This window comes from Rhizobium zaerense (assembly GCF_051810725.1).
GTDB lineage: Bacteria > Pseudomonadota > Alphaproteobacteria > Rhizobiales > Rhizobiaceae > Rhizobium > Rhizobium leguminosarum_I.
The window spans coordinates 4,502,685-4,559,184 of sequence record NZ_CM132690.1 but is presented as its reverse complement, the minus strand read 5'-3'; the positions used below and the strand labels follow the sequence as shown (position 1 = coordinate 4,559,184).

Here is a 56,500-nt window from a genome sequence, read left to right as displayed (position 1 = left end):
TTCCGCATCTTCGATGCCGTCGACCTTTATGCCGAGCTGCAGGAGATGACGGATATGCGCCCCGTCGTCGTCAAGCCGGATATCTCGCTCGGCCAGCTTGTCACCGACCTCGACAAAGCCGAGACCGACGAGGACAAGAGCTGGGTCGCGGGTCAGGTGATCGTCCGCATGCGCGCAATGGCAAGCCGCATGGATGCCGAAACCCGGGAGAGCTTCGAGCGGCACACGGGCGAGACGCCGGAAATGGCCGTGCAGCGCCTTGCCACCCATTCCGGCACCGAGTTGCAGGATTGGCTGAAGTCTCATCCACGCGTGGTCGAACTTCTGGAGCGCCGCCCGGTGCGCAACGGCAGCGGCAATGATGGCGTGGTCATCTCCACCCATGAGGACGAGTTGCTGCGTATCGAGGAAATCTTCGGCAAGAACACCGCGCCGGAGGATTACATCACCGGTTTCGAGCGCTTCGTCCGGGAAAACATGAACCAGATTCCGGCTCTGATTGCCGTCACCCAGCGGCCGCGCGATCTGACTCGCAAGGAACTGTCGGAACTGGCAGGCCTGCTCGACGGGAAGAACTATTCCGAGGCAATGCTGCGCGCCGCCTACGGCAAGGCCCGCAATGCCGACATTGCCGCGCACATCATTGGCTTCGTCCGTCAGGCGGCACTCGGTGACCCGCTCATTCCGTACGCGACCCGCGTGGACAACGCGATCCTGAAAATCGAGGCATCACGCCCCTGGACTCAGAAGCAGAAAGAATGGCTACGCCGGATCGGCCGCGCGCTGAAGGACAAGCCGGTGGCTGATCCGACGTTACTCGACCAGGGTGTCTTTGCAGACAAGGGTGGCTTCAAGCGCATTTCGCAGGAATTCGATGGCGAGCTGGATGATGTCCTGCACGCCTTCAACGAAGCGATCTGGGCGCCGCCCGCCGCCTGAACCGCCGGTCTTGCATTGACCAAGAGCCACCGCTCGCTACAACCGCAATCACGATCCCTGATCCGATGAGAATCACGCCATGAATGCCAATGCTATCGTCCAGAAACTCTGGCGCCTCTGCACGGTCCTGCGCAAGGACGGCATCACCTATCAGCAATATGTCACCGAGCTGACCTATCTGCTGTTCCTGAAGATGATGGCCGAGCGCAACCGCGAGACGGGCAGTCTGCCGAAGACCATGCGCTGGGCGGATCTGGTCGCGGCCAATGGTCTTGCCAAGCTGGAGCATTACCGAAAAGTCCTGGTGACGCTCGGCGCCACCAGCACCCGGCTCGGCAAGGACGATACCCTTGTGCTACCGCCCACCGATAACGCGACGCCGGATGAGCGCAAGCGCTATGCCGACGCGCGCCCGCTGCCGGAGATGGTACAGGAGATCTTCGACAACGCTTCCACCTTTATCCGCGAGCCACAGAATCTCACGACGCTCGTCACCGCCATCGATGAGCTGGACTGGTTCTCCGAGGAGCGCGATCAGTTCGGCGATCTCTATGAAGGCCTGCTGCAGAAGAACGCGGAAGAGACCAAGCGCGGCGCCGGGCAGTATTTCACCCCGCGCGTGCTGATCGAGCTTCTGGTCCGCCTCATGCAGCCACAGCCCGGCGAGGTGATTCAGGATCCGGCATCCGGGACAGGAGGCTTTCTCATCGCTGCCGATCGCTACATGCGCGCGCGCACCGACAACTACTTTGATCTCGGCGAGAAGGAGCAGGAGTTTCAGAAGCGCCGTGCCTTCCACGGCATGGAAAACGTGCCGGGCACGCTGCGCCTGCTGCTGATGAACCTCTACTTGCACGACATCGACAGCGACCATGTCGATTTGGGCGATACCCTCTCCGACAAGGGCAAGGGGCTCGGCCGTGCTAATCTCATCCTCACCAATCCACCCTTCGGCCCGGCGGGCGGTGCGCCGACGCGCGATGACCTCTCCGTCACCGCAACCGTTTCCTCCTACCAGCTTCCCTTTGTCGAACACTGCATCCGCGCGCTTCAGCCCGGTGGCCGCGCGGCCATCGTTGTGCCGGACAACGTGCTGTTCGAAGACGGGCGCGGAAAGCAACTTCGCCAGATGATGATGGACTGGTGCGACCTGCACACGATCCTGCGCCTGCCGACCGGTATCTTCTATGCGCAGGGTGTGAAGACCAACGTGATCTTCCTGACGCGCGGCAAGACCGAGACCGGCAACACAAAGGCTGTCTGGATCTACGACCTGCGCGCCCAAATGCCGAAATTCGGCAAGACCACGCCGCTGACAGAGGTTCATTTTGAAGGTTTCGAACAGGCCTTCGGCAAGGACCCCTATGGCGCCGAGCGCGGAAAGGACGAAGGCGAGTCCGGCCGCTGGCGCGAATTCAGCCGCGACGACATTGCCAAGCGTGGCGACAATCTCGATATCGCTTGGCTGCGCGAGGCAGAGGAAGAGGCGGAGGAAGGCCTGACCGAACCCGATGACATCGCCGCCGCCATTCTCGGCCACCTGCAGGCTGCGACGCTGGAGATCGAGGCGTTGATGGCGGAGCTGGGCGACGACCTGCCGGAGGCGGCGGAATGAGCGAGCTACCGAGGGGGTGGGCTGAGGTCGAATTGCGTGACGTAGTTCTGCCTCTGGAGAACTGTGATCCAACTAAAGACGGCGAGCTTCGATTTCGTTACGTAGACATCGGCTCCATTAACAACAAGAGCTTCTCAATCGAAAACCCTAAGAGCCTGCTCGGTCGTGAGGCACCCTCTAGGGCGAGGCGGAGAATACGTCGCGGAGACGTGTTGTTCTCGACCGTCAGGACATATCTGAAAAATATCGCTCTAGTTCCCGAGGACCTGGATGGCGAAGTTACCTCGACCGGTATCGCGGTGCTGCGTCCATCGGATGCGGTTTTGTCAGGCTTTCTGTTCGCAATGGTCCGATCAGAAGGGTTTATTCGGCCGCTCAGTCTAAAGCAGGACGGCACCCTGTATCCGGCCATCACGGATAACGATCTTTTGAATCATCAGATCGCACTGCCACCGCAGGCCGAGCAAAAGCGCATCGTGGCAAAGCTGGATGCGCTGAACGCGAAATCCGCCCGGGCCTGCACCGAACTCGCCCGCATCGAAACCCTCGTCTCCCGCTACAAGCAGGCCGTGCTCAGCAAGGCGTTCAGCGGGGAGTTGGGTCGGAAGGAGTTGGGCGAACTCGTAGCCCGCATCAAAGCCGGAAAAAACTTGCGTTGCGAAGAAAGGCCGCCGCATCCGAACGAAAAAGGCGTCGTAAAGGTGAGCGCGGTAACATGGGGTGAATTCCGCGCGGATCAGTCCAAGACGCTTCCTCCAGACTTCGAACCCGACAAAGACACCCGCATCAAGTCGGGTGACTTTCTCTTCTCACGGGCTAACACGATCGAATTGGTCGGCGCTGTAGTGATCGTCGCCGACGCTCCAAACAACTTGTATCTAAGTGACAAGATTCTAAGGCTTGAGTTTAGTGAGCCAGTGGACGCTTGGCTGCTGTGGTATTTGCGATCGCCAATGGGCCGTGAAGCTCTGATGAATATCTCCTCCGGCAATCAGCTTTCCATGAGAAACATCGGACAGAAAAGTCTGCTTTCGCTCTCCATTCCCTACGCTCATGCGGAATTGCGAAACGAAATCGTCCGCCGCATCGAATCCGCCTTCGCCAAGGTCGACCGGCTGGCATCGGAAGCGAAGCGTGCGCTGGAACTGGTAGGCCGGCTGGACGAGGCAATCCTCGCCAAAGCCTTCCGCGGCGAACTCGTCCCCCAGAACGAAAACGACGAGCCCGCCAGTTCATTGCTGGGAAAAATCGAGCAAGCTCGAATTAGCCAGCCAACCAAAACCAAGAGGAACGCGCCGAAGAGGCAAGGAAAGGTCCCCGACATGGCACGCACGATCGTCGACACGCTTGTTCAAGCCAAGGACTGGCTCAGTGCCCAGGAGCTATTCGAGCGTTGTGGGGTACGGGACGGGTCTTCCACTGAAGATGTTGAAAAGCTCTACAGACAGTTGTTGGAGTTGGAGAGGCAAGAGAAAGTTGAAATCGAAGAAGTAGTAGACCCTTCGACCGGAGCCAAGCAGGGCGACAGGGTGAGGTTGCGAAAGTAGATCCCGATGAGGCTGGATAAATTTAGAATAGGGAGTGCCAAAAGCAGCCCGACGCACGCTTATAAAAACCTGAAGGACGTGTGCATCGACTTCGACGAAAAGCAGTGGGTCACGGTCGTTATTGGTTGGAACGGTACGGGCAAATCGAACGTCTTGGAGGCGCTTTCTATCATTTTCCGGGAACTCATCAGTCCTAAAAATCCGTCGCGGCCCCACATCGATTTTGCCTTTGAGCTCTCCTATGAGATCGGGAAGAGCCCTGACGCTCGCAAGATCTATCTCGAAAATGATCCAGACCGTCCGGAAGCTTTGAAAATAGAAGTGGAGCAACTGAGGGCTCCGTCCGCGACAAATGAAATCCTTAGCAGGCGACTCCTCCGCGTCTCGGAATTCTTGAAGGACGACGGGAATTTACCGCGTTTCGTCTTCAGCTACTATTCGGGTGAAAGCAGCCGACTGAAGAATGTCTATGCCCCATATTTGAGCAGATACGATAAGCAGCTTAGATCGGGGGAAGATCCCGGCCTTAAGCGGCTGTTTTTCGCGTTGCCCGAACACAGCCAATTCGTCCTGCTGGCTTTTCTCATAGTTGAAAGCCCGGTGGTCCGGAATTTCTTGGCAGAACAGCTCAATTTGGACCCCGAGACAGGGCTGGACTCCGTCCTGTTTGTCCTGCGCCAGCCACCCTGGAACTCGAAAGAGGGAGATAGCCGCTTCTGGAACGCGAAGGGCGTGGTGCAGGGTTTCCTTGATCGACTCATGAAGATCTCGCTGTGCCCGATCGATATCAAGCGCGCTGAAATCATCTCTCAGTGGGGCAATCGCAAGCAGTTGGAGTTCAAGTACCTTCTTATCAAGGACTTGGCTGCACTCCGAAAGTTGGTCGGAGAACAGGCCCCTGCTGAGTTCTTCCGCGATCTTGAGAGCACACATGTTTCTCAGCTTATCGATGAGATCCGAATAAATGTGCGGGTAAAGAAGAACGAGGCGCCCATCACGTTCGCTGAATTGAGCGAAGGCGAGCGCCAGCTTCTCACCGTTCTGGGACTTATGCGCTTCACCGCTGGTGAAGAGAGCCTTTTCCTGTTGGATGAGCCGGACACGCATTTGAATCCACGTTGGAGCGTCGATTATCTCCGATACATCGAAGATTTTATCTCTGAGACTGAAGTAAAGACTGAATCCTATAGCAGCCATGTGGTGCTGACGACCCACAACCCGATGGCGATCGCAGAACTGCAGCGCGAACAGGTCCAGATATTGGTCGTGCGGGAAAGCGAAAATCAGCGCCAGATCGATGCAGTCTTCCCGAAGGAGAGTCCGAAAGGGATGGGCTATGCATCGATCATAACGAGCGACATGTTCGGCATCGCATCAACATTGGATCGGGATACGCAGGAGCTGCTTGAGAGGCAACGTGAGCTCGGGAGCAAGGATAAGCTCTCCGAGGAAGAGCAGAAGGATCTTGCGGGAGTTAACAAAGATCTGGAGAGCCTCGGCTTTCGTTTCGATCATCCGGATGATGAGTACAAGCGATATCTAAAATTGAGGAGCGAATTTCTCCATGAGCGTTTCGAGGCACTTAAGACCGACGATATCTTGAAAGGGGTTACTCGTCTGAGCCGCGAGGAACGTGAGCAGATCGCGAAAAAGGTGGTTGCTGACGTCCTTAGTGAAACTGACGAAGGGGACGATTGATGCGGTGGATCGACCAGGAAAAGATAGAGCTTCCCGAGGGCTGGCTCGCAAAGGCCGCAGCCGCCAAGAAAAAGATGGAAGACGAAGACCTTAAACCGGATGATTTGTCAGATGTGTGGAGATGCTTGAAAGATCGCTTTGCTCTTCTCTCTGACAAACGGTGTTGGATCTGCGAAGCACCAGCAGTGCGATCTGACAATGCGATTGACCATTTCCGCCCGAAGAGCCGGGTAGCGGAAGCCACGAAAGACCCGTCGGGCTACAGATGGTTGGCGTTTGACTACCGAAATTTCAGGTATATTTGCACCTTCTGCAAGAGCAGACGTTGCGACGTGATTGGCGGCACAGCGGGCGGTAAAGCGGATCACTTTCCTTTAAGAGATGAAGCCGTACGCGCGTATGTCGAGACTGACGACCTCGATCATGAGGAACCTATGCTTCTGGACCCGTGCGACGAAGCGGATTGGAAGTTGCTCGGTTGCTCGGTGGAATCTGGACACCCCGTCGCCGCGACCGATGATGCTCATGATGTAGAACGGGTCAACATCTCAATCGATCTTTATCACCTGCATCAGGACGCGCTGAAGAAGTTGCGTCTTACCCAGATCCGGGATCTCGATCAGAAGATATCGGATGCCAAGGATCGGTACGATGAAATGGATGACACGCCGAAGCGAAAAAGAAGTTCAAAGTTGCCTTGATGGCTATTCAACGAGCCATCTCACCGGGGGCTGATTTCAGCGGAGAGATGTACAATCATGTGAAGAAGCGCCGGGATAACGACTATCCGTGGCTACAAAGCCTAGTGGGTTAGTAGATGCCAATTCCAGACTACCAGACCCTCATGCTCCCTGTATTGCGCTTGGCCGCTGTTCGTGAAACCCGCGTGGCCGACGTCGCGGAGCGGATCGCCGATGATCTGGGTCTGACGCCAGAGGAGCGGGATGAGCTCCTGCCAAGCGGTCGCCAGCGCCTCCTGCACAATCGCATCCACTGGGCGAAGTTCTACATGAGCAAGGCTGGCTTGATCGCATCCCCGGCTCGGGGGCGCTTTCTTGCAACAGACAAAGGCAAGGCGCTGCTGGCGACGGCGCCGGAACGCGTCGACGTGGCGCTCCTGATGCAGGAGCCGGAGTTCCGCGAGTTCTACAGGAACGAAGGTGGCGCCAATGAACAGAACGGCATCATCGCAAAACAGCTCGATACGACTTCTCCCCGGACAACACCTGAAGAGCAGATCGACGCAGCCAATGCGGCACTTCAAGTTGCGCTCCGCGACGAACTGCTTCAACGTATCCTCGCGAACAGCCCTGCCTTCTTCGAGCAACTGATCGTCGATCTCTTGGTCGCTATGGGCTACGGCGGCAGCCACAAGGAAGCCGCGGCCCAGCTCGGGCGCTCCGGCGACGGCGGTGTCGACGGCATCGTCAACGAGGATCGCCTCGGCCTCGACCGCATCTATGTCCAGGCCAAACGCTACGCGCCTGGCAACCCGGTCGGCCGACCGGACGTGAACGGTTTTGTGGGAAGTCTCGTCGGTCTCGGCGCTACCAAGGGCGTCTTCGTCACCACTTCCACTTTCAGCCAGCCGGCTCGCGACTACGTCAAGCATCTCGCGCAGCGGGTTATCCTCATCGATGGCCAGGAGCTGGCCGATCTGATGGCTGAGCACGGCGTGGGCGTCCGCAGCTATCGCACCGTCGAGTTCAAGCGGCTGGACGAAGACTTCTTCGGCGAGGAGTGAGGGACAAGCGATGGAGCGCGCGGAAATTATTTCCTCTCCTTCACCCTTTGAAAACTCGCTCTCGGTGATATTGCAGGAACTGCGAGTGCGGCCGCTCGTCAGCCCGTGACGGCACAAGCAGGCGTCGCTCGGATTGATGAGGCGCGTGATGGTATCGGGTACGCCGCCACCTGCGATTAGTAAGCTGTAGTCATCATCAACCGAGATCAGCCCGCGGTCGAACATCCAGTGCACGGTGCCGGAGAGCGCGAGCCCGTTGCGAACACTGTCCGGCCCGCCGTGCGCCACCGGACGAATATGAGCCCCGCGCGCTGCCTCGACCTGACGCAAATAGGTCCGCGGAAAACGATACCGCCGTTCCGGGAGATCATCGTAGGTCGGATCGACCTTGGTGGTGAGTATGGCCTTCGTGGACTTGCTCTCACTCTAAATCAGGCTGCCGGGACCCTGGTGCCAGGCGGCGGGCTGACTTGAAAAGGCCCGGATACTCCCGCCGTTTCAGCCCTTATTTTAGCGGAAAGCGTGCACGTATTAATTGTACTCGTTGCTTGCGTTCGCTGAAATAGAAATTTTTTAATTGATGTTGATTTGAAGTAATTTAAGACGTGGTAAAGTAATTACCAGTGTATAATTCACTTGTATACTTGGAAGTAAATTATTGCAAAACTTATGATTGCTTTCATATGGCCGATTGTTCTGAGATAATAGAGGGGTAAAGGCAGTTATGCTTTTACAGCCATCCCTCTTACATGGAGATAACCATGACCAAGACTACCAACGCATTCGCTCTCCCATCCGCCGCCCGCACGTTCTACGAAACCAACGCTGTCGCCGAGGACATCAAGAACCAGCTCGAAGAGACGGCCACGTTCCTCATCAGCGTTTCGCGCCGTTCGACCGAAGAGACCTTCAAGCTTGGCGAGCATCTTGAACGCGCAGCCGGGTTGCTCCCGGAAGGAACCTTGGAAAAGTGGGCAGTCGAGCGCTGCGGCTATACCGCGCGCCACGTCCGGACCCAGCGCGCAGTGTTTCGCAACCTGGCTCGTTACAAGGACATCCTGGTGGAACTGGCCGTCGGCCCGACGGTTCTTGGAAAGTTGACTGCTGCGGAGCCCGAGCAGATCGAGCAGGCTATTGGCTTCGCCGCCCAGAACGGCAAGCTCAGGGTGCAGGATGTTGCGGCGATTATGGCCGGCTCGAAAAACGAGACAGAGGCACGACCGCAGATCGAGCCGCACGATGTCGGCGGTCTTGACGGGCTCAAAGCGATCATCGCGATCAAGGTCCGGGATGGCATCAAATCGTTCGTCGGACACCTCGAGGAAATCCGCGCGCATGTCGGTGAGGCGTTGCCGAAAAAGAACATCGTCAAGAAGACTCTCGCCGAGAAGACATATCTGGCGGCACGCCTTGCCCACAAGGAACTCGAAAGTCTCGCGCAGTTCGTCAGGCCCTCTTCGATGGCGGCATACGTGATCTCGACCAGTCCCCTCCCAGGCAAGTCTTGCTGGGCCGCGGTCAGCGCACTCCTCTACAAGATGGGCAGCGAGGCGACATGGCCGGACAAGGGCGAGCTTCGGATCTGGTTGGAAACGGAAGTCGTACCGATCCTGGAATGGGCCACCTCCAAATCAGGCACCCCGGCTTGGCCTGGCGCTGACACCATCAAGGCGCCGAGCGCGAGTGTTCCAATCGAGGTTAGTGCGGACAAGCCAGTTCCTACGGATGTCAGCGGCAGCCCCGATCCGGTTGTCACGGGTATCCCCTCGGTAGAAGAAAGGATGGAGTCCATCGCTGCGGCCTTTGGAGCTACAACCACGATCGAGGCGCCTAAGTCCAAGCGCACGCTGGACGTTGAGGTTCCTTCCGTCGCCGAAGCACTGGCCCAGCCTGAAAAGCGCCTGACGCGTCCGGCGATCGTCGCCCGGACCAAGTCCGCGTCGGGCATCGCGACGAAAGCGGCAACGCCACCGAACGCCGCCGCGTGATGCGCTTGGTCCAAGACTGGATGGCCGGAATCCGGCCTTACGCCAAACTCGAAAGGGCCGCAAGTCGGCCCTTTTCTTTTTGCCTCCGGATGCCGGGCGGGACGCCGCTTCCCGGCAATGTCGATCGCCTCAGGCGTTCATCGGTCTGGGGCTTTGTGAGCCCGCCGTTAACCTTGTACCGGCTTTGTTCCGATTTTGCAGGTCCGGGTCCTTGAGCCCGGCTCGCGGTCCTGCCAGGGTAAGGCTGTTCGGAAGACCGGACACAAAACGGCCCAAGCCGATGCGCCAACATCGACCAGGGCCTGACCCTCAGCCTTCTGGAAAAGGAATCGGGCTATGACCACGCATACTCTCTCCGTCCCCAATGGGGAAGTTCTCCGTTCGACCGCCGCTGCGGCCTCCATCTTCTCCCACCGCTCGTTCGGCTTCGGTGCCCGCATCGGTATCGGCGAACCAGCAGCGCTGCGCCGGCATCCGCACATCGTTCGCTTCGCCGAAGTCGAGGCCGATCTCGATCTGCTGATTGACCGCGCCATCGCAGCGATTGCCGACGGCGAGCCGATCGACGACGAGATCCTCGGGCATTACGTTCACATCGCCTCGCTCGTCCGCGCCGTGTCGTTCCGCGAAGGCAAGCTGCTCGAGCAGGCTGTCGAGCGACTGGCTAAGGCCAATCCGAATGTGACGGTGCTGACCCAGTCGCTGAAGCTGCCGCTGGTCAAAGCGGCGCTCGAGGCCGTCGCTGGAAACGACTGGTCGAGCCTCGATGGTGTGAAGCTCGACTGCGAGGCACCGGCCAAGGGCAGCTATACGCCGGACCTGATCGTCGTGAACCGTTCCCGGCACACGGCCTACGTCCTCGACCTCAAGCGTTCGCTCGCCTCCTATGGCGACACGAGCCGCCTCGAAGAACTGAAGATGAAGATGATGGCATCGGCGATGGTGCTGCCGGACTGGCTCTACAAGAACCACAAGCGCATGATGGTCGACACGGTTGAGGTTGCCATCGTTGATGGCGCAAGCCGCCCGAGCGACCATGCCACCGGTATTTGGGCCTTGTCCGAGATCGACGATCTGCTGGAGATCGATGGTGTCGCCGCCTGCATGGCCGAACTGCGTTTCCGCTTCGGCTGCCGCGTGCAGCAACTTCTCGAGGCGGAAGCCCGCAAGGCTATTGGGATCATGGAGGCTGTCGTATCGAATGCGGCGCCTGCCTCGGCTATGCCAGGCAGGCCGCTGATCGCGCTGAACGGTCCGGCGCGCAGCTACGAGGAAGAACTGAAGGTTCTGCTGCAGGATGCGGACGACGGCGCTTGTGATCTCGGTTTCTTCGACGAGGATCAGGACGACCAACCGGAACCGGTCCGTATCCGGGTCGGGTTTGCCCGCCGTCCGCGCCGGCACTGATCACCGGGTGCCGTTAACCTCACGGCATTGACCGCGGCCGCGCCGTCACGGCGTGGCCGGCCTCCCCCAGTCTTTCCATTCCACGAACGCCGGGTGCCGAAAGCGCTCCGGCGAGGAGACATCCATGTCCACCGATACCCACAGTCCGTCTGTGACCGGCTTGCGTTGTGAAGCGGTCGCGATCGATACCATTCCGTTGCCCTGCCTTCACAGCAGGCTGGCGAATATGCCTCACCTCGAACCCGCTGACGTTGGTCGCGGTCTGAGCCATCGCGACGACCCCGCCGTTCTCATCGGCCTGGCGCTCGCCTTCGTGCGGCAGGGTCATTTGCTGGATGGCCTTGTGCCGGAGCCTCTGATTCGCCGGTTGAGTGCACTTGCCGATGGTGGCAACCCGGCATGCCGCCTGCTGCTCGACTGGCTGCGGAACCGCAACCGGGATCTTGCGTGGGTCCCGAACGAGCGTTTGACTCGGTCGGCTCCGGTCGCTGCGTCAGCAGACATCCACCTCCGGCGCCGTTCGCCGCGCGAGCGTGTGCTGGCGGCTTCCAAAAAGTCTGGTTATCACGACCGTCGAAAGCACATCCGGACACGGCCGCGCGATCCGGTGCGGAACCCCGAAACGGCAATTATTGCCGCGGAGACAGGAGGGCGCGTTGATGGATAAGACCGCTCGTCTGTTTGTCCGCCGCCTCCGGCATCTGGCCCGCCGCGAGGCGCGCCGGATCGCTCTACGCAACGGTCTGCTCGAGGCCAGGATCGTCGATGTCGATGGTCATCTGCTCTGCCGCTACACACCAGCCTTCGACACGACAAGGCTGATCGGCGACCCGGTTTGGGATGGTGCGTGGTTCCGGCGGAACTTCGGTCCGTGGCTGGTCGCGCCAAAGGAGGCGAGCAAACCAAGTGCCAACGCAGGTGGCGACGACGTGACGATGGAGACCACCGACGCGCCGCTCGCGTTGCCGCCGCTTGCCTTCCCCCTGAAGCGTAGCGGCGCAATCGTGCAAGACGCAGTGCTGGCCAACGGCATCGATCGACGTGCTTACGCCGTTGGTCTTGTTGATCGATCCGCCGCCGCGCCGCTGGTCAGTCATATCGTGGCTGCCTTGGTTCTGGCGCGCGCGGTCGAAAGTGTAGGAAGATGCCTTCGGGAGATCGTTTATACGCTGACCCGCGTGACGCCGGTCCTCACCCTCCATGCGCCGCTGGAGGGCTTCGAGCGGGAAGTGCTGAGACTCCTCGAGAAATCCCGGTTGGTGCCTGGTGGTCCCTTCGCGATCATCGACGCCGACCACATGTTCGACGACAACCACTTCGATGTTTACGAAGGGGAGGTTCGCAAACGTCTTGTGGTGTTCTCGGGCGCCGGCGTGCATCGCGTCACGGGCAATGCCCTGCGCCGGCGAATGATCAGCGCGCTTTCCCGCGACTTTCCGATCCTTGCCATCGCTGAAAAGCGGTCGGACATTCCCTCGCTGCTGCGGATCTCCGCCGACCTGTCGCTCGAAACGGGAAAGCTCGATCGGAAGTTTGTCACGGATCTGGTCGAGGTGTTCTATCCGGACACCGCAATCGAGAAGCTGGGCCTGCCGTCGGATTCCGATGCGCGCTGGCTGTCGCTCGAGGATCTGGTTCTCGCCTTCCGTCCGGGACGGCATGTTCGAGACGTGCTGCACGTCCTTGCGACGCTCATCGAACGCAATCGCGGCGACTCTGAGGACGAGGGCGGCGATGCCGGTGATGGCGATGGTGGTGACAAGGCATCCGGATCGAAGCCCTCCGCTACATCCACGGAGAAGGCGTCGGGATCGGACGAGAAGTCGAAGCCGCCCGAAACCGAAAGCAACGGCCGCTGGAAGAAGGACAAGCCGTCGGGTGCCGAAGTCATCCAGCCGGAGCCTCTGCCGACGGCGGGCGAGATCGGCGGCAGGTCATCGGTGACCGTCGAGACCCTTTCCGGATACGGCAAGGCGAAGGATTGGGCGCTCGATCTTAAGGCGGACCTGGAGGATTACCGCGCCAGCATCCTTGCCTGGTCGGAGATGAGCACCAAGCTGTTGCTGTCCGGCCCGCCCGGAACCGGCAAGACGACGTTTGCCCGGGCGTTGTGCAACAGTCTGCAGGTCCCACTGGTCGTCACCTCCGTCTCGACCTGGCTGCAGGGCGGACATTTGAACGACGTCATCGACAAGATGAACAAGACGTTTGTCGAAGCGCGCGCCATGGCGCCGGCGATCCTGTTCATTGACGAGATCGACGGCATCGGCAAGCGACAGCCGGCGGAGCGGGAGTACTCGGACTATTGGAATGCCGTGGTCAACAAGGCGCTGGAACTGCTCGATGGCGCTGTGAAGAGCGAGGGTCTGATCATCGTTGGAGCCACCAATCGTCCCAACGACATCGACGAGGCCATCAAGCGATCAGGACGATTGGAGACGCATATCGAAATCCCCAAGCCCGACGTGCCGACACTTGCGGAAATCCTTGCCCACCATCTCGGTGGCGATGTGAAGTCGCTGATCCGGGAGCCGGTACCGGATGTCCGGTCAGAAGTCGATGATGGATTCTCGCTGAAAAAGATCGTCGCCGATCACCTGAACGAAGAAGCAGAGAATGAACGGAAGGGAGCAGGCCGATGACCGCGACCCAGAACAGCAACGCGACGGAAACGTCAGCCGCCGCGCAGCGGGACAATCCCGCCGAGGCGATCCTAAGGCGTCTCGCCACGCGGGCCATGGGACTGACAGGGGCCGATATCGAACGCATCGTCCGGGAGGCGCGATTGAAGTCGCGCCGCGGCAAGCGCTCGATCAGCTACGAGGATATCGAAGAGGGCATTCGCGGTAACCGTCCGCCGGTGCCCTACGATCTGCGCTGGCGCTTCGCGTTCCACGAGGCGGGGCATGCGGTTGCCCATCATGCCCTCGATCTCGGCCCGGTCCGCGGCCTCAATATCGACACCGGGCAGGGTGCCTACAATCTGATCGGCTTCCATACATCCGGAACCAACACCCACACCTGGTTCGAAAACGTGCTCACCGTGCTGCTGGCCGGGCGGGCCGCCGAGAAACTGGTGCTCAAGCGCGTATCCAGCAGCTCGGGCGGCGCCGACGACAGCGATCTGGCACGGGCCACCCGGATTGCCTTCGACATGGAGCGCACCCTTGGATTCGGGGCCGAGTATCCGCTGCTCTATCGCCCGCATCGCGACCCGGGAGAGGTCCTTGGTCGTGAACCCGACCTGGCCGCTCGTGTTCATGGCAGGCTGGAGGCGGCACTCGACCGGGCGGCGGCGATCCTCAGGAGGCGCAGGCCGACCTTCCATGCCCTCGCCAAGGCGTTGTTCGATGCCCAGGCAATGGATGAGAAGGCGGTGCTGCAAATCCTGGCAGATGGTGATCTGACCTTCTGACGCTGATAGTCATATGGTTGATGATGGAAGCCGGAGCGCAGGATGAGTGTCGCGGTCGTCGCCCATTGCGATTGGAGCATGGAGCAGAAAAAGCGCTGGATGGCTATGGCTTTCAAACGCGGCGCACGATGGCATGTTCAGTCTCCGGAACTCGTCGGCGACACGTCAAGCTTGTTCGATCGGCTACGGCGTCGCGCCGTAGAGCCTGGCGCGCTTCTCATCCGCTTTGACTTCCCGATCGGCCTACCGGAGGCCTATGCACGAGCGGCCGGCCTCGGTTCTTTCCGCGAGGCGCTGACATTGTTCGGCTCGGGGATCTGGTTGGACTGGTACAGTGTCGCCGATCATCGCGCTCACATCTCGCGTTATCGCCCGTTCTATCCCACGCGCCCGGGCGGCACGGCGCGTGCCCATCTCTTCGAGGCTCTCGACATTTCTGAGCCCTCGTCTCTTCTGCGTATCTGCGAGCGGGCGACGGCCGATCGGCAGGCCGCCTGCATGCTGTTCTGGACGCTTGGCGGCAATCAGGTCGGTAAAGGCGCGATCTCGGGATGGCGGGAAATCATCGCGCCGAAACTGGATGAGATTGGACTGTGGCCGTTCGATGGAAGCCTGGTCGATCTCGCCAAGAGCAAGCCAGTCGTCGTCACTGAGACCTATCCTGGCGACGTGTATCGTCAGATCGGCATGCCCAGAAGTGGCTGGAGCAAGCGGCGCCAGGCAGACCGGATACGGATGGGACAGAGTATAGTGCCTCGGCTTACAGCGCGGCCGAACCTCGATACCGGTCTGCTCCATCCCTTCATCGACGATGGTTTCGGCTCGGACAAGGCGGGCGAGGATCGTTTCGATGCCGTCATCGGACTGCTGGGCATGATCGATGTCGTTGACGGGCGGCGTGGTGAAGGTATTCCGGCAGTCGATGCCGTTCGAAAATGGGAAGGCTGGATACTCGGACATCATCGTGATGATGTGGCGTGACTTGAAATGAGGCGCGGCACGTTGGCGGCAACTCACATCAAGTCTCCGGCAACCTGAAACAAATTGCGCTCATTTGATTCCGAACACGGGATTTTTGATTCGGAACTCGAATACGACGATTCACCAACGCCGTTCGCGGCCGAACAGGTCGTCTTGACGTGAGATAACGTGCCCGCAACTCGAAACAAATTGCGGTCATTTGATTCATTGTTCTGCGCCGCCGATTCAAAGTCCGAAATTTCCGATTCAGCCGAACAAGGCTTGCGCCGGTAGGCCGGTCCCCTGACCATTGAAGAGGTCGAGGATCGGGAGGAGCAGCATGAACCTGAAAGCAGCAAGGCAGCGACAGAAGGCACTTCGCGACGCCAACAGAAGGGCGAAGCGGCCTGACCGAGATGATGTGGCTCGGGTGGCGCTGTTCTGGCTGATCCGGCGGGCGATTGAGAAGGGTCAGCAGATGGAGCTCGAGAAGTTCCAGAACAAGATCGTCTCGATGCTGACCGATCAGGGTTTCGATGAGCGCGAATGCGACGTAGTGTTCGACGATCTGGTCGCCAAGTACCGGATGGGCGGCTCGCCGTTTCGCAGGAAAATCCACCTGATCTATCCCAACGGCCCCGACCAGGAGGTCTGAGCGCGTCCGTGTCCACTTGGTCTGTTGTTACCGGATCTGCTTGCTCGACGAGGCCGATCAACGCCTAACGGCGTTTGCTTCCTTTACGACTTCTCCCCCCATTACTCCCGAAAACGCCGTTTGATTCTGAATCGGATTTCTGGAGAAGCAGACGGCTCCAATCCTTCGTTAATCCGCTTCGCTTAGCTCGGCCGGCCCCTCGCATAGAGGGTCCGAGTAACGAACATGATGAAGTGAAATGACCAAGCTAACTGCAATCAAAGCCTTCCAACGTAAGATCGACGCCTATTGCGAACTGCGTCTCTCGACCGCCTTCTCCGGCGAAGAGGCCGAAGCCCTCATGGCCTATATGCGGCGGCTCATCGAAAGGCGGTGTGCGCCACCCCGGACGGCAGGCCGCACCGAATGGGATGTCGTTGCCCGCATGACCGGGATCGATGCTCGATCGCTTGCATCGCATCACCGTTTGATCGACCCCGGATTTGATGCCATCGTTCGTTGGAACAGGGACGGTGGGAAAACTGCTGGAGCGGCGCAAGAGGGCTCCCGGAAGCCTGGAGGAACAACGAGGGCAAAAAAAGCCAGCGCCGAGAAAACGAAACCGACAATCAAGTCGGCGCCCCCGGAAACTGCGCGTTCCCAGGCTGCCCCCGTGGTGCATAAGCCTGGCGTGAAAGTCGAGTTTCCGGAACCTCTGTTTCGCGAGTGGGATGACCCCGCGGATTTCGCCGAAGCACTCCAGCTCCACATGCGTCGCCACGGTGAGACCTACTGGGTCCTCTATCGATCGCTCGTGCGACCTGACGAGCCCATGGACAAGAATACGCTGTTGAGTTGGATCGAGGGCCGGCGCGTGCCGCGAAGCACCGACAGCTTCGATGTGCTTGGTCGTATCGAGCGCCGTTACCGTCTCCCAGAAGGCTATTTCAAAGCGAAGCTGCCGCATCAGTCGCGATCGGCGTCCGGGTTCAATCTATCGGGTATCGAGCCTGCGGAGCGACGTAGGATTGCCTGGCATCTACCTGATGACTTCAATTCGCTTCCGTTCGCCAAGCGCGAGGAGATTCTGGATTGGGTCCGCCGCGTCATCATCAGTGGGTCGACGGATTACCGCAAATTTCAGGCTGCCGCCGCAAAGCAGCGCTACGCCATCCGCTTTCCCGGCGTATCCTACGGTGGGCGCGCGCCGCGTGATGGAAAGATCGCGGTTCCGGCGAACTATGAAGAGACCTGGATCGAAGACCCCGACCTGTTGTCAGGCGTCATCGATGCGCCGCCGACGCTTGCCATGGAGATGGCTGACCTGGTCCGCTTCAAGACATCCGCACTGACCTCGATTGGATTTCAGCGGAACGGTGTCTGGGGCGAAGAAACCGCCTCCCAGAAGATTGAGCATCTCGGCCTGATGTTCGGCGCACTTGCGGCGTCAAAGGCGGGAGAGATCAAGGGATATGGGGTGCCGCTCCGTCAACTGACCTTCGGGCTTCTTATCTTTCCGGGTGTATGGGACTGGTATCTGCAATGGCGTGAGAGTCGTCGAGGTTTCTACACGGCTTGGGAAGTCGACATGCTGCGGATCGCGCTGGCAATCACCAAGGAAGGCACCGGATGGCTTCGACAACATCCTGAACTCTTGGTGCGCGTGCAGCCTATTGCCGGTCTCGTCTCGCAGAACGAGATCGACTATGCCCGGGAGGATTGGCACGGCGCCTGCGAGGACTTTCATAAACACGCCTCCCACCGTGTGAAGGAAATCCAGCGTATTGCCCGGGTCCATCGCGATCCCTTCGAGCCGATCATGCCGGTGCTCGAAGCCGACAGTCCTGTCGGCGAATATCGGAAGATCACCGAGGAGATCATTCGGCTGATGCCGGACGAGGAGCGCTATCCGCGTCCGGCCGCGGAAGCAGTTCGCTCGTTCCTGATGCTCCGCCTGGGACTGCATCTCGGACTTCGACAGAAAAACCTTCGGCAATTGATGCTATGCCCACGCGGACAGATGCCGCGCCCGGAACGCGTGCTCGAAAAACTCAAGCGCGGTGAGCTCCGTTGGAGTGATCGTGACGGCGGCTGGGAGGTTCTGATTCCAGCAGTGGCTTTCAAAAATGCCCACTCGTCGTTTTTCGGAGACAAGCCGTTTCGGCTGCTTCTGCCGAATCTGCTCGACCTCTACCGCCATATCGATGACTACGTCGATCGCCATCGCTCCACGCTTCTCAAGGGAGTTGCCGATCCCGGAACATTCTTTGTGAAGACCGTCAAGACGACAAGCACCGATGCAGCATACGACGTTACGACCTTTTACGAGGCATGGCGGCTCACCATCCAACGCTATGGAATCTACAATCCATACACCGGGCGAGGAGCGATCAAGGGCCTGCTGCCCCATGGCCCGCATAACGTCCGGGATGTGTTGGCGACCCATATCCTGAAGCAGACCGGCTCATACGAACAGGCAAGTTACGCCATCCAGGATACGGCGGACATGGTGGCTAAGCACTACGGCCGCTTCCTTCCACAGGACAAGGCGGCACTGGCCGCACGCATTCTCAATCAGGTTTGGGAAGCCGCCTAGTGTCTGAGCAAGCCAGGGCGGAAATCATTTCCGCCTGGTCGCTTCACTTCTTGCCTTCCCGTGCCCATGGCGGCGGTTGCTTGTTCTCGATCCATGGGAGGAGTTGCAAAGGCTTCCGTTCGACGATCGAAGTGATGATAGGGTAGTGCTGCAAGGCGTTCCGCATCAGGGGAAGACCGGCCGGATTGGTGTATCGCGTGTTGGTTTCGCTGCCTTCGCTCAACCGGCCGGAGATGTCGTCGATAACTTCAGTCGGGACGCCGGCCTGCTTCAGGGTGTCCGCCATACCATGGCGAAGGGCATGAATGGATCGCTCCCACATTTTTTCCCCAAGGGCGCCGCGCATGACGGGGATGAAGGTGTCGTAGAAACGATTGCCCGGATCGTTCTCCGTCTTATCCGAGAAAAGATCCGGGAAGAGCGCTTCGTACCCAAGTCCCTTGATCGCCTGATAATAGTCGAGGAAGCCCAATCGAACCATTTCGTCGGGCATGGGTAGCAGTCGCTTTGATTGTGCGGTCTTCAACCGTCTAATGCCATTCGTGCGAAGGATGATGACATACCCGTCCTCGTCCTTCGCAATGTCGTCGACTGCGAGGCCAGCGAACTCTTTGCGTCGGGGACCCAGATAGGTGAACAGGATCGGCAGATAATAAAGCGAATCGTGGAAGATATGCTTGCCCGGTTTCCGCCGCTTTCCCCGCAGATGATCCTGCGAGCCCGTATAGATCGGACTTGAGAAAATCGGAGCGATGTCTTGAGGCTTCGGTTTGTACTGCTGGTGACGGATGTCTCCTGCTTTGGGCTTTCTAGGGCGCAGACCTTCAAAGGTCCAGTTTTCGATTTCGAACCCGTGGCCTTTCAGATGCTTCAGGAAGTGCTGCAGGTTTCCGAAGTGCTTGCGAATTGTAGTGGAGGCCAGACCAACCTTCGCCTTGGTTCCCGCGGTGTCAGCCGCCTTGCGCAGTTTCTCGCCTTCCGCTCGAAGTTCCGGCGCTGACATTACGCGCATCTTGCTGCTTCGGCCCCAGTCGGTCGGAATGTCGTTGAAGTGCTGACGCAGCAGGCCGATGTGATACTGCTCGATCTGTCCGGAATGCTCCACACCGTGTTCCATGAGCACTGATTTGAACATCCGAACCAGAGCCATCGCATCTCGGCCCGTTTCCGTTGTCCACTCTTCGCCCATGTTAGCGATGAGCTTCTCGCATGCTTGCTCGAAATCTGCGACGGCTACGACCCTCTGGCTTGCGCCTCGAGTTTTAGCCGCTGCCGGTTTGGCGTTCGGCGCCGCGTGCGGCGAGAGGTCTAGGTAGGCGATTTCCTCTGGCTCCGGGATATCAGTTGCAGTCGGTGCCGGCTTGCTCTCCTTGGTCCGCACCAAAGAGGGAGTGGCAGCAGGTTCGACCTCGACGGGCTTCTCCTCGACCACAGACTTGTTCGCTCTGCCGCCACCTGTGAATTCGCTTAAGGTCCGGTCGACGAGTTCGTGTCGATCGTCGATTTCGAGAAGGGCTGCTGCACGGCCTTCGAACATTTTCGACATCGCCCGTTCACGATTGACGGCGGTGTCGGCAATATCGAACTGATAGATCAACCGACGGATGCCGTCCTCGAAGCCGGCGCTGCGTGCAATCGTGAGCTCGGCAAGATAGTTTGCCCGGATCGCGTCGACATGCGAGGCAGGCACGCCGTTCTTCAGCAGGTAGGTGAGCCCGGGGCAGTTGCCTTCGAGGCTGAGGTCCGAGCGGTTCCCGAACTTCGCCAGGAGCTGACAGGCCCAGCCTGCCTCGAGATCGAGTTCCATCTCGACGACGTCACCGCCCCGCCCATTGCGCTTGGCCATCGTGCTGATGTCATCGAGCCTCTCGACCTCTTGGTCTCGCACGTGCTCTAGCAGGATCTGGAGCTGCTTCTTGGTGGTCATCACGTCCTTCGAATTCATCTTCAATTCGGCCAGCCACATATTGAGCTTCCGGCCGATGATCTGAGCCTTTCTATGGTCGGAACAATGAAGGCTGAGTGAAAGGCGGCTGCCCGGACGGCAGTGAATGAATGCGGCGGGGATGCGCGGCCGCCAGTAGAAGATGTTTCCGCGGCGGATCAGATTCTCGACCTCGTGGCGCACGGCCATGGTGAATGCCCTGTCTTTCCCGAGGGCATGTCCATCGCGCTTCTTTCGCGTGGGCATCACCTGTGGGCTACAGTTCTGGGCATCAGGTCGCCAATGATGCCAAAACGATATCCGGCACGACTGGAAAATCAAGGAATTAAGGGCTTTTAGGGAGAATTGGCTGGGGAACCTGGATTCGAACCAAGATTAACGGAGTCAGAGTCCGTCGTTCTACCATTGAACTATTCCCCAGCATAAGCGAACCGGCGGGCGGTCGGCTGGTGTGCGGCGCTTATAACCAAAAGCCGGGGAATTGCAAATAGCTGTTTTGAAAAAAATCGGTACTGCCGCGGAAGGGTGAAACCGTCGCAAATCCCCTGTCCAAAAAAGAATTTGGCGATTTCGGCGGGCGCTGATATTCTTGCGGCAACGCAAAAATCGAATGAGCGCCTGCTGCATATCCCAGGACTTGCGCGGCGCGATGGAAAAAGAACGTGGAAGACCCCGAAGGCGGCGTAAAACCGCAATTTGACGGGGCGTCGGCGGTAGGGCGCAAGGACGGCAAGAAGTCCAGGCGCCGCAAGGGCAAACGTGGCGGGCAATCCCGCAACGCGGCTCATCCCGCTTCGCATGAGCCTTCCGGCGGTGCCGGACAGCCTGCGCGCCCGATGGAAGATGCAGCCGGCAATCCGGCTCGCAAGCGCAAGCGTCGCCGTCGTGGCGGCCATGGCGCTGCGCAGGACGGTTCACCTCAACCTCATGTGTTGGAACAGGCCGGAGCGGCAGATCATGCCGCCCGGTCCGATGGCGATTCGGCGCCGAGCCGTCGCAACCGCCGCAAGCATCGCGGCAAGCGCGGTCTGCAGGGCCGGCCGCTGACATCGGCAAAACCAGCAGGTGCCCCGCAGCAGGAAAGCCGCGCGGAAGAGACGGCGCGCGTCGCCGTCCCGCGCGAAACGCAGAACGGCGCGGCCGCCAGCCGCAAGGGCCGCCAAGACGGCCATATCAATCCCGGTTATCAGGGTGACCGCCAGGGCGGCGAGTATGTGTGGCCGGAGGAGCTCTACGCTGCTCTCGATCTCGGCACCAATAATTGCCGTCTCCTCATTGCCCAGCCGACCCGTCCTGGTCAGTTCCGTGTCGTCGACGCTTTTTCCCGCATCGTACGCCTCGGCGAAGGCCTTGCGGCCAGCGGCCGTCTGTCCGATGAGGCGATGGAGCGGGCGATCGAGGCATTGAGGATCTGCGCCTCCAAGCTCAGGAACCGGGAAATCCGCCGCATGCGGCTGATCGCCACCGAAGCCTGCCGCCAGGCGATCAATGGCGAGGACTTCCTCAGCCGGGTCGTTGCCGAAACCGGCCTTGTGCTCGAAATCATCGATCGTGAGACTGAGGCGCGGCTTGCGGTCTCCGGCTGCTCGTCGCTGGTCGGTCGCGAGACGCGCTCCGTCGTGCTCTTCGATATCGGCGGCGGCTCGTCGGAGATCGCCGTCATCCGCATCGGCGACAATCGCTTCAGCCGCCTCGCCAATCACATCACCCACTGGACCTCGCTGCCGGTCGGCGTCGTGACGCTGTCGGAGCGCCATGGCGGGCACGACGTCACGCCGGAGGCCTTCGAAGGCATGGTGCGCGAAGTCGAAGGCATGCTTGGAAGCTTCGATTGCCCGGAGATCGAGGTCGCCCAGACCGGCGACTTCCACCTGATCGGCACATCGGGCACGGTGACGACGCTTGCCGGCGTCCATCTCGACCTGCCGCGTTATGACCGGCGCAAGGTCGACGGCATCTGGCTGTCCGATGACGAGGTCTCCGCCATGCAGGCAAAGCTTCTCTCCTGGGATTTCGCAAGCCGCGCCGCCAATCCCTGTATCGGGCCGGACCGGGCCGATCTGGTGCTCGCCGGCTGCGCCATTCTCGAGGCGATCCGCCGCCGCTGGCCAAGCCCGCGCATGCGCGTTGCCGATCGCGGCTTGAGAGAAGGCCTGCTCACCGACATGATGGCCGATGACGGCGTGTGGCGGCGCAATCGCAACCGCCGCGGCCAGCGCGCGAGATAGGAAAAAGGCATGACCAAGGCACCGATCGCCGGAAACCGCACCGGCCGCAAGCTCGGCCAGCGCGTCAAGAACAAGAAGATGAAGGCCTCGTCCCGCCAATGGCTGCAGCGCCACATCAACGATCCCTATGTTCAGCGCGCCCAACTTGAAGGCTATCGCGCCCGTGCCGCCTTCAAGCTGCTGGAGATCGACGAGAAACATCATATCCTGCGCGGCGCCAAGCGCATCATCGATCTCGGCGCTGCCCCCGGCAGCTGGTCGCAGATTGCCGCCAAGGTCACCGGCTCGACCGATGAGGACATCCGTGTGGCCGCGATCGATTTCCTTGAAATGACCCAGCTGCCGGGCGTCAAGATCCTGCAGCTCGATTTCCTCGATCCGACTGCGCCGGAAAAGCTGCTGGAAGCCGTCGGCGGCACACCCGATCTCGTGATCTCAGACATGGCAGCACCCACCACCGGCCACCACCGCACCGACCATCTGCGCACCATGCATCTCTGCGAAGTGGCAGCGCATTTCGCCGTCGAAGTGCTGGGGGAAGGCGGGCACTTCCTCACCAAGACCTTCCAGGGCGGAACCGAGCGTGAGCTGCTCGCCATGCTCAAGCAGAACTTCCGCCAGGTCGTTCATGTCAAGCCGAACTCGTCGCGCGCCGAATCGGTCGAGATGTTCCTGCTGGCCAAGGGGTTCAAGGGGCGCAAGGCCGAAGGCCAAGCAGAAGAAGCTTGATCTTCAAGCCGGTCCTGACGGATGATGGCGATCGGCTGCATAATTCCTTAAATCGGGATCGATTTAAGGATAAGGTAGGCAGCAATGGAAAGCGTTGCCGCGTCCTTTGCGTGTCCGAAAGGTCGCGCGGCGCTGTGAGGATTTGAACCGCTGATCCCATGCTTCTTTACGTCACGCTCGGAACCAACGATCTTTATCGCGCAGGGCATTTTTATGATGCCGTGCTGTCTCCCCTCGGCTATCGCCGCCAGCGCTCTTCCGAAGAGGAAATCGGCTATTCCGCCGAGGGCGATACGCGCTGTCGCTTTTGGGTGGTGACGCCGTTCAATCACCGCCGGGCGACCTCAGGCAATGGCGCCATGATCGCGCTGGCGGCCGAAACGCGGGCGGATGTCGATGCCTTCCATACCGCGGCGATTGCGGCAGGCGCCGTGGATGAGGGCGAGCCCGGCCTGCGCTCCTACCATGCCCATTTCTATGCCGCCTATATCCGTGATCTCGACGGCAACAAGCTCTCTGCCGTCTGCGAAAACCCGGAGTAGCGGTTGCCTATTTCACCGCCTGCTGTTCTGCTTCGACCGTTGCTGCCGTCATCGACTTGGAGCGGTGGCCGGAAACGATTGCGCCGGCATTGCGGTCCATTCTGACGAAGGGAATGGTTGCAATGACGGTCAGTCCGGCAATGATGTAGAAGGCAAGGTGGAAATCGGCAACCTGTAGCGCTTCGCCCCTGATATGGATCGAGCTCTCCAGGATCGCGGCGGCAACCGCAACGCCGAGCGCCAGGCTGACCTGCTGCATCACCGAGCTCATCGATGTCGCCTGGCTCGCCTCGGCATCATCGATATCGGCGAAGGCAAGCGCATTGACGCCGGTGAACATGAAGGAGCGGGAGAAGCCGCCGAGCAGCAGCACGCCGATGATGACGAGGTGCGGCGTCGACGGCGTGAAAAGGCCTGTGATGACAGTCACCAGGGTCGTCACCATGGCGGCGCCGAGAAGCGTGGTGCGGAAGCCGGCAGCGGCGAAGACGCGCTTTGCCATGAACTTGGTGGTGATCGCCCCGATCGCTCCGGCAAAGGTGATGAGGCCGGATTGGAATGGCGTCAGCCCGAAGCCGAGCTGCAGCATCAGCGGCGTCAGGAAGGGCATGGCACCGACGCAAATGCGAAACAGCGTGCCGCCCAAGGTGGAGGACCGAAACGTCGGGTTCTTGAACAGGTTGAGGTTGAGGATCGGCGCCGGATGCCGCTTGGCATGGCGCACGTAGAGGAAGCCGCAGATGAGGCCGATTACGGTGGCGGTGACGCCAATGATCGGGGGCAGGGCCGGCAGACTGACCACCGACAGACCGAAGACGACGCCCGCAGCCGATAGCGAGGTCAGCACAAAACCGGTGAAATCGAGCCGAGGCGGCGCAGTCGCTTCCACCTCCGGCAGAAAGATCGTCGCAAGCCAGATGCCGATGATGCCGACCGGTACGTTGATCAGGAAGATCCAGTGCCAGCTGAAATAGGTGGTGATGAAGCCGCCGAGCGGCGGGCCGGTGAGTGGGCCGACAAGCGCGGGGATGGTGAGCAGCGCCATGGCCGAGACCAGGTCGCTGCGCTTAGTCGTGCGCACCAGCACGAGCCGGCCGACCGGCGTCATCATCGCGCCGCCCATGCCCTGCAGGAAGCGGGCAAACACGAATTCGACGAGGTTGGACGAGACGGCACAGAAAATCGAGCCGATGACGAAGACGGAGATGGCAAGGCGGAAGATTTTCTTGGCGCCGAACCTGTCGGCCATCCAGCCGCTGACCGGGATGAACACCGCCAGCGCCACCATGTAGGAGGTCAGCGCCAGCTTCAGCGTGATCGGCCCGACATGCAAATCCGCGGCAATCGCCGGCAGCGCCGTCGCAATGACGGTCGAATCCATCTGTTCCATGAAAAGGGCGACGGCAAGGATCAGCGGGACGATGCTATTCATAGGCGGGAGCCTTGATGGGGCAGCGGATTGGAGCTGGAGAGGCCCGTGCTGTTTAGTCCCAGCTGCGAGTTCTGCCAATCCCCAAATCCGGGTCGACGGCACCTTTGCTTCACGTCTGCGTGAGACGGCTTGCGCATCAACGTCGCCCGTCAAGATTGACATATGTTTACTTGGCCGGGGCAAGAAATCCGGCCGGAAATGTCATCGAGGCCGGGCTGCGAACACCGCGCGTCATGGGAGAATGGATATATGCCAATTTCGACGCGAATGAAGCGGCGCGCCGTCTTCGCCGCAGGCTTTGGCTTGCTGGCGGGGCGGCTGCCTTCAAGAATGCCCGCTATCGAGATGATCGCGACCGAAAAGATCGCCTTCCTTGGCTACCACATGCCGTTCCCGGCAGTCGGCTTCGTCGAGAGGTAGGATGGCGGTTATCGCTTCGTACCGAAGACTTATCAGTTCGACATCTGATCCGAAGCGGTTCAGGCTTTCACGAAAGCGCTGACCGCTATAACATACCGCTATAACATATTGTATTTAAACCATTCCGGACCGAAAAATGCTTAGCGCTTTTCCCGCAATGCTCCTCGCGCATGGCACCCATGACGAACCCGGCTGACATGCCGGGCTTTTTGCTATTTCCTTCCTGTCATAGACGTGTTACCAGCCCTCGCCAACTTCCAAGCAACCCATGCAGACCGACGGGGCGGACGATTCGTTTCCGGACAGGGTCGCATTTTTATTAAATGAAGGAATTTGGCCATGGCACGCATCATTGAAACGGCAACCGGCGCAGACGCGCTTACCTTCGACGACGTGCTGCTGCAGCCGGGACATTCCGAGGTCATGCCCGGCCAGACGAATATCTCCACCCGTATCGCCCGCGATTTCGAACTCAACATCCCGATCATCTCATCCGCCATGGATACCGTCACCGAGAGCCGCCTGGCGATCGCCATGGCCCAGGCCGGCGGGCTCGGCGTCATTCATCGTAACCTGACGCCGATCGAGCAGGCCGAGCAGGTCCGGCAGGTGAAGAAGTTTGAAAGCGGAATGGTCGTCAATCCGGTAACGATCGGCCCCGATGCGACGCTTGCCGATGCGCTCGCGCTCATGAAGTCCTACAGCATCTCCGGCATCCCAGTCGTCGAGAAGTCCGGCCGCCTCGTCGGCATCCTGACCAACCGTGACGTCCGCTTCGCTTCCGATCCCGAACAGAAGATCCACGAATTGATGACCAAGGACAATCTGGTCACCGTCAAGGAAAACGTCGATCAGCAGGAGGCCAAGCGCCTGCTGCATTCGCATCGCATCGAGAAGCTGCTGGTCGTCGATACCGAGGGCCGCTGCGTCGGCCTCATCACCGTCAAGGACATCGAGAAGTCGCAGCTGAACCCGAACGCTTCCAAGGATGCGCAGGGCAGGCTTCGCGCCGCCGCCGCCATCAGCGTCGGCGATGACGGCTTCGAGCGCGCCGAGCGCCTGATCGAAGCCGGCGTCGACCTTCTGGTCGTCGATACCGCCCATGGCCATTCGCAGCGCGTCCTCGATGCCGTCTCCCGCGTCAAGAAGCTCTCCAACTCGGTGCGCATCATGGCGGGCAACGTCGCCACTTATGACGGCACCAGGGCGCTGATCGATGCCGGTGCGGATGCCGTCAAGGTCGGCATCGGTCCGGGCTCGATCTGCACGACGCGCATTGTCGCCGGCGTCGGCGTGCCGCAGCTCGCCGCGATCATGTCGGCGGTGCAGGCGGCGAATGATCAAGACGTGCCCGTCATCGCCGATGGCGGCATCAAGTTCTCCGGCGATCTTGCCAAGGCGATCGCCGCCGGCGCTTCCGCCGTCATGATCGGCTCGCTGCTTGCTGGTACCGATGAGAGCCCGGGCGAGGTCTATCTTTACCAGGGACGCTCCTTCAAGGCGTATCGCGGCATGGGTTCCGTCGGCGCCATGGCCCGTGGCTCCGCTGATCGCTATTTCCAGGCTGAGGTGCGCGACACGCTGAAGCTCGTGCCTGAGGGCATCGAAGGTCAGGTGCCGTACAAAGGGCCGGTCTCGGGCGTCATCCACCAGCTTGCCGGCGGCCTCAAGGCGGCCATGGGCTATGTTGGCGGCAAGGACCTCAAGGAATTCCAGGACCGCGCCACGTTCGTGCGCATCTCAGGTGCCGGTCTTCGCGAAAGCCACGCCCATGACGTGACGATCACCCGCGAGAGCCCGAACTATCCGGGCGCTGGCCTCTGATCATGAAAGCGGGCAGTGGGATTCCTCTCTGGATCGTCGCGCTGCTCGCAGCCCTTTGCCTTGCCGTGCTTGCCTGGACGACCTTCGGCTTCGTCGTTCCCTTCAAGCATGAAACCGGCCAGGCGGTGCTCGACACCTATTTCGCCGGTTACGACGAGTCGGCCGTCTTCCACATGCAGAAGCTGCTCGATGAGAACGAGACAGCGACCAGGCTGCTACGCGCCATGTATTTCGGGCCGGAGCTGATCTTTCCGGCACTGCTGACGGCGCTGCTGTTCTTCGCCTTCCTCAAGCTCGGTCCTGTTGGTTCGTGGTTCGGCCAATCGCTGCATCCGGTCATTGGCAAAGCGGTTTACCTGCTGCCGTTCATCTACGGCATTGCCGACTACGGCGAGAATATCTCGAGCCTCATCGCCTTCGGCAACGGTGCGCCCTCTGCTGTTGCAACGCAGCTACTGCCATGGATGACGCGGCTGAAATTCGCAAGCCTCGCCATCTGTTTCATCCTCATCGTCCGGCTTGCCATCGGTCGCTGGCTCTCGCCGCGCCAGGATTGAGGCCGCCTTCGGCCTGAGCGGCGCTGGTGTCCGGTTCTCCTTTCGGCTACTGCATAAGTCCTTAATTCGGAATCGATTTAAGGAGAAAATTATGCAGCAACTCAAGGTATTACAGCGTCCTTTGCGTGCCGGAAAGACGCGCGGCGCTGTCATACGCGCAACAAATGCGGAAGCAGAAAGGAAGCGGCCATATGACCGGCTATCAAATATTCTGGCCACTCCTTGCCCATGTGGCCCTGGTCTATGGTCTGTATGCGCTTCTTGGGCTTCGGCGCGCAAAAATGGTCCGCGCCGGCACCATCGCGAAATCGGATTATCGCGAAAACCGCCGCGAGCCGGCCGAAAGCCTTGCCGTCAAGAACTGTCTCGCCAACCAGTTCGAACTGCCGGTTCTCTTCTACGCCTGCTGCATTCTTCTCTATATCACCGAGGCTGACAATCTCGTTTCCGCCGGCCTCGCCTGGGCCTTCGTCGCCCTGCGCTACGCCCACGCCGCCATCCATGTCACCAGCAACGACCTGCGTTATCGCAGCCCGATCTTCGCCGCCGGTTACCTGGTGCTTGCCGCCATGTGGGTCTGGCTCGGCGCATGGATGGTAATGAGTTGAGGCGGCAGGCGCTACCGCCCCATCACTTGCCCGCCACCTGCTACATAATTCCTTAAATCGGGATCGATCTAAGGATAAGATCTGCAGCAATTCAAAGTGCTGCAGCGCGACGACCGAACATGCCGGCATCGGCGGCAAGATGGCCGCCGCACGTTGGGCCATTCCCAAGATCGCAGACAACACACAGCAGCATGGGGCGCAGGCGGCGCTGCCGGTGAAATTCTGACTCGATATGCGTGCGGCGCCGAGCGTCTGTTTCAGTCGTGCACAGGACGCCGTAGCACTTCGAATTGTACGATAGCGCACCGTTTTCGCACGCTTTTCCCAGCCGTTAAAATGCGAGTGTTTCCATTTACCGCGGATGAAGGCCTGCATGTCATATCGGCTCGACGCGGTGGTTTGGCACATGCCTTTCGCCGTGAACAAAAAGAGTGGGAACGACATGGGCGCGGAAAGCATGGAACGCATCGGCTTGCGCAGGAAGCCGAAGCAGGAGCGCAGCATCCAGAGGCTGGACCTCATTCTCGCTGCCGCCGCCAAGATCATCGCCGAAAAAGGCGTCAGCGCCATGCGGATGACGGAACTCGCCATTGCCGCCAAGGTGCCGATCGGTTCGGTTTACCAGTATTTCCCGGAGAAGGCGGCAATCGTCAAAGCCCTGTTCGACCAGCACGCCTCGGCGATCCAGGCGAAGATGGCGGCGATGTTTTCCGACGTCCAGTCACTCGACCAGGCGCTGGACCGCGTCTGCGCCATCATCGACTGGTATTACGATTCCTACCACAACGATCCCGTCTATCTCGGCGTCTGGATGGGAACGGAGACCGATCAGGATCTGTTGCAGCTGAATATCGAACATAGCGGTCGCGTCGCCGGCATCTTCCATGACGCCGTGCGCCAGCTGGCTCCCGACTTTTGCGACGAAGACATGTATGCGCGCACTTACCTGTTCAGCCACCTGATCGGTGCTGTCATCCGGCTAGCCGCCGTGAGCGAGGAGGCCTTGGCGCGGCGCATGCTCGATGAGTGGAAGCGCGTAATCCGCGCCTCCCTTTTTGCCACGACCCTGCCGCGCGCCGCCTGAGAGCTCTTACCAGCTTGGGACCATATTGGCCGCCTTCAGCCGCGGATAAAGCCGCGCCTGGGCGGATTTGACGTCCGCCTCGAGGCTGTCGTCGACGACAGCAGGCGTGATGTTGTCGAGACAGGCGGTGATGTGCGCCGTAATAGCGTTCATCAGCGAGAGCGAAACGCCCGGCCGCTTCATGATGCCGATCTGCACCGGCGGCAGCGCCGGAAAGCCGTCCGCCTGGCTCAGCACCTTCATGCCCGTCCGCAGTGCCGATTCCGGCATCACCGAAACGGCCATGCCGGCAAGCACGGCAGCGGCAACGACGGTGCAGGACCAGCTGGTGAACAGGATCTGGTGCTCGCGCCCCACAGCATCGAGCGCCGAGCAGGCGAGCTGGCGCCATTGGCAGTCGCGCCGGCCGACGGCAAGTGGCACCGGTGCGTCGTCGCGGATCGGATGGTTGGCCGAGCCCACCCAGCAGAGCGGCTCGGTTCTCACCACATCGGACATGCGCTCGCGCGGATTGTGGGTGACGAGCGCGATATCGAGCTCGCCCTTATGCATGCGCTCGGCAAGATCCACCGAGGGTTCGCAGACGATATAGAGCTCGACATTCGGATGCGTCTTGGCGAAGCGGCCGATGATTTCGGGCATGTAGCGGTCGGCATAATCGTCCGGCGTGCCGATGCGCAGCATCCCCTCCAGCCTGTTGTCGTCGAAGGCCGCAATCGCCTCATTGTTGAGGCGAATGATGCGCCGGGCATAGTTGAGCAGTTTTTCGCCCTCGACCGTCAGTCGGTTGCCGCGTCCGTCCTTGATGAACAGCTGCTTGCCGATGCGTTCCTCGAGACGGCGCATCTGCATGGAGACGGCCGATTGGGTCTTGTAGACCCGGTCGGCGGCCTTGGTGAAGCTGCCGGAATCGACGATGGCGATGAAAGTCTGCAATTGGTCGAGATCAAGAGGCGCGGACATGTTTTCACCCATAAAGATAGCTGATGATAATCATTAGAAACATTCGTTGGACTGATCAATAGGTCTTTGACATCTTCGGGATGCAAATCAAGCAAAGTGAAGGACAGACGCCCTGCCTGTCCGAGCCGATTCAGCCTTGCTCCTTCCCGCATGACCTCGCGGGAGGGGTGGGTTGTTGCGCGCCTAAAAGAATTCGAAAGAAAGGAGAGTCCCATGCGCATGACAGACCGAACAATAGAACTCGACTGCGGCAAGCTCACCCCGACGTTTTCCCAGCGTCTGGCAGCAGGCCTCGCACCGTTGGCCTCCCTCTTTCGCGTGTTCCGCAATCGCATGGAGATCAATGCGCTGCATGATCTGAACGACACGCAGCTGAGGGATATCGGCCTCAGCAGGGCCGACCTGACCTCTGCGTTCCTGGCCTCGACCTTCTTCGAGGACCCGTCGGAACATCTGACGCGCTCGGCGCGCAATCGCTGGCGCCTGTCGTCGTTCTTGCGCCCCTACGAAGAGCAGGAGCGTTAAGTTTCCCCGCAGGGTGATAGCCAATAGCCCTGCCGCTTGACCCGGTGATCGGCTTTCCCAAGCCATCTCCGGGTTTTTTTACGTGCTAAAGTCCCGCATCCGGGGTTATTCGCTCGTCTTGGGCGGGGGCTTCGGCCGATAGGTTTCGAAGATCGCTTCCAGGTTCCTCTGATAGTTCTTCTGCACTTCCAGCCCGCTGTCGAACATGGCGTTCAGCATCTCGGTATAGCTGTCGGCATTGCCCTTCGCCTCTTCCTTCGGCGCTTCAGGCGTCTTGGTCTTAGTCTGGGCTGCCGGCTGCTGGCCGAGCCCGCCGATCATCTCCTGGAAGGCCTTGGCGAAGGGATTGTCGAGGAAGGGGTTCGGCGTCTGTGTTGGCGCAGGCTTCGGCACCGAAAACATCTGCTGCATCGCCTGCGTAAAGGGATTGTCGAAGACGCTGGGCTCTGGGGCCGGCTTGGGGGCGAAGCCGGTACTCTCAAGCCATTTCTGGATTGTCTCGCCCATCGCCGTGTTGAAGAAGGGATTGACCGGCGACGCCATCTGGCCGGTCGTCTGCTTGAAGAGCCCGCCCATCAGCGTATCGGCCAGCACCGGCAGCATCCGTTTGTAGATATCCTGGCCGATGCCGGTCATCTGCGCCGCCTGGGCGGCGACTGCGCGCGAAACCTCCTTCGAGCCGAAAAGCTGGGCAAGGATGTTGTTGCCGTCGGAAATGCCCTCCGGCGTGAAGGCCCGGTTCATATCCTCGAAATATCGCGCATAGTTGCCGGAGGAGACCGCCTGCATCAGCCCAACGAAATCATAGGGATTGCTGGTGCTGCGCTTCAGCCCGGCGGAAAAGGCCGGCATCAGCGCCGCCATTGCCTTCGTCGCCTGTTCCTGTGCGAGGTTGAACTGGCGGGCGATCGCCTCCATCGCCGCGCCGTTCTGCGCCTGCATCATCATGTCGAAGAGTGGCAGCATGGAAGTCCCTTTCCCCAGGTCGTGACGCATTGTAACGCCACTATAACCGGAAATGGCAATGCGCAAACGGCTTTTTGCCATAAGATCTTAGGGAGGAATTTCGCTAGAGCGTTCGGCTAAGGTTCCAGCGGCAGGTCGCGTGGAGCACCATGCCGCCGGCCTCTACGCCCGTGCTCGGAGACCGTCGACAATAGGGGCTGTCAGAGCGATTCCGGGGAAAGCGGAACCGCTTTGTGTCAGGCTCAGTACTGATAGTCCTCGAAGACCGGTTCCACGGAGCCGTGCCAGCGGCCGTGATAGAGTGCCAGCAGATCCTCGGCGAGCGTCGCCTTCTTGGCGAGCACTTCTTCGAGCGGCGCCAGGAAGATGCTCTCGTTCTGGCCTTCCCCGTTGAGCCTGCCGCGCGCCTTGAGGCCGGCCCTCGAAATACCGATCACCTCGCGCGCCATGTCGAAGAGCGGGTGTCCGCGAAACTGAGCCGTCAACCCCTCGGCGGGAACGGCGTTGCGCAGTTCCTGGACCTCGGCAAAGCTCCAATCCTTCGTCAACTCGTCAGCGGCATCGAGTGCCGCATCGTCGTAGAGCAGGCCGACCCAGAAGGCCGGCAAGGCACAGATGCGCCGCCACGGGCCGCCGTCGGCGCCGCGCATTTCGAGGAAACGCTTCAGCCGCACATCGGGGAAGAGTGTCGAAAGATGGTTGGTCCAGTCGCCCATGGTCGGCGCCGGATCGGCGACCTCGCCCTTCAATGCGCCGTTCATGAACTGGCGGAAGGTGACATGGGTACAGTCATGATAGCGGCCGTCGCGGACGATGAAATACATTGGCACGTCGAGCGCCCACTCGGCATAATCACGGAAACCGAAATCGTCGCGGAAGGTGAAATCGAGCAGGCCGGAGCGCCGGTTGTCGACATCGCGCCAAATATCGCCGCGCCAGGAGAGCAGCCCGTTCAGCTTGCCCTCGGTGAAGGGCGAGGATGCAAAGAGCGCGGTCGCCAGCGATTGCAACTTCATCGACACGCGCATCTTCTTGCGCATGTCGGCTTCAGACGAGAAGTCGAGGTTCACCTGGATCGTGCAGGTGCGGTACATCATGTCGAGACCCTGGGTGCCGACCTTCGGCATATAGCGGGTCATGATCTCGTAGCGTGACTTCGGCATTTGCGGGGTTTCCGCATAGGTCCATTTGGGACTGCCGCCGATGCCAAGGAAGCGGATGCCCATCGGTTCGGCGATTTCGCGCAGCGTCGCCAGATGCTGGTTCGATTCCCGACAGGTCTCATGGATCGTCTCCAGCGGTGCGCCGGAGAGTTCGAACTGGCCGCCGGGCTCGATCGAGATCGCGCCCATGCCGTTCTGCTCGGCAAGCCCGATGATGTTGCCGCCGTCGGTGATCGGCTCCCAGCCACTTTTTCTCTGCAAGCCGGTCAACAGGGCCGAGATGCTGGCATCGCCGAAATAGGGAACCGGGCTGTTGTCGGCGCGGAAGAAAGCGAATTTCTCATGTTCGGTGCCGATCCGAAAGCGCTCCCGCGGCTTGTTGCCCGCGGCGATATAATCGGTCAGATCCTGGACCGAAGAGAGCGGTGTCTGGTCGGTAGTGTCGCGGGCCATGCGGGATACCTGTATTCAAAAAGGCGCCCAGGGGGCCGGGCAATTGGAAGGCTGATTTGGACCCAAGCCACCTATGTTGCAAGTGAAATTCTTTCAACGACGCATCAAAAAAATAGCGCCGGTTTCCATGTCAACCCGTTTTCCAAGTCAGTTCCAGTCGCCGATTGCCGCCTGCACCACCGCCAGGGCCGCGACAGCTGCCGTATCGGCCCGCAGGATGCGCGGTCCGAGCGGAATGGCGGTGACGAAATCGAGGCTTCGAAGCCGTGCCCGTTCTTCCTCCGAAAAGCCGCCTTCCGGCCCGACCAGCAGGGCGAGATGTCTTTCCCGGACCGCCGATAGCACCAGCAGCGGGTTCTGCCCGGCATCGCCCTCGTCGCAATAGATGATGCGGCGCTCGCTCGGCCAGCGGTCGAGCAGGTCGAGAAGCCTCACCGGCTCGGCCACATCGGGAATGCCGAGGATGCCGCATTGCTCCGCCGCTTCGACGACATTGGCGCGCAGCTTGTCGAGATTGGTGATCTTGCCCTGCACGTGTTGGGTCATGACCGGCTGCAGCAGGCCGGCGCCCATTTCGACCGCCTTCTGCACGAGGTAGTCCATGCGGCCGACTTTGAGCGGCGCAAAAAGATAATGCAGGTCGCAAGGCTGCGGCTGCGGCCGCGTCTCTTCGGTTGCCGTCAAAAGGATACGTTTGCGCGTCGGGAAGGAAAGGGCAGCCTTCCACTCGCCGTCGCGGCCGTTGAAGAGCAGGATCTCTGCACCGTCCTCCATCCTCAGGACGTTGGAGAGATAGTTGAACTGATCGGCATTCGCTTCTACGACGGCGCCGCTCGTAAGCGGCGCATCGACGAAAAGCCGTTGCATGCGGAAATTGGCGCGCATTTAAAAAACTCGGGGTTTCAGACGAAGATCGCGAACATAACCCAATAAATCATTGCCGCAAGCGCACCTGAAACCGGCACGGTAACGATCCAGGCGGCGACGATCGTCATGAAATGCGAGCGGCGCACGAGATAGCGCCGGCGCGTCTCATAGATGTTCGGCTCTTCCGGCTCGTCGATATCGAAGCTCTCGGCCTTGCGTCTGATATAGGCGATGCGGGTCTTCGAATGGCGCGTGTACCATTCGCGGAAGAATCCGACGCCGAAGACGGCGCCGACGGCGATATGCGTGGTGCTGACCGGCAGGCCGAGCCAGGAGGCGACGATGACGGTAAAGGCGGTCGACAGCGCGACGCAATAGGCTCGCATCGGATTAAGCTTGGTGATCTCCTCGCCGACGAGGCGAATGAGGCGCGGTCCGAAGAGCAGCAGCCCGACGGAGATGCCGAGGGCGCCGATCAGCATCACCCAGAGCGGCGGATGGCCGACGCCGCCGTTGCCGTCGATACCGACCGATTGGACGATCGCCGAAAGCGGCCCGATCGCGTTCGAAACGTCGTTTGCGCCATGCGCGAAGGATAGCAGCGCCGCGGAGCCGATCAGGGGCAGCCGGAACAGCGTCCGCAATGAGCTGTTGCGGTTTTCGAGATCCTGCGCTTGGGCGAGCACGAGCGGCCGGGCGGCAAGCCAGCTCACCAGCCCGATGCCGATCCCGACGAGGAGGACGGTCAGCGGCTGAAACCTGCCCGGGGGTGACACCTGCAGCACCATATAAGCCATGAAACCGCCGGCCATCACCGCGACCAGGACCGGCACCCAGCGCCGCGCGGCTGCGAGCTTGTCGTCGCGATAGATAATGAAGGTCTTGACGAAATAAAGCAGCCCGGCGGCGATCAGCCCGCCGATCAGCGGCGAGGTAATCCAGCTCGTTGTGATCTCTAGTATCACACGCCAGTTCACCGGCTCCGGCCCGACGGCTGAGATGCCGGCGCCGATCACCGCCCCGACGATCGCATGGGTGGTGGAAACCGGCGCCTTCATCCAGGTTGCAAGATTGACCCAGAGGGCAGCGGCCGTCAGCGCCGCCATCATGATCCAGCCCGTCATCGCCTGCGGCACATGCACCGTATCGACAAGGTTTGCGGAAATCGTCTTGACGACGTCGCCGCCGGCGACCGTGGCGCCAAGCACCTCGAAAATCGCGGCGATGACCAGCGCCTGGCCCATCGTCATGGCGCGCGCGCCGACGGCGGCACCAACATTGTTGGTCACATCATTGGCGCCGATATTCATCGCCATGTAGCCGGCAAGGGCTGCCGCCGCCACCACGAGAACCGCTCCCGGCTGGTCGAACACATAGACACCGGCAAAGAGCATGGCCAGACCGACGAAGATCAATCCGAGACCGGGCGTCACCAGCCGCCGCAAAACATGCTTTGCCGCGTCCTCGACATGGGTGATCTTGTCAAGGTCCTTGTCGAGCGTGCGTTTCGTGAGAACTACGGGACGTGGCGGCATTCTTTTTCCTGAGAATAAAGCTGCTTCTACGCTGCTTTCTTAGCAGCGCAAGATGGCAGGATTCATTCCGCTGGAATTTGCTTCGCCGCCTTGGCCGAAAGCCTGTCGGTCATCCTTTGCTTGAAGGCGAGGAAAAGGTGGCGGAGCTCCGGTTCACGCACGCGCGTTGCAGCCTCATCAAGCGAAACCCATTCAATGCGGCGCTCGCCTTTTTCCTTGAAATTCTTCGCCATCTCGGTGACTTCGAGCGCATAGACCTGCACCTTGCAGATCACCTGCACTCCGTCGCGCAGCACCTTCGGATAGCTATAGGCGCCGAGCGTCTCGGTTTCGACAACGCCGCGGACGCCCGCTTCTTCAAAGGCTTCCTGCATCGCGACCTCATGGGCGCATTTGCCCGTCATCGGCCAGCCCTTGGGAATGACCCAGCGGCCGGTGTCGCGGCTGGTCATCAATAGCACCTCGACCTCGCCGCTCTTCTTCTTTGCCCGATAGCAGAGGGCGCCGTATTGCTGTCGCGGCGGTCGCCGGAACATCAGTTGCACATCGGAAGCCAGTCGGGCCAGAAGAGTCAATGGTCGGGTCACCTTCGCAGTCGTCGTTAGGAATCACTCATATACATATATCACGGAAAGCTTACGCAATCCAAAAGGCCGCAGAACGATTTGCACCGCGATTAACGCCGTTCATAGGGAAATCGAGGCCGGACAGGTCCGGAAAATCCGTCACGCCCTGTCTCGAATGCGTCACATTGCACAGCTGTACAATATGGCGTGATCTTGCCTTTCGTTCAATGGCGAGATCTAGTGGTCAACCGTGATTTTTTGAATGTCGTCCTCATGCGTCTGCCACCGCTCAACGCCATCCGCGCCTTCGAAGCCGTCTGTCGTCACGGCAGCATTCTCAAGGCTGCCGAAGAGCTGAATGTGGTGCGTGGCGCCGTGCGCCAGCAGATCGATACGCTAGAGAATCATTTCGGCCGCAAGCTCTTCACGCGTGACGGCCGCGGGCTGGTCCCGACCTTGCAGGCTAGGGCTTTTGCCGAAGCTTCGAGTGCGGCTTTCGACATTCTGCAGCGCGCCGCTTTGGAACTTGCAGGCGCCGTGCCGAGCCGTATTCGGCTCGGCGTGCCCTCAGCCTTCGCGGTCTGGTGGCTGATGCCGCGTATGGCAGACATGCAGGCGAGCCTCGGCGATACCGTAGACATCGTGCCGATGACGATGGTCGAGCCGCTGCGGATGCACCCCGAATTGGACGCTGTGATCATGGGCGGCGAATACCGGCCGGCGGCAGGCATTTCGGCCCTGCGGTTCATGGAGGACGAGTTCGGCCCGGTCGCGACGCCTTCGCTTGCCGCGACACTATCGAGCGATCCGGCGGCGATGGGCGCGCTGACGATGCTCGCCAGCCGCAGCGTTCCGAAGCTCTGGGACGAATGGTTTGCCGAAAGCGGCACGCCGCCGGTCGTCTTTTCCCGCGTCCAGGAATTCGAGGATCTGCTGCTGGCGCTGGGTGCCGCCCGCTCCGGGCTTGGCATCGCGCTTGCGCCACGCGCTTCGATCGAGGACGATCTTCAGCGCGGGTATCTGGTCGCGCCCTATGGCTTCATCTCCCGGCTGCCGGGTTACAGCCTCTGCTGCCGTACGCCGGATGCGAAGCGGCCGGCCTTCGCGACCCTGTCCGGCTGGCTGCTTCGTTGCGGGACGCCTACCTGAAAACGGCAGATTTTCTGCTCCTTCGTCAGAATTACTTCCATATTCGCAGCCCTGTTGCTCCGCTAAAAACAGCACGATACGCAAATAGGAAGAGACAATGGAAAAGACCGCAACCCGCATCGACTGGATCGGCAACGGCTGCCGGCTGCTCAAGGCGACGGCGGCCGAATTCGAGCGGACGCGTCCTTTCGAGGGCCTGTCGATCGGCACCGGCATTCACCTCGAGCCGAAGACGGTGGCGCTGCTGATGACGCTTCGCGCCGGCGGCGCACGTCTCGTCTGCACCGGCAATCTCAACAGCACCCAGCCTTCGACCGTCGAGTTCCTGCGTTCCCAAGGCATCACTGTTTTTGCCACGCAGACGACCGATCCTGCCGCTCATCATCAGAGCCTCGAAGCGGTCATTGCTGAAAAGCCGGATCTGCTGCTCGACAATGGCGGCGATCTTTTCGCCATCGCGGCAGAAAAGCCCTATGCCAATCTCCGTGGCGGTACAGAGGAAACCACCTCGGGCCGCACCCGTCTGCTGCCGCTGCGCGAGCGGCTGAACCTGCCGATCCTCGTCATCAACGATAGCCCGATCAAGCAGTTCGCCGAAAACAGGCATGCCGTCGGCCAGAGCCTGTTTGAAAGCTACCTGCGCTTCACCAACCGCTCCACCAACGGCAAGCGCGTGACGGTCTTCGGCTACGGCGCCTGCGGCAAGGGCACAGCCGCCTGTTTCCGCAATGGCTTTTCCGCCGTCAGCGTCGTCGATTTCGACCCGGTGACGACGCTCGAAGCTCATCTCGATGGTTTCATCACACCGCTGCGCGACGCAGCGATCCGCTCGGCCGATATCATCGTCACCGTCACCGGTTCTGCCGGCATCGTGACGGCAGCCGACCTGCCGCTCGTCAAGGACGGCGCGATCCTGATGAACGGCGGCCATTTCCCGCATGAGATCGATGTCGATGCCTTCCGCCGCCATCCGAATGTCGCCGGCATCGACAGCTATGAGGCCGATCATATCGAGAGCTTCCATCTGAGCGACGGCCGATCCTTCCATGTGCTCGGCGGCGGTCACATGGCCAATCTCGCCGGCCCGCGGCCGCTCGGCAATACCGTCGAGTCGATGGATCTCGGCTTCACCCTCCAGGCCCGCTGCCTGGAACGCATCGCCAGGGGCGAGGCCGATCCCCATTCCTGCATCGTGCCTGTGCCCGCTGATATCGATGCTAGGGTGGCGAACGCCTATCTCGATCTGGCGCGCTGATTCGGCTGACGGATTAAGAGCCGACGGATTAAAATCAGTCGATCTCGACGACGAGCTTTCCGTCCGCCTGCCGGTCTTCGATCAGCCGATGCGCCTCATCTGTATCGGCAAGGCTGAAGCGGCGCGGGTCGAGCTTCGGCATCACCTTGCCGGCTTCGGCGAGCTTCGTCATCTCCCGCATGATTTCACCGTGATGGGCGCGTCCCTCGCCGGTCAGAAGCGGCAGCAGCGTGAAGACGCCGGAATAGCTGGCGGCCTTGAAGGAGAGCGGCGCCAGCGCGTGGCTTCCCCAGCCGAGGCAACTCACGACATGACCGAACCGGCTGACGGCTCGGAATGCCGTATCGAGCCCCTGGCCGCCGACCGTATCGTAGACCAGATCGAAACCCCTGCCGCCGGTGTGTCCTGCGACGTAGGTTTCCACCGTTTCCGCATCGCGATCGATCGGCGTTGCACCAAGGCCGGCGAGATAGTCCGCTTTCGAAGCGCTGTCGACGACATAAACCTCGGCTCCCACAGCCTTGGCGATCTGCGCGACGATATGGCCGACACCGCCGCCGCCGAGCACGAGAACCTTCTGGCCGGCCTTGACCCCGGCGCGGTCGACCAGCCCTTCCCAGGCGGTGATCGAGATCAGCGGCAGGGCGGCTGCCTCGCGCATCGACAGATTCTGCGGCTTTGGCGCCAAGAGCACGGCGTCGACAGCTGCAAATTCGGCAAGCGATCCCTGAATGCCACCGACCCCGCCGGTCATGCCGTAGACCGCGTCGCCCTGGCGGAAACCGCTGACGCCAGCCCCGATCTCTTCGACGATGCCGGCCATATCGATGCCGACAATGGCGGGAAGCGGATGGCGGGCATGGGCCGCATTGCCGGCCCGGATCTTGAGGTCGAGCGGATTGACGCCGCTTGCCTTGATGCGCACCAGAACCTGGCCTGCGCCGGGAACCGGTTTTGCAATATCGGCGACGCGCAATGGCGAATTCGGCGCTTCAGCCAGCAGCGCTTTCATTGTTGATTGTACAGACATCGAACTCTCCTTCGTTTGCATCGTGGCGTCCGTAGCGCGCCGCAGCAAGTTGTTCTCTAAGAAGATGGTTCATTGAAACACGAATGAAAATGAAAGATAACGACTGAAGTCCATGCATTTTTGTTTGGCGGATGCTAGAGCCTTTCCGCGTTAGATTGCAGCATTCTGTTGGCTCAAACGGAGTCGGATGGTCGACCGGCCGGCGCGTGTCGTAGCCCGGCTCTACGGCCAAGCCGGCCGGTCGATCAGCCGGCCCGTTTCAGCCAACCCGAAGGGCCGGGCATCTTTCCGCCAGGATCAGAGGCGATCGGCTCGGACGTACCAAAAGGTATGCCCTTCGCCAATCGCCTCTGCCCTGACGAAAACCTGCTCCGGCAGAATGCTTCAATCTAACCCGGAAAGGCTCTAGCGATGGAATGGAGCGACCTCAAACTATTTCTGGCGATCGCGCGGTTCGGCACGCTGGGGGCAGCGGCCCGCAGCCTCGGACTGACGCAGCCGACGATGGGCAGGCGGCTGCGTGCCCTTGAAACCTCTCTCGGCCAGACGCTCTTTCAGCGAACGACCGATGGCTTCGTCCTGACCGATGAAGGCGCGGCCGTGTTCGCCGGCGCCGAACGCATCGAAGAGGAGGCGCTCGCCGTCGAGCGCGTCCTTGCCGGCGGCAGCCGTCAACTCGATGGTTTTCTCAGGCTATCCTCATCCGACTGGTTCGGCGCGCATGTGCTTTCGCCGGTGCTGGCGGAATTCTCGCAAGTCCATCCGAAGGTGGTGGTCGAATTGTTGACCGACAGCCGGCTTCTCAGCCTGTCACGACGCGAAGCCGACCTCGTCTTTCGCATCCAGCCCTTCGCGGAAGCAGAGGTCATATCGCGCAAGCTTATCCATATCGAATACGGCCTTTACATCAGCCGCGGTGCGCTGCACCCCGAAGCCGGCGACGGAGCGGGCGCCCGCCTCGTCACCATGGACGAGGCTTTCGGCGACATGCCTGATGTCGGCTGGCTGCGTCGCCTGTTGCCGCGGGCCGAGATCGTCATGTGCAGCAACAGCCGCGATGTGCAGGCGGCGCTCTGTGCCAATGGCGCCGGGCTCGCCGTCCTGCCACGACCGCTCGGCGATTCGCATGCTGCCATCGAACTGGTCGATCTCGGCGAACCGCCGCCCGGTCGCGACACCTGGGTCGGCTATCACCGCGACATGAAGCGCCTGGCGCGGCTGCGCGCCCTGCTGGATCTCGTCATCGAGAGGCTGGCGCGCTGAACCGGCGCAGCGATCAGCGCTCCCAATAGGGGACGGGGCCATAAAGCCCTGCCAGATAGTCGATGAACAACCGCACCTTGGCCGGCAGGAACTGCCGGCTGGGATAGACGGCCGACAGCGCGACATTGTGGGAGCTTTCATAGGCCGGCAGTACCTGCACCAGCCGGCCGGCTTTGAGCTCTTCACCGATGTCCCAGGTGGAGCGCAGCGCGACCCCTAGGCCGGCGATGACAGCCTCGCGGATCACCTCGCTGGAATTGGTGATCAGCATGCCTTCCGGCCTGAGACTCAGCGCCCCGTCCGGCCCGTTCAGCCGCCAGGTGTCGTTATTGTGGGCCGGCAGGCAGCGGTGGCGTTTCAACTCGTCGATGTGCTTCGGCTCGCCATGCGCCGCAAGGTAATCCGGTGAAGCGCAGAGCAGCCGGCGTACCGGCGCCAGCCTTCGGGCAACGAGGCTCGAATCGGTAAGTTCGGCGATGCGGATCGCCAGATCGAAACCGCCGCCGACGATGTCGCTGAATTCGTCGGTCAGCACCAGGTTGATCGCCAGCTCCGGATGCGTCTCCATGAAAGCCTTCAGATGCGGCGCGATATGCATGCGCCCGAAGGAGGTCGGGGCCGAGATCTTCAGCGTGCCGTGCATCTGTGCCGAGCGGCCGGAAATATAGAATTCCGCCTCCTCAAGCCCGGCGAGAATGCCGAGAACGCGGTCGTAGAAGCCCTGTCCGGCTTCCGTCAGCGAGATTTGTCGCGTCGTGCGCTGCAGAAGCCGGGTGCCGAGCCGATCCTCCAGCCGCTTGATCCGTTTGGAGACGACGGCCGGCGAAAAGCCGAGTGCCCGCCCGGCCAGCGACTTGCTTCCCGTTGCAACCACCTTGGCAAAGATTTCGAGATCACCCAGATTGGTCATAAGGTTTTGTGACTTTTTCCCCTTTTGGCATAAGTGCTTAGCATTTGCGCCACTTTCGGGAAAGTGCTAAGCCGTTTTCTCGGCAGCAGGGAGGTTCGCGGCCGGCTTCCGCTGTCATCTTCCCGCTGGGAGAACGCCATGTCCGACGCCATTTCGTTTCTCGAGCCCCGCGCCGATGTCTTGGCACGGCGCGCCCAGATCGTTGCCGATCTGACCGATCTTCTGCCGCCGGAATGCCTGGTGCATGAGGCGCGCGAGCTGGTGCCGTTCGAGACCGACGCCTTCGTGTCCTATCGTCGCCTGCCGCTCGCCGTCGCCCTGCCGCGCACCACGGCCGAGGTTTCGGCCATCATGCGCTATTGCAACCGCTACGGCATTCCCGTCGTGCCGCGCGGCGCCGGCACCTCGCTCTCCGGCGGCGCCATTCCGCAGGAAGATGCCGTCGTGCTCGGCCTGTCGAAGATGAACAGCATCCTCGAAATCGATCTGCCGAACCGCGTCGCCGTGGTTCAGGCGGGCGTTACCAATCTCAATATTTCCGAATCCGTCTCCGCGGACGGCTTTTTCTACGCACCCGATCCGAGTTCGCAGCTTGCCTGCACCATCGGCGGCAATATCGGCATGAATTCCGGCGGCGCCCACTGCCTGAAATACGGGGTCACCACCAACAATCTGCTCGGCGTCAGGATGGTGCTGGTCGACGGCACGGTGATCGAGCTTGGGGGCAAGGCGCTGGATTCGGCAGGTTATGATCTGCTCGGCCTCGTCTGCGGCCACGAGGGCCAGCTCGGCATCGTCACCGAGGCGACGGTGCGGCTGATCGCCAAGCCGGAAGGTACGCGCCCGGTGCTCTTCGGATTCGAGAGCTCGGAAGAGGCCGGCGCCTGCGTTGCCGATGTCATCGCCGCCGGCATCATCCCGGTCGCGATCGAATTCATGGACAAGCCGGCGATCGAGATCTGCGAGGCCTTCGCCCATGCCGGATACCCGCTCGATGTCGGCGCGCTGTTGATCGTCGAGGTCGAGGGATCGGAAGCGGAGATGGACGCGACGCTGAAGGACATCGTCGCGATCGCCCGCCGGCACGCTGTGAAGACCGTACGCGAATGCCAGTCGGCGACCGAGGCGGCACTGATCTGGAAGGGCCGCAAATCCGCCTTCGGCGCCACCGGCCGCATCGCCGACTATATCTGCATGGACGGCACCGTGCCGCTCAGCCAGCTCTCCCACGTGCTGAAGAGGACTGCCGAGATCGTCGATCATTATGGCCTGCGCGTTGCCAATGTCTTCCATGCCGGCGACGGCAATATGCATCCGCTGATCCTCTTCAACGCCAATGATCCCGAAGATGCCGCCCGTGCCGAGGCGGCCGGCAACGATATTCTGAGGCTCTGCGTCGATGCCGGCGGCTGCCTCACCGGCGAACATGGCGTCGGCATCGAGAAGCGCGACCTGATGCGGCATCAATATTCCGAGACCGACCTTGCCCAACAGATGGCGGCGCGTGCCGCCTTCGATCCCGGCTGGATCCTCAACCCGTCGAAGGTCTTCCCGCTCGAAGGGCGCCCCGCCGCATGATCGACCTGATGCCGAAGAGCGAGGAAGAGGCAGCGGCGATCGTCCGCGCCCACGCGGAAGCCGGTCGGCCGCTTGATATCTGCGGCGGCAATACCCGCTCGGGCTTCGGCAATGCGGTTGCCGCCGAAGACCGGCTGCGCTCGACCGGACTTTCCGGCATCGTCGCTTATAATCCCGGTGAAATGGTCATGACCGTCCGATCCGGCACGCCGCTTGCTGAGGTCGAGGCCGCCCTTTCGGAGAGCGGCCAGATGCTCGCCTTCGAGCCGATGGATCATCGCCCTCTCATGGGAACATCGGGCGAGCCGACCATCGGCGGCGTCTTCGCCGCCAATGTCTCCGGCCCGCGCCGCCTGATCGCAGGTGCCGCCCGCGACAGCCTGCTCGGTGTGCGCTTCGTTAACGGCAAGGGCGAGATCATCAAGGCCGGCGGCCGCGTGATGAAGAACGTCACCGGCCTCGACCTCGCCAAACTGATTGCCGGCTCGCATGGCACGCTCGGTTTCCTCACCGAAGTCACCTTCCGTGTGCCGCCGCGCCCGAAGACGGAGCGGACGGTGGTACTATCATGCCTCAACGACGCCGAGGCGGCGAACGCCATGGCGGCGGCGATGGCCCTGCCGGTCGAAGTCTCGGGTACGGCGCATCTGCCGCTGACGGTGACCTGGAAATTCCTCGCCGGCAAATTGCCCGAGGGCGAGGCGACGGTTCTGCGCATCGAAGGCTTGCCGGGCTCGGTCGACGTGCGCATCGAAAAGCTTGCCGCGGCAATGTCGGCCTTCGCCACCGTCACGCGGCTGGAGCAGCCGGAAAGCCACAGGCTCTGGCAGGAAATCCGCGACGTGCTGCCCTATGCCGACGGCACTGCGCGACCGGTCTGGCGTGTCTCGGTCGCCCCCGGCACCGGCCATCAACTGGTCGCAGCCCTCCGCCTCGAGGCCGGCATCGACGCCTTCTACGATTGGCAGGGCGGCCTCGTCTGGATGCGCATGGAGGCCGGCCCTGAAGCCGAGCAGGTCCGTCGCTACATCAAGGCGCTCGGCGGCGGCCACGCGACGCTGATCCGTGCATCGGGTGAGGCGAGGGCGGTTACATCGGCCTTCCATCCCGAGCCCGAGGCGGTGGCGATGCTGTCGCGGCGGGTGAAGGAGAAATTCGATCCGATGGGGATTTTTAGTCCGGGGAAGATGGGGTGAGGGATGAGATGGCTCTGCGCGCGAGTTACCCCCCTCTGTCCTGCCGGACATCTCCCCCACAAGGGGGGAGATCGGCAAGAGGTTGGACCATCGCTTCCTATCTGCCGTGTCGGAGTCGCAGTGCCCGAATTGTTTGGGGACGTCATAGCCCCCAGCCAATCTCCCCCTTGTGGGGGAGATGTCCGGCAGGACAGAGGGGTATTCCAGGCACAACGCCCGACATCCTCCCAAAGCAGAGGTCCCGTTAGATGCAAACCAACTTCACCCCGACCCAGCTTCTCGACCCTGATGTCGCCGAATCCGAGCAGATCCTGCGCAAATGTGTCCATTGCGGTTTCTGCACCGCCACCTGTCCCACCTATGTCACGCTCGGCAACGAACTCGACAGTCCGCGCGGACGCATCTACCTGATCAAGGACATGCTGGAAAATGGCCGGCCCGCCGATGCCGAGGTCGTCACCCATATCGACCGCTGCCTCTCCTGCCTTGCCTGCGTCACCACCTGTCCCTCCGGCGTCGATTACATGCATCTGGTCGATCACGCCCGCGCCCATATCGAAAAGACCTACAAACGCCCGTTCATGAACCGGCTGACGCGCGCCATTCTTGCTGCCGTGCTGCCCTATCCCGGCCGCTTCCGCCTGGCGCTCAATCTCGCCCGTCTCGGCCGGCCCTTCGCCGGTCTGATGCGGGGCGGCGCGCTGAAACCCTTCGCCGCCATGCTGGCGCTTGCGCCGCGCCGCATCCCCGCTGCTTCGCCGTTCGCAAAGCCCGGCAGCTACCTGCCCGAGACGGAACGGCGCGGCCGGGTGGCGATCCTTTCCGGCTGCGCGCAGCCGGTGCTCGATCCCGGCATCAACGCGGCGGCGATCCGGCTGTTGACGCGGCTCGGCGTCGAGGTCGTGCTGCCGGAAGGCGAGGTCTGCTGCGGCTCGCTGGTCCATCACATGGGCCGCGCCGAACAGGCGCTCGAAAGCGCCCGTGCCAATGTCGATATCTGGACGCGCGAGATCGACGGGCAGGGCCTCGATGCGATCATCATCACCGCCTCGGGCTGCGGCACGACGATCAAGGATTACGGCCACATGCTGCGCCTCGATCCAGCCTATGCCGCAAAGGCGGCCAGGGTTTCGGCGCTGGCCAAGGACGTCACTGAATATCTGGCAACCCTCGACCTGCCGGCACACATGCCAAAGGGCATCACGGTCGCCTATCATTCCGCCTGTTCCATGCAGCACGGCCAGCGGATCACGCTCGCGCCGAAGCAATTGCTGAAAGCGGCGGGCTTTGCCGTGCGCGATCCGGCCGAAGGCCACCTGTGCTGCGGCTCTGCCGGCACCTACAACATCATGCAGCCGGAAATCTCGGCGGTGCTAAAGGCACGTAAGGTCAAGAACATCGAGGCGACCAAGGCCGATATTATCGCCACCGGCAATATCGGCTGCATCACCCAGATCGCCACCGGCACCGGCATGCCAATCCTCCATACGGTCGAACTTCTCGATTGGGCCTATGGCGGCGCTGTGCCGGAAAAATTAACAGGTTTGCCGTTAGGTTGAAGCTTGCGAAGGCCCGTCGGGCCGGTCTCGGGAGTTTAGACGATGTGGCGGGGAATGATTGTACTTGCGGGACTGCTCGGTGCGGCAGGCACTGCCCATGCCGACAGTCGTTACTTCTGTTCCGCCGATGACAAGGAAGCGCGCTTCACGCTGGAAAGCGGTTTCGAAAGTACCGCCGGCCACAAGCTCAATCATTTCCGCGGCGCGCTCATCGTCAAGGAATCAACCGTATTCGGAAAGCGTGTTTTCGAATCGCAGCACCTGACCAATCACTGGTCGCGCGACGGCGAACTGCTTATGGAGGTCTTTGACGGCGGCGAAGATGATACCGGCGGAGCGACACTGGATCTGGTGGTCGTCGCCGGCGAGCGCGGCAAGCCGGCGGCAAATTTCAGCGGCACCTATTCCCTGACGATCGCAGGCGGCGCAAAACCCTATGCCGTCGAGGGCAAGGTCAGCTGCGGCACCAAATAGAGCAATTTCAGGAAAAGTGCGAAGCGGTTTTCCGTCCGGAGTTGCGTAACAATAAAAGGTTAGAGCGGTTCTGCGCTTCTACGCGCTGAACCGCTCTAACACCGCAGCCGAAATTTATCCTTACCAGTGGAATGAAACGCCGACGTTGACGGCATTCGTGAAGATGTTGGTCTTCAGGTCGACGCCGCTGTCGATCGGAACGTCGATGCGCGAATAGGTGCCCTTGTATTCGACGAAGGTCGACCAGCGCTCGGTCACCTTGAAGTCGACGCCGGCCTGGGCCTGCAGCGTCACGCCGCCGAATTCATAGGCCCAGGTCTTGCCCTCAGGGCGAATCACTTCGACATGCGGAATGTTCACGCCGATACCGGCGCCGAGATAGGGCGTCCAGCGGCGGGTCGGATCCTGGAAACGGTAGAGACCATTCAGCGTGATCAGGTTCAGGCCGTCGGTGAATTCGAAATGCGACCAGCCGGTCTTGGCCAGCGTATCGTCGTCGGCATAGACCTTGTCATGGGTATAATCGAGCGAGATACCCCAATTCGGTTTGTTGAAGTTCTCGAGCCACCAGGTGACGCGGCCGCCGTAATAGGGCGGGGCGCCGAAGGACTTGCCTTCCCAGCCAGCAGTGAAATGCGTGCCGTCGGAGAGATCGACGCCGCTATGCGGTGCGGTCTGATAGCCGCCGTAGACGGAGAATTGCAGATCTTCCGCCGAGGCGGATGCTGCCGAACAGATCGTGAAAAAAGCGATGCCCGCAAGCACGGAAACGGACGAGCGCAGCCCATATGTCATTGAATAGCCCCGATATTGCAAATATGTCGACTCTGAGGCTGGTGTGCCAGCTTTCCGCCGCAAAGTCTAAGAAAAATAAAAGGCGCGACGAAAAGCGCCTATCATTTTTTTCTGAAGTGTTGCTCAGCCGCCGAAAAGCGTTCGCAGCACGTCGATGCCTCTGTCTTCGAACGCGACCTTGCCCTGCTTGTTGCCGGGGCCAATGACGATCACCTTGGTGCCGACGGGTGCGCGGTCGTAGAGATGCGTCACATCCTCGTTCATCATCCGGATACAGCCGGAAGACATGTTGAGGCCGATCGTCCAGGGCTGATTGGTGCCGTGAATACGGAAGATCGTGTCGCGGCCACCCTGGTAAAGATACATGGCGCGGGCGCCGAGCGGATTGTCCTCGCCACCTTCCTGGAAAGCAGGAATCATATGTCCCTTGGCGGCTTCGCGGCGGCGCATCTCGGCCGGCGGCGTCCATGCCGGCCATTCCGCCTTGCGGCCGATCTTAACGACGCCCGACCAGCCGAAGCCGTCGCGGCCGACGCCGATGCCGTAGCGGGTGGCGCGGTTGTTGCCCTCGATGAGGTAGAGATATTTGTTGTTGGTATCGATAATGACGGTGCCTGCCGCTTCCGTTGTCACCAAGCGCACTTTCTTGCGCTTGAATTCCGGCTTCACATATTTCGGCATCTGCGCCACACGCACGACCTGTGCCGGGCGCTGCGCGTTGTCAGGAGTAGAGCCGGCGGGTGCAGCCAAGGCTGATGTAGACATCAAGGACAGGACAAGTCCGGCAGCAGCCAGACCCGGCATTAGTTTGATCATGATCGATTCCCCTCAAGCAAATTCGCTCGAAGCTACATGAACTTCTGCCTGATTCAAGATCGGCGTGGCCCGATACAGCAATTTTGGAGAAAGGGAGCCGACTGTTCTTGCGGCTCCGACTGCATAATTTATCTTCAAATCGGAATCGACTTTAGGAAAAATTATGCAGCAATTTAAAGGTTACCGCGTCCTTTGCGCATCTGAAAAGACATGCGTCGCTGTAGGTATTGGCCCACCTTTACATGACGATGACGCGGGTTCCCACACTGACGCGGTCGTAGAGGTCGACGACGTCTTCGTTGCGCAGGCGAATGCATCCGGAAGAGACGGCGCTGCCGATCGACCAGGGCGCATTGGTGCCGTGGATGCGGTAAAGCGTCGAGCCGAGATACATGGCGCGCGCGCCGAGCGGGTTCTCCGCGCCGCCATCCATGCGCGCCGGCAGGTAATGACCCTTGGCGGCCTCGCGGCTGATCATCTCGGAAGGCGGCGTCCAGTCCGGCCATTCGGTCTTGCGGCTGATCTTGTGGGCGCCGGCCCATTCGAAGCCAGGCTTGCCGACGCCGACGCCGTAGCGGCGCGCCTTGCCGCCTTGCATCACCAGATAGAGGAAGCGGTTGTTGGTATCGATGACGATCGTGCCGGGCTTTTCCGTGGTGTCGTAGTCAACCATCTGTGGCAGGTATTGCGGCTCGATCGGATGGCGGATCGACGGGATGCCAGGATTGATCGCCGAAACGGTCTGCGGTGACACCTGCGGCGCCTGGCGCAGCACGCGACGCTGGAAAAGGCCGCGCTGCTGCGGCTGGACGACCGGCCGCTGGTAGACGACGGGACGAACCGTGCCGCCGCCCAGCTGGTTGATCCAGGGCGCGGTCAGATCGGGGCTGAGCACGACGGGCGGACGGGTGGCGTAGCGGTCGTCTGCAAGGGCGGCCGTGGAGAAGATGCCGAAGAGGGCTGCGGCAAGAACAAGCTGTTTCATCATCGGACGAACTCTCTACAAATGACCGAAAATGCGCTGGCGGGACATGTCCGCCCGGGCGGAGATGTTCCGCCCGGGAAGACGCTGCCACCTAATCCGCCAGCGAATGGTAAAGATCGATTCATGAAAAGCCGACCGATCGGATAAACTTTTCGTCAGGGTTACCGTTCGGTTTGGAAAGACGGTTTGCAAATGGTAAAGCCGGAATCAAGACCGGAGAAAGAAGCGGACCCCCGCGGAATGAAGGATCATGAGCGCGACAGGCATCATCATCGGCGAGGACGGCAGGAGCCGCTGCCACTGGCACGCCAATCTGCCCGACTATCTCAGGTATCATGACGAGGAATGGGGCCGCCCCGTCACCGACGACGTCCGTCTCTTCGAGAAGATCTGCCTCGAAGGTTTCCAGTCCGGCCTTTCCTGGCTGACCATCCTGCGCAAGCGCGAGAATTTCCGCGCTGCCTTTTCAGGTTTCGATTTCGAGAAGGTCGCCCTCTTCAGGGAAGGCGATGTCGCACGCTGCCTTGCCGATGCCGGCATCATCCGTCATCGCGGCAAGATCGTATCGACCATCAACAATGCCAAGCGTGCAATAGAACTCAGGGACGAATTCGGCTCGCTCGCCCATTATTTCTGGCGCTACGAACCCGGCCATGACGAGCGGCCGGCAGTGGTCGATCGTGATCACATCGTCGCCAATCCGACCACGCCGACATCCGTGCTGATTTCGAAGGATCTGAAGAAACGCGGCTGGACCTTTGTCGGCCCGACCACAGTTTATGCTTTCATGCAGGCGATGGGTCTCGTCAACGATCATCTGGAAGGCTGCTTCTGCCGGCCCGAGGTCGAGGCGATGCGCACCGCCCTGGTTCGCCCATGAAAGATCACTCCGTGAGAACATTGATCGCCGCCGCCGCCCTTTTCCTCCTGACGGTCTCCGCCATGGCGCAGACGCCGCAGCTCGATCCCGGAGAGAAGCTGGAGAAGCTGCAGTTTCCGGCCGTCACCATGCAGTTGAAGGGCTGGACGAAGTTCGGCAATGGCCATGTCTATACGCTGCCGGTGCGCGCCGGCCAGCACATGAAGATCAGTTTTTCCAGCAAGAGCAAATTTGCCTTCCTGGCGATCTTTGACCTGTCGAAACCGGATGACGAGGCCTTCTTCGGCACCGACGAAGACGGCATGAGCTTCGAGACGACAGTCAAGGAAAACGCCACGTGGCTGCTGCGTCCTTATTATTCCAAGGTCTCGCCTCGGCGCGGCCTCGGCGCTCCCTTCAGCATCCTGATCGAGCCGCTGGCGGCTGCCCCGCAGCAGCCGAAACCGCCGGCCGAGCCGGAACGCCCGTCGCTGTTCCCGAAGGCCCCGCCGAAGCCGCAATGAGGCAGAGAGTGCGCCCGGCCTAGCCGAGCCGGTCGATCAGCTCGCGCAACTCGCCGAGATGGCCGATCTTGCGGAAACGTGGCGCTTCCGTCGGTTCGTCGACATGTTCCAGCACCCAGGTCAGTTCGTGTGGCACGAAGACGCCGTAGCTGCCGGCGGCGAGTGCCGGCACGATGTCCGATTTCAGCGAATTGCCGACCATCATCGCCCGTTCCGGCCCGTCGCCGACCTTGGCGAAGATGCGACGATAGGTGACGGCCGTCTTGTCGGAGACGATCTCAACGGCATCGAAGAAGTCGCCGAGCCCGGATTGAGCGAGCTTGCGCTCCTGATCGAAGAGATCGCCCTTGGTGATCATGACAAGCAGGTACTTGCCGGCAAGCGCCTCCAGCGTATCGCGCACATGCGGCAGGGTCTCGACCGGATGGTTGAGAAGATCCCGGCCGGTATCGAGGATCTTGGCGATCACGCTCGCCGGGACCTTGCCCTCGGTGATTTCGATCGCGGTCTCGATCATCGACAGCGTGAAGCCCTTGATGCCGAAGCCGTAGTGGCGAAGGTTGCGTTTCTCGGCCTCCAGCAGCCGTTCGGAAATCTTCGGTCCTTCGGCGAAATCGGCAAGAAGCCTGGTGAAATGCGCTTCCGTCAGCCGGTAATATTGTTCGTTCTGCCAGAGTGTATCGTCGGCATCGAAACCGATCGTGGTCAGTGGTCGCGTCGTCATATGCGTACCTCTAGAGCATGTCGCGCAAAACTGTGCCGCGGTTTTGCGATAACGACATGCGTAAAAACAAGGACCTAAAGCGCGAGAGCGAATCTGAAAGACCGCGCCGCGCTTTAGGGCACGATGCCGAAAAGTATGAGCGGTTTTCGGGCGACATCATGCTCTCACTTTTTAACTTAGAACAGGATTCAGATTTTAGGCCGACCCGACCTAAATCATCCTGTTCTGGAAATATCGCCGGCAATCTATCGGCCGCCTGGTCGAGAAAAGGACGTTCGCCGTTACAGCGCCGCGCGTCTTTTCAGACGCGCAAAGGACGCTGTAACACTTTGAATTGCGACATGCGCGGCGTTGAAAAGCGCCGCCGCCGCACTACATGAAAATCGCCTCACCTTGCAGCCAGCCACGGCTGTGCCTGTCATATGCAGGCCAATAATCAAAAAATGAAGTTCTTGAGTTCGCAAGCCCCTCTTGCGGCAGACACAAAGGAATTTTTCCACGATGCGTTACAATCAACTCGGAAATACGGGACTTTTCGTCTCGGAAATCTGCCTGGGCACGATGACCTTCGGCGAAGCCAAACAGGGCAGCACCTGGGGCGCCATCGCCGACGTCGACCAGAACGCCGCCGACCGGATCGTCGGGCGCTCGCTTGCATCAGGCGTCAATTTCATCGACACCGCCGACGTCTATTCATCCGGCGAGTCCGAAAGGCTGCTCGGCCAGGCGCTGAAGAACCTCGATGTGCCGCGCAAGGACGTCGTCATCGCTACCAAGGTCTACGGCGTCATGGGTGACAAGCCGAACGACCGCGGCGCCTCGCGTGGCCACATCATGGATTCGGTCGAGGCGAGCCTCAAGCGGCTGCAGACCGACCATATCGACCTCTATCAGATCCACGCCACTGATACGGTGACGCCGATCGAGGAGACGCTGCGCGCTCTGGACGACCTCGTTTCCCGTGGTCTCGTCCGTTATATCGGCGTCTCCAACTGGCAGGCCTGGCGCATTTCCAAGGCGCTCGGCCTGTCGGAACGCCGCGGCTTTGCCCGCTTCGAGACAGTACAGGCCTATTACTCCATCGCCGGCCGCGATCTCGAGCGCGACATCGTGCCGATGATGCAGGAGGAAAAGCTCGGCCTGATGGTCTGGTCGCCGCTCGCCGGCGGTCTGCTCTCCGGCAAGTATGGTCCCGGCGCGCCCGGCAATGGTGAAGGCCGCCGCGCCAGTTTCGATTTCCCGCCCGTCGACAAGGACAAGGCCTGGGCCTGTGTCGCCGTCATGCGCGAAGTCGCCGAAAAACACGGCGTCAGCGTCGCCACCGTGGCGCTCGCCTATATCCTCGCCAAGCCCTTCGTCACCACAGTCATCATCGGCGCCAAGCGGGTCGACCAGCTCGACCAGAACCTTGCTGCCGTCAAGCTGAAGCTCGATGAAGACGATATGACGAAGCTCGACGAGGTGAGCGCGCTTGCTCCGGAATATCCGGGCTGGATGCTGGCGCGACAGGGCGCCGGCCGCCGCCCGGCCGATTTCGAGTCGAAGGACTGACGTTACCGGCGTTGTGCCCCTGCTGTCCGGTTTGCGCGAATGGCTGCCCCTCACCCTAACCCTCTCCCCGTAAAAACGGGGCGAGGGGACGTGCCCTGCGAGAGGTTGGTGGGGAACGGAGAGGTCGCGGCATATCCCCTTCGCCCCGCGTGCGGGGAGAAGGTGCCGGCAGGCGGTTGAGGGGCTGGTCGAGCATGACGAAAGAGTCTGGGAACGCCTGACATTTCCGGCGTTCCCCTTTTCCATCAACGATCGACTACTTGCCCTGGACCCTGAGCCAGGCGTTCATCTCGGCGATCTCGGCTTCCTGTGCCTTGACGACGGCTTCGGCGAGCTTGCGGATATCGGGATCTTTTCCATATTGCAACTCGATCTTGGCCATATCGATCGCGCCCTGATAGTGTGGGATCATGCCGCGGACGAAATCCGCATCGGCATCGCCGCTATACTCGATCATCATATCCTTGTGCATCTTGGCATTCGCCTCGCTGAAGGCGTGGCTTGCCGCATCGTGGTTGCCCATCGGCTTGCTCATATCCATCGGCTTGTCTTCGGCAAGGACGGGAGCGGCGACGATGGTGAGCATTGCGGTGAGGGTGACGATTTTCAAAGACATGAGAGTTCCTTCCTCTGTCTGACAATAGGTTTGCCGGGCGGCTGGGCCACCCGATTGGCATGGATTGCTGTGGTGTCAGGACAGTCGGGGAGGGGGCGGCGTCGGTACCGGCCTGTCGTCGTCCAGGGCGCGGGCAGGCGCCGGGGCGGGGTAGCCGAAAATGGGCTTTCCGCCATCCATGACCATCACCGTCGGCGGCAGCAGAAGACAGGCGGCGCAAAGCGGAATATGCGCGGAATTGCCGGTGGCGCAGGGGTCCTTCAAGGGATCGGTCTTGTTCACCGCCTCGGACGTAGCCATGCCGTGCATTTCGTGGTGCATGCCGGTTTCGACGGCAACCGGTGCATTCATCGACGCACATGTCGGACAGCCTGCCCATGCGGACATAGCGCTGTAGACCAGCCAGCCGAGAAACATCGTGATGAGGGCAAGCATGCGCATGCCGTTTTATAGGCGAATGCCTGATAAAGGCCAAGGCGACCGGCGGTCACATCCCGGTCACCAAGCAGCCATGACCCTTTGCTCGATCCTATAATCCTTGCTCTCTTCACCGAGTGGCGCGATGGGCCATGTCCAGGCGGCTTTTGCCAGCGGCGGCAAGACGCCATGCAGCAGGTCGGCCTCTTCGTGCGTCTTGCCGTTGCGGTCGATGACGGCATAGGCGATGTCGGTCACCAGGCAGCTGCGGCAGGGAAGTCCCGCAAGCCCGGACAGATGTGCCGCGATCAGCCTTTCCACCGTGTCTTCAGGCATTCGCCCGGCCTCGGCCTCATGGCGCCGTTTCACGCCGCGACCGATCTGCGACAAGAGGTTGGCGGAAACCACGAAATCGAGATAGGGCACGCCGCGCAGGAAGCCGAGCGGTTCGGGTTCGCGACCGGTAGCAAGCTCATCATAGCCGGAGAGATCGCGCTCGATCAGCCGGACATTGCGATAGAACTTGGCCGACAGCCACAGGCGCACCGAGGCGAGGTGAACGAGATCGACCAGGACGACGGTGTCGAAATCCCGCGCCAGCGCTTCGATCGGCACGTCGCGCAACAGGCCGGAGCCGAGGACGACGGCGGTCCGCTTCTGCCTGAGGTCGGCCGCTGCCGCCAGGATCACCTTCCGGCTCATCTCCTCATGTTCGGCCCAATCCGCCGCGCAGCGCCCGGCCCGTGACCAGAGATTGACGGAATAGCGGATGAACTTTCGATGCGGCTTGCCGGTCAGCGGCCAGGTCGCGGCATAGAGAAGCGCCTCGGTGATCATGAGCATATCCGCATTTCTGATGGAACTCTCTTCGTTCAATCGATTCTCGCAGCCACATCAAGACCCTTCGCCCTTGCCGCTCCCCGCCCAATCCGCTAGGAAACCGCCACTGTCACAGTCAGTGGAATCCCCGGAAATGAACGACAAGCAGAAGAAACCGCAAAAGCTCAAGGCCCGCCTGCCGCGCGGCTTCGTCGACCGGACGGCCGGCGATATCCGCGCCGTCAACGAGATGACGGCAAAGATCCGGGAAGTCTATGAGCATTATGGTTTCGATCCGCTCGAAACGCCGCTATTCGAATATACCGATGCGCTCGGCAAGTTCCTGCCCGACAGCGACCGGCCGAACGAGGGCGTGTTCTCGCTGCAGGACGATGACGAGCAATGGATGTCGCTGCGTTACGACCTAACGGCGCCGCTCGCCCGTCATGTCGCCGAGAATTTCAACGAGATCCAGCTGCCCTATCGCACTTATCGTGCCGGCTACGTCTTCCGCAACGAGAAGCCGGGCCCGGGCCGTTTCCGCCAGTTCATGCAGTTCGATGCCGATACCGTCGGCGCGCCTGGTGTTCAGGCCGATGCCGAAATGTGCATGATGATGGCCGATACGCTGGAAGCCCTCGGCATCAAGCGCGGCGATTATGTCATCCGCGTCAATAACCGCAAAGTCCTGGATGGCGTGCTCGAGGCGATCGGCCTCGGCGGCGACGACAAGGCCGGCCCGCGGCTGAACGTGCTGCGGGCCATCGACAAGCTCGACAAGTTCGGCCCGGAAGGCGTGGCATTGCTGCTTGGTCCCGGCCGCAAGGATGAATCCGGCGACTTCACCAAGGGCGCTGGTCTCGATAAGGAGCAGATCGACAAGGTGCTGTTCTTTGTCGGCATCACGGACTATGCCGAAAGCGCTCTCCGTCTCGCTGAGCTGGTGGCGGGAACCGCCAGGGGTGGCGAAGGCGTCGAGGAGCTGAATTTCATCGGTGCGCTGGTGACCAGCGCCGGCTATGGCCCTGAC

52 protein-coding genes and 1 tRNA gene (2 of these 53 only partly in view) are annotated in these 56,500 nt (G+C 61.0%); 35 read left to right on the top strand and 18 right to left on the bottom strand.

The annotated features are described in order from the left end of the window. The 14 genes from hsdR to ACS4RR_RS22620 all read left to right on the top strand — a co-directional run. On the top strand, nt 1-939 hold the 3' end of the coding sequence (gene hsdR / locus ACS4RR_RS22685; RefSeq protein ID WP_456189437.1) for a type I restriction-modification system endonuclease. 2,472 nt of this gene lie to the left of the window's left edge; only the last 939 of its 3,411 coding nucleotides appear in the window; its start codon lies beyond the left edge, outside the window; its stop codon occupies nt 937-939. 79 nt (nt 940-1,018) lie between these two features. Next, nucleotides 1,019-2,554 (top strand): class I SAM-dependent DNA methyltransferase, encoded by a 1,536-nt coding sequence (locus tag ACS4RR_RS22680; protein WP_456189436.1) that lies wholly within the window; start codon nt 1,019-1,021, stop codon nt 2,552-2,554. Further along, nucleotides 2,551-4,101: a restriction endonuclease subunit S gene (locus tag ACS4RR_RS22675; RefSeq protein WP_456189435.1), complete on the top strand. Its 1,551-nt coding sequence runs from the start codon at nt 2,551-2,553 to the stop codon at nt 4,099-4,101. The genes ACS4RR_RS22680 and ACS4RR_RS22675 overlap by 4 nt, the downstream gene beginning before the upstream one ends. A gap of 6 nt (nt 4,102-4,107) precedes the next feature. Then, complete coding sequence (locus tag ACS4RR_RS22670; RefSeq protein ID WP_456189434.1) at nt 4,108-5,799, top strand: AAA family ATPase; 1,692 nt, start codon at nt 4,108-4,110, stop codon at nt 5,797-5,799. After that, nucleotides 5,799-6,500, top strand: coding sequence for a hypothetical protein (locus tag ACS4RR_RS22665; RefSeq protein ID WP_456189433.1), 702 nt, complete (start codon nt 5,799-5,801; stop codon nt 6,498-6,500). Before ACS4RR_RS22670 ends, ACS4RR_RS22665 begins: the two co-directional genes overlap by 1 nt. Before the next feature lie 185 nt (nt 6,501-6,685). Then, complete coding sequence (locus ACS4RR_RS22660; protein ID WP_456189432.1) at nt 6,686-7,543, top strand: restriction endonuclease; 858 nt, start codon at nt 6,686-6,688, stop codon at nt 7,541-7,543. A 761-nt stretch (nt 7,544-8,304) separates the two neighbouring features. Beyond that, the gene (locus ACS4RR_RS22655; RefSeq protein WP_456189431.1) at nt 8,305-9,531 is read left to right on the top strand and encodes a hypothetical protein; all 1,227 of its coding nucleotides are present in this window, start codon (nt 8,305-8,307) and stop codon (nt 9,529-9,531) included. A gap of 336 nt (nt 9,532-9,867) precedes the next feature. Further along, entirely contained in the window at nt 9,868-10,938 is a 1,071-nt protein-coding gene (locus ACS4RR_RS22650; RefSeq protein WP_456189430.1) for a hypothetical protein, read from the top strand. A gap of 124 nt (nt 10,939-11,062) precedes the next feature. Then, nucleotides 11,063-11,605 (top strand): hypothetical protein, encoded by a 543-nt coding sequence (locus ACS4RR_RS22645; RefSeq protein ID WP_182562298.1) that lies wholly within the window; start codon nt 11,063-11,065, stop codon nt 11,603-11,605. Then, nucleotides 11,598-13,580, top strand: coding sequence for an ATP-binding protein (locus ACS4RR_RS22640; protein WP_456189429.1), 1,983 nt, complete (start codon nt 11,598-11,600; stop codon nt 13,578-13,580). Before ACS4RR_RS22645 ends, ACS4RR_RS22640 begins: the two co-directional genes overlap by 8 nt. After that, nucleotides 13,577-14,353, top strand: coding sequence for an ATP-dependent metallopeptidase FtsH/Yme1/Tma family protein (locus tag ACS4RR_RS22635; RefSeq protein WP_456189428.1), 777 nt, complete (start codon nt 13,577-13,579; stop codon nt 14,351-14,353). Before ACS4RR_RS22640 ends, ACS4RR_RS22635 begins: the two co-directional genes overlap by 4 nt. 42 nt (nt 14,354-14,395) lie before the next feature. Then, nucleotides 14,396-15,334, top strand: a complete 939-nt coding sequence (locus tag ACS4RR_RS22630; RefSeq protein ID WP_456189427.1) for a DUF429 domain-containing protein — start codon at nt 14,396-14,398, stop codon at nt 15,332-15,334. A 319-nt stretch (nt 15,335-15,653) separates the two neighbouring features. Then, the gene (locus ACS4RR_RS22625; RefSeq protein WP_182562302.1) at nt 15,654-15,968 is read left to right on the top strand and encodes a hypothetical protein; all 315 of its coding nucleotides are present in this window, start codon (nt 15,654-15,656) and stop codon (nt 15,966-15,968) included. A 238-nt stretch (nt 15,969-16,206) separates the two neighbouring features. Further along, complete coding sequence (locus tag ACS4RR_RS22620) at nt 16,207-18,543, top strand: hypothetical protein (protein WP_456189426.1); 2,337 nt, start codon at nt 16,207-16,209, stop codon at nt 18,541-18,543. Nucleotides 18,544-18,586: 43 nt separating this feature from the next. Here the strand turns inward: ACS4RR_RS22620 and ACS4RR_RS22615 are convergent, their stop codons facing one another. Together ACS4RR_RS22615 and ACS4RR_RS22610 are read right to left on the bottom strand one after the other, a co-directional pair. Continuing rightward, the gene (locus ACS4RR_RS22615) at nt 18,587-20,677 is read right to left on the bottom strand and encodes a DUF6538 domain-containing protein (protein WP_456189425.1); all 2,091 of its coding nucleotides are present in this window, start codon (nt 20,675-20,677) and stop codon (nt 18,587-18,589) included. Nucleotides 20,678-20,834: 157 nt separating this feature from the next. Further along, nucleotides 20,835-20,908, bottom strand: a tRNA-Gln gene (locus ACS4RR_RS22610). A 242-nt stretch (nt 20,909-21,150) separates the two neighbouring features. On the opposite strand from ACS4RR_RS22610, the gene ACS4RR_RS22605 reads away from it, so the two are divergent. The 3 genes from ACS4RR_RS22605 to ACS4RR_RS22595 all read left to right on the top strand — a co-directional run bounded on the left by ACS4RR_RS22605 (nt 21,151) and on the right by ACS4RR_RS22595 (nt 23,987). Further along, complete coding sequence (locus ACS4RR_RS22605; RefSeq protein ID WP_456189424.1) at nt 21,151-22,716, top strand: Ppx/GppA phosphatase family protein; 1,566 nt, start codon at nt 21,151-21,153, stop codon at nt 22,714-22,716. A gap of 9 nt (nt 22,717-22,725) precedes the next feature. Continuing rightward, on the top strand, nt 22,726-23,445 hold the full coding sequence (locus ACS4RR_RS22600; RefSeq protein WP_170256215.1) for an RlmE family RNA methyltransferase: 720 nt from the start codon (nt 22,726-22,728) through the stop codon (nt 23,443-23,445). Between the two features lie 158 nt (nt 23,446-23,603). Next, nucleotides 23,604-23,987, top strand: a complete 384-nt coding sequence (locus ACS4RR_RS22595) for a VOC family protein (protein ID WP_170256214.1) — start codon at nt 23,604-23,606, stop codon at nt 23,985-23,987. Nucleotides 23,988-23,994: 7 nt separating this feature from the next. Here the strand turns inward: ACS4RR_RS22595 and ACS4RR_RS22590 are convergent, their stop codons facing one another. Continuing rightward, on the bottom strand, nt 23,995-25,419 hold the full coding sequence (locus ACS4RR_RS22590; protein WP_456189423.1) for a DHA2 family efflux MFS transporter permease subunit: 1,425 nt from the start codon (nt 25,417-25,419) through the stop codon (nt 23,995-23,997). 249 nt (nt 25,420-25,668) lie between these two features. On the opposite strand from ACS4RR_RS22590, the gene ACS4RR_RS22585 reads away from it, so the two are divergent. The 5 genes from ACS4RR_RS22585 (at nt 25,669) to ACS4RR_RS22565 (ending at nt 29,912) form a co-directional block, all read left to right on the top strand. Further along, nucleotides 25,669-25,839 carry a hypothetical protein gene (locus ACS4RR_RS22585; protein WP_222281679.1) on the top strand — a complete coding sequence of 57 codons (171 nt, stop codon included), beginning with the start codon at nt 25,669-25,671 and terminating at the stop codon, nt 25,837-25,839. Between the two features lie 339 nt (nt 25,840-26,178). Continuing rightward, a complete protein-coding gene (guaB, locus tag ACS4RR_RS22580) occupies nt 26,179-27,663 on the top strand; it encodes an IMP dehydrogenase (RefSeq protein WP_017967142.1) in 1,485 nt (494 codons plus the stop codon). Between the two features lie 2 nt (nt 27,664-27,665). Continuing rightward, complete coding sequence (locus ACS4RR_RS22575; RefSeq protein ID WP_162119341.1) at nt 27,666-28,220, top strand: hypothetical protein; 555 nt, start codon at nt 27,666-27,668, stop codon at nt 28,218-28,220. A 191-nt stretch (nt 28,221-28,411) separates the two neighbouring features. Then, nucleotides 28,412-28,828, top strand: coding sequence for an MAPEG family protein (locus ACS4RR_RS22570; RefSeq protein ID WP_026154447.1), 417 nt, complete (start codon nt 28,412-28,414; stop codon nt 28,826-28,828). Between the two features lie 442 nt (nt 28,829-29,270). Beyond that, a complete protein-coding gene (locus tag ACS4RR_RS22565) occupies nt 29,271-29,912 on the top strand; it encodes a TetR family transcriptional regulator (RefSeq protein WP_260110171.1) in 642 nt (213 codons plus the stop codon). Between the two features lie 6 nt (nt 29,913-29,918). Here ACS4RR_RS22565 and ACS4RR_RS22560 read toward each other — a convergent pair whose 3' ends face one another. Further along, nucleotides 29,919-30,875: a LysR substrate-binding domain-containing protein gene (locus ACS4RR_RS22560; RefSeq protein WP_032985245.1), complete on the bottom strand. Its 957-nt coding sequence runs from the start codon at nt 30,873-30,875 to the stop codon at nt 29,919-29,921. Between the two features lie 213 nt (nt 30,876-31,088). Here ACS4RR_RS22560 and ACS4RR_RS22555 point away from each other — a divergent pair, with 213 nt between their 5' ends. Beyond that, complete coding sequence (locus ACS4RR_RS22555) at nt 31,089-31,400, top strand: YjiS-like domain-containing protein (RefSeq protein ID WP_222281642.1); 312 nt, start codon at nt 31,089-31,091, stop codon at nt 31,398-31,400. 105 nt (nt 31,401-31,505) lie between these two features. Here the strand turns inward: ACS4RR_RS22555 and ACS4RR_RS22550 are convergent, their stop codons facing one another. The 5 genes from ACS4RR_RS22550 to ACS4RR_RS22530 all read right to left on the bottom strand — a co-directional run bounded on the left by ACS4RR_RS22550 (nt 31,506) and on the right by ACS4RR_RS22530 (nt 36,959). Next, nucleotides 31,506-32,366: a DUF937 domain-containing protein gene (locus ACS4RR_RS22550; protein ID WP_260110172.1), complete on the bottom strand. Its 861-nt coding sequence runs from the start codon at nt 32,364-32,366 to the stop codon at nt 31,506-31,508. 242 nt (nt 32,367-32,608) lie between these two features. Beyond that, a complete protein-coding gene (locus tag ACS4RR_RS22545; RefSeq protein ID WP_456189422.1) occupies nt 32,609-33,982 on the bottom strand; it encodes a glutamate--cysteine ligase in 1,374 nt (457 codons plus the stop codon). A 147-nt stretch (nt 33,983-34,129) separates the two neighbouring features. Then, the gene (locus tag ACS4RR_RS22540) at nt 34,130-34,867 is read right to left on the bottom strand and encodes a 16S rRNA (uracil(1498)-N(3))-methyltransferase (RefSeq protein WP_260110173.1); all 738 of its coding nucleotides are present in this window, start codon (nt 34,865-34,867) and stop codon (nt 34,130-34,132) included. A gap of 17 nt (nt 34,868-34,884) precedes the next feature. Next, complete coding sequence (locus tag ACS4RR_RS22535) at nt 34,885-36,384, bottom strand: inorganic phosphate transporter (RefSeq protein ID WP_260110174.1); 1,500 nt, start codon at nt 36,382-36,384, stop codon at nt 34,885-34,887. A gap of 62 nt (nt 36,385-36,446) precedes the next feature. Further along, nucleotides 36,447-36,959, bottom strand: a complete 513-nt coding sequence (locus ACS4RR_RS22530) for an NUDIX hydrolase (RefSeq protein ID WP_222281647.1) — start codon at nt 36,957-36,959, stop codon at nt 36,447-36,449. Nucleotides 36,960-37,223: 264 nt separating this feature from the next. Here ACS4RR_RS22530 and ACS4RR_RS22525 point away from each other — a divergent pair, with 264 nt between their 5' ends. Next, nucleotides 37,224-38,099 (top strand): LysR substrate-binding domain-containing protein, encoded by an 876-nt coding sequence (locus ACS4RR_RS22525; protein ID WP_441005714.1) that lies wholly within the window; start codon nt 37,224-37,226, stop codon nt 38,097-38,099. A 97-nt stretch (nt 38,100-38,196) separates the two neighbouring features. Beyond that, on the top strand, nt 38,197-39,354 hold the full coding sequence (locus ACS4RR_RS22520; protein ID WP_260110176.1) for an adenosylhomocysteinase: 1,158 nt from the start codon (nt 38,197-38,199) through the stop codon (nt 39,352-39,354). Between the two features lie 34 nt (nt 39,355-39,388). On the opposite strand, the gene ACS4RR_RS22515 is transcribed toward ACS4RR_RS22520, so the two are convergent. Next, a complete protein-coding gene (locus tag ACS4RR_RS22515; protein ID WP_222281650.1) occupies nt 39,389-40,384 on the bottom strand; it encodes a zinc-dependent alcohol dehydrogenase family protein in 996 nt (331 codons plus the stop codon). Between the two features lie 411 nt (nt 40,385-40,795). On the opposite strand from ACS4RR_RS22515, the gene ACS4RR_RS22510 reads away from it, so the two are divergent. Continuing rightward, nucleotides 40,796-41,647 carry a LysR family transcriptional regulator gene (locus ACS4RR_RS22510; protein WP_260110177.1) on the top strand — a complete coding sequence of 284 codons (852 nt, stop codon included), beginning with the start codon at nt 40,796-40,798 and terminating at the stop codon, nt 41,645-41,647. 13 nt (nt 41,648-41,660) lie between these two features. On the opposite strand, the gene ACS4RR_RS22505 is transcribed toward ACS4RR_RS22510, so the two are convergent. Continuing rightward, nucleotides 41,661-42,557 (bottom strand): LysR family transcriptional regulator, encoded by an 897-nt coding sequence (locus ACS4RR_RS22505; RefSeq protein WP_456189421.1) that lies wholly within the window; start codon nt 42,555-42,557, stop codon nt 41,661-41,663. Nucleotides 42,558-42,695: 138 nt separating this feature from the next. Between ACS4RR_RS22505 and ACS4RR_RS22500 the strand changes: the two genes are divergently transcribed. The 4 genes from ACS4RR_RS22500 (at nt 42,696) to ACS4RR_RS22485 (ending at nt 47,364) form a co-directional block, all read left to right on the top strand. After that, a complete protein-coding gene (locus tag ACS4RR_RS22500) occupies nt 42,696-44,135 on the top strand; it encodes an FAD-linked oxidase C-terminal domain-containing protein (protein WP_260110179.1) in 1,440 nt (479 codons plus the stop codon). Continuing rightward, complete coding sequence (glcE, locus tag ACS4RR_RS22495) at nt 44,132-45,331, top strand: glycolate oxidase subunit GlcE (RefSeq protein ID WP_260110180.1); 1,200 nt, start codon at nt 44,132-44,134, stop codon at nt 45,329-45,331. The genes ACS4RR_RS22500 and glcE overlap by 4 nt, the downstream gene beginning before the upstream one ends. Before the next feature lie 248 nt (nt 45,332-45,579). Then, the gene (glcF, locus tag ACS4RR_RS22490; protein ID WP_260110181.1) at nt 45,580-46,890 is read left to right on the top strand and encodes a glycolate oxidase subunit GlcF; all 1,311 of its coding nucleotides are present in this window, start codon (nt 45,580-45,582) and stop codon (nt 46,888-46,890) included. Nucleotides 46,891-46,932: 42 nt separating this feature from the next. After that, nucleotides 46,933-47,364, top strand: a complete 432-nt coding sequence (locus ACS4RR_RS22485) for a hypothetical protein (RefSeq protein ID WP_017967162.1) — start codon at nt 46,933-46,935, stop codon at nt 47,362-47,364. 120 nt (nt 47,365-47,484) lie between these two features. Here ACS4RR_RS22485 and ACS4RR_RS22480 read toward each other — a convergent pair whose 3' ends face one another. The 3 genes from ACS4RR_RS22480 to ACS4RR_RS22470 form a co-directional block, all read right to left on the bottom strand. Next, nucleotides 47,485-48,159: an outer membrane protein gene (locus tag ACS4RR_RS22480; protein WP_222385736.1), complete on the bottom strand. Its 675-nt coding sequence runs from the start codon at nt 48,157-48,159 to the stop codon at nt 47,485-47,487. Between the two features lie 123 nt (nt 48,160-48,282). Beyond that, nucleotides 48,283-48,975: a L,D-transpeptidase gene (locus ACS4RR_RS22475; protein WP_260110182.1), complete on the bottom strand. Its 693-nt coding sequence runs from the start codon at nt 48,973-48,975 to the stop codon at nt 48,283-48,285. A gap of 238 nt (nt 48,976-49,213) precedes the next feature. Next, nucleotides 49,214-49,963: a L,D-transpeptidase gene (locus tag ACS4RR_RS22470; RefSeq protein WP_222385738.1), complete on the bottom strand. Its 750-nt coding sequence runs from the start codon at nt 49,961-49,963 to the stop codon at nt 49,214-49,216. A gap of 247 nt (nt 49,964-50,210) precedes the next feature. Between ACS4RR_RS22470 and ACS4RR_RS22465 the strand changes: the two genes are divergently transcribed. Next, a complete protein-coding gene (locus ACS4RR_RS22465; RefSeq protein ID WP_260110183.1) occupies nt 50,211-50,840 on the top strand; it encodes a DNA-3-methyladenine glycosylase I in 630 nt (209 codons plus the stop codon). Beyond that, complete coding sequence (locus ACS4RR_RS22460; protein ID WP_064249241.1) at nt 50,837-51,343, top strand: hypothetical protein; 507 nt, start codon at nt 50,837-50,839, stop codon at nt 51,341-51,343. The genes ACS4RR_RS22465 and ACS4RR_RS22460 overlap by 4 nt, the downstream gene beginning before the upstream one ends. 19 nt (nt 51,344-51,362) lie before the next feature. Here ACS4RR_RS22460 and ACS4RR_RS22455 read toward each other — a convergent pair whose 3' ends face one another. Further along, nucleotides 51,363-52,067: an HAD family hydrolase gene (locus ACS4RR_RS22455; protein ID WP_260110184.1), complete on the bottom strand. Its 705-nt coding sequence runs from the start codon at nt 52,065-52,067 to the stop codon at nt 51,363-51,365. Nucleotides 52,068-52,123: 56 nt separating this feature from the next. On the opposite strand from ACS4RR_RS22455, the gene ACS4RR_RS22450 reads away from it, so the two are divergent. Together ACS4RR_RS22450 and ACS4RR_RS22445 are read left to right on the top strand one after the other, a co-directional pair. Next, nucleotides 52,124-52,447, top strand: a complete 324-nt coding sequence (locus tag ACS4RR_RS22450) for a hypothetical protein (RefSeq protein ID WP_456189420.1) — start codon at nt 52,124-52,126, stop codon at nt 52,445-52,447. A 121-nt stretch (nt 52,448-52,568) separates the two neighbouring features. Next, nucleotides 52,569-53,618, top strand: a complete 1,050-nt coding sequence (locus tag ACS4RR_RS22445) for an aldo/keto reductase (protein ID WP_456189419.1) — start codon at nt 52,569-52,571, stop codon at nt 53,616-53,618. Nucleotides 53,619-53,874: 256 nt separating this feature from the next. Here the strand turns inward: ACS4RR_RS22445 and copM are convergent, their stop codons facing one another. From copM to ACS4RR_RS22430, 3 genes are all read right to left on the bottom strand, one after another. Further along, nucleotides 53,875-54,234 carry a CopM family metallochaperone gene (gene copM / locus ACS4RR_RS22440; protein WP_260110186.1) on the bottom strand — a complete coding sequence of 120 codons (360 nt, stop codon included), beginning with the start codon at nt 54,232-54,234 and terminating at the stop codon, nt 53,875-53,877. A gap of 75 nt (nt 54,235-54,309) precedes the next feature. After that, complete coding sequence (locus ACS4RR_RS22435; RefSeq protein ID WP_456189418.1) at nt 54,310-54,675, bottom strand: hypothetical protein; 366 nt, start codon at nt 54,673-54,675, stop codon at nt 54,310-54,312. A 57-nt stretch (nt 54,676-54,732) separates the two neighbouring features. Further along, nucleotides 54,733-55,494: a hypothetical protein gene (locus ACS4RR_RS22430; RefSeq protein WP_456189417.1), complete on the bottom strand. Its 762-nt coding sequence runs from the start codon at nt 55,492-55,494 to the stop codon at nt 54,733-54,735. 130 nt (nt 55,495-55,624) lie between these two features. On the opposite strand from ACS4RR_RS22430, the gene hisS reads away from it, so the two are divergent. Continuing rightward, nucleotides 55,625-56,500, top strand: the 5' portion of a protein-coding gene (gene hisS / locus ACS4RR_RS22425; protein ID WP_260110189.1) for a histidine--tRNA ligase. The gene runs 696 nt beyond the window's last position; the window shows 876 of its 1,572 coding nt (coding positions 1-876); its start codon is at nt 55,625-55,627; its stop codon lies beyond the right edge, outside the window.

Excerpts from the sequence above, each read along its gene's own strand:
- ACS4RR_RS22590 (WP_456189423.1), bottom strand. The coding sequence starts at position 25,419 with ATGAATAGCATCGTCCCGCTGATCCTTGCCGTCGCCCTTTTCATGGAA.
- ACS4RR_RS22645 (WP_182562298.1), top strand. The coding sequence starts at position 11,063 with ATGTCCACCGATACCCACAGTCCGTCTGTGACCGGCTTGCGTTGTGAA.
- ACS4RR_RS22625 (WP_182562302.1), top strand. The coding sequence starts at position 15,654 with ATGAACCTGAAAGCAGCAAGGCAGCGACAGAAGGCACTTCGCGACGCC.
- ACS4RR_RS22635 (WP_456189428.1), top strand. The coding sequence starts at position 13,577 with ATGACCGCGACCCAGAACAGCAACGCGACGGAAACGTCAGCCGCCGCG.
- ACS4RR_RS22520 (WP_260110176.1), top strand. The coding sequence starts at position 38,197 with ATGGAAAAGACCGCAACCCGCATCGACTGGATCGGCAACGGCTGCCGG.
- glcE (WP_260110180.1), top strand. The coding sequence starts at position 44,132 with ATGATCGACCTGATGCCGAAGAGCGAGGAAGAGGCAGCGGCGATCGTC.
- ACS4RR_RS22575 (WP_162119341.1), top strand. The coding sequence starts at position 27,666 with ATGAAAGCGGGCAGTGGGATTCCTCTCTGGATCGTCGCGCTGCTCGCA.
- ACS4RR_RS22670 (WP_456189434.1), top strand. The coding sequence starts at position 4,108 with ATGAGGCTGGATAAATTTAGAATAGGGAGTGCCAAAAGCAGCCCGACG.
- ACS4RR_RS22455 (WP_260110184.1), bottom strand. The coding sequence starts at position 52,067 with ATGACGACGCGACCACTGACCACGATCGGTTTCGATGCCGACGATACA.
- ACS4RR_RS22675 (WP_456189435.1), top strand. The coding sequence starts at position 2,551 with ATGAGCGAGCTACCGAGGGGGTGGGCTGAGGTCGAATTGCGTGACGTA.
- ACS4RR_RS22650 (WP_456189430.1), top strand. The coding sequence starts at position 9,868 with ATGACCACGCATACTCTCTCCGTCCCCAATGGGGAAGTTCTCCGTTCG.
- ACS4RR_RS22570 (WP_026154447.1), top strand. The coding sequence starts at position 28,412 with ATGACCGGCTATCAAATATTCTGGCCACTCCTTGCCCATGTGGCCCTG.
- ACS4RR_RS22595 (WP_170256214.1), top strand. The coding sequence starts at position 23,604 with ATGCTTCTTTACGTCACGCTCGGAACCAACGATCTTTATCGCGCAGGG.
- ACS4RR_RS22470 (WP_222385738.1), bottom strand. The coding sequence starts at position 49,963 with ATGATGAAACAGCTTGTTCTTGCCGCAGCCCTCTTCGGCATCTTCTCC.
- ACS4RR_RS22640 (WP_456189429.1), top strand. The coding sequence starts at position 11,598 with ATGGATAAGACCGCTCGTCTGTTTGTCCGCCGCCTCCGGCATCTGGCC.
- ACS4RR_RS22480 (WP_222385736.1), bottom strand. The coding sequence starts at position 48,159 with ATGACATATGGGCTGCGCTCGTCCGTTTCCGTGCTTGCGGGCATCGCT.
- ACS4RR_RS22505 (WP_456189421.1), bottom strand. The coding sequence starts at position 42,557 with ATGACCAATCTGGGTGATCTCGAAATCTTTGCCAAGGTGGTTGCAACG.
- ACS4RR_RS22630 (WP_456189427.1), top strand. The coding sequence starts at position 14,396 with ATGAGTGTCGCGGTCGTCGCCCATTGCGATTGGAGCATGGAGCAGAAA.
- ACS4RR_RS22620 (WP_456189426.1), top strand. The coding sequence starts at position 16,207 with ATGACCAAGCTAACTGCAATCAAAGCCTTCCAACGTAAGATCGACGCC.
- copM (WP_260110186.1), bottom strand. The coding sequence starts at position 54,234 with ATGTCTTTGAAAATCGTCACCCTCACCGCAATGCTCACCATCGTCGCC.
- guaB (WP_017967142.1), top strand. The coding sequence starts at position 26,179 with ATGGCACGCATCATTGAAACGGCAACCGGCGCAGACGCGCTTACCTTC.
- ACS4RR_RS22435 (WP_456189418.1), bottom strand. The coding sequence starts at position 54,675 with ATGCGCATGCTTGCCCTCATCACGATGTTTCTCGGCTGGCTGGTCTAC.
- ACS4RR_RS22555 (WP_222281642.1), top strand. The coding sequence starts at position 31,089 with ATGCGCATGACAGACCGAACAATAGAACTCGACTGCGGCAAGCTCACC.
- ACS4RR_RS22540 (WP_260110173.1), bottom strand. The coding sequence starts at position 34,867 with ATGCGCGCCAATTTCCGCATGCAACGGCTTTTCGTCGATGCGCCGCTT.
- ACS4RR_RS22565 (WP_260110171.1), top strand. The coding sequence starts at position 29,271 with ATGGGCGCGGAAAGCATGGAACGCATCGGCTTGCGCAGGAAGCCGAAG.
- ACS4RR_RS22465 (WP_260110183.1), top strand. The coding sequence starts at position 50,211 with ATGAGCGCGACAGGCATCATCATCGGCGAGGACGGCAGGAGCCGCTGC.
- ACS4RR_RS22665 (WP_456189433.1), top strand. The coding sequence starts at position 5,799 with ATGCGGTGGATCGACCAGGAAAAGATAGAGCTTCCCGAGGGCTGGCTC.
- ACS4RR_RS22585 (WP_222281679.1), top strand. The coding sequence starts at position 25,669 with ATGCCAATTTCGACGCGAATGAAGCGGCGCGCCGTCTTCGCCGCAGGC.
- ACS4RR_RS22615 (WP_456189425.1), bottom strand. The coding sequence starts at position 20,677 with ATGGCCGTGCGCCACGAGGTCGAGAATCTGATCCGCCGCGGAAACATC.
- ACS4RR_RS22500 (WP_260110179.1), top strand. The coding sequence starts at position 42,696 with ATGTCCGACGCCATTTCGTTTCTCGAGCCCCGCGCCGATGTCTTGGCA.
- ACS4RR_RS22655 (WP_456189431.1), top strand. The coding sequence starts at position 8,305 with ATGACCAAGACTACCAACGCATTCGCTCTCCCATCCGCCGCCCGCACG.
- ACS4RR_RS22460 (WP_064249241.1), top strand. The coding sequence starts at position 50,837 with ATGAAAGATCACTCCGTGAGAACATTGATCGCCGCCGCCGCCCTTTTC.
- ACS4RR_RS22535 (WP_260110174.1), bottom strand. The coding sequence starts at position 36,384 with ATGCCGCCACGTCCCGTAGTTCTCACGAAACGCACGCTCGACAAGGAC.
- ACS4RR_RS22515 (WP_222281650.1), bottom strand. The coding sequence starts at position 40,384 with ATGTCTGTACAATCAACAATGAAAGCGCTGCTGGCTGAAGCGCCGAAT.
- ACS4RR_RS22525 (WP_441005714.1), top strand. The coding sequence starts at position 37,224 with ATGCGTCTGCCACCGCTCAACGCCATCCGCGCCTTCGAAGCCGTCTGT.
- ACS4RR_RS22430 (WP_456189417.1), bottom strand. The coding sequence starts at position 55,494 with ATGCTCATGATCACCGAGGCGCTTCTCTATGCCGCGACCTGGCCGCTG.
- ACS4RR_RS22545 (WP_456189422.1), bottom strand. The coding sequence starts at position 33,982 with ATGGCCCGCGACACTACCGACCAGACACCGCTCTCTTCGGTCCAGGAT.
- ACS4RR_RS22550 (WP_260110172.1), bottom strand. The coding sequence starts at position 32,366 with ATGCTGCCACTCTTCGACATGATGATGCAGGCGCAGAACGGCGCGGCG.
- ACS4RR_RS22600 (WP_170256215.1), top strand. The coding sequence starts at position 22,726 with ATGACCAAGGCACCGATCGCCGGAAACCGCACCGGCCGCAAGCTCGGC.
- ACS4RR_RS22510 (WP_260110177.1), top strand. The coding sequence starts at position 40,796 with ATGGAATGGAGCGACCTCAAACTATTTCTGGCGATCGCGCGGTTCGGC.
- ACS4RR_RS22475 (WP_260110182.1), bottom strand. The coding sequence starts at position 48,975 with ATGATCAAACTAATGCCGGGTCTGGCTGCTGCCGGACTTGTCCTGTCC.
- ACS4RR_RS22485 (WP_017967162.1), top strand. The coding sequence starts at position 46,933 with ATGTGGCGGGGAATGATTGTACTTGCGGGACTGCTCGGTGCGGCAGGC.
- ACS4RR_RS22680 (WP_456189436.1), top strand. The coding sequence starts at position 1,019 with ATGAATGCCAATGCTATCGTCCAGAAACTCTGGCGCCTCTGCACGGTC.
- glcF (WP_260110181.1), top strand. The coding sequence starts at position 45,580 with ATGCAAACCAACTTCACCCCGACCCAGCTTCTCGACCCTGATGTCGCC.
- ACS4RR_RS22560 (WP_032985245.1), bottom strand. The coding sequence starts at position 30,875 with ATGTCCGCGCCTCTTGATCTCGACCAATTGCAGACTTTCATCGCCATC.
- ACS4RR_RS22445 (WP_456189419.1), top strand. The coding sequence starts at position 52,569 with ATGCGTTACAATCAACTCGGAAATACGGGACTTTTCGTCTCGGAAATC.
- ACS4RR_RS22450 (WP_456189420.1), top strand. The coding sequence starts at position 52,124 with ATGCGTAAAAACAAGGACCTAAAGCGCGAGAGCGAATCTGAAAGACCG.